At 62.6% G+C, this 44667-nt stretch carries 34 protein-coding genes, 1 tRNA gene, 1 pseudogene and 1 CRISPR repeat array; of the genes and pseudogenes, 23 read left to right on the plus strand and 13 right to left on the minus strand.

What is annotated here, in order from left to right:
- Positions 1–305: 305 nt before the first annotated feature.
- The 5 genes from B4C31_RS04960 (at position 306) to dcuC (B4C31_RS04980) (ending at position 6263) form a co-directional block, all read left to right on the plus strand.
- On the plus strand, positions 306–1328 hold the full coding sequence (locus B4C31_RS04960; RefSeq protein ID WP_291531575.1) for a LacI family DNA-binding transcriptional regulator: 1023 nt from the start codon (positions 306–308) through the stop codon (positions 1326–1328).
- A 281-nt stretch (positions 1329–1609) separates the two neighbouring features.
- Complete coding sequence (locus tag B4C31_RS04965) at positions 1610–2104, plus strand: GNAT family N-acetyltransferase (RefSeq protein WP_081883107.1); 495 nt, start codon at positions 1610–1612, stop codon at positions 2102–2104.
- Positions 2105–2164: 60 nt separating this feature from the next.
- Positions 2165–3085 (plus strand): ribonucleoside hydrolase RihC, encoded by a 921-nt coding sequence (gene rihC / locus B4C31_RS04970; protein WP_291531576.1) that lies wholly within the window; start codon positions 2165–2167, stop codon positions 3083–3085.
- Between the two features lie 96 nt (positions 3086–3181).
- Complete coding sequence (gene dcuC, locus B4C31_RS04975) at positions 3182–4612, plus strand: C4-dicarboxylate transporter DcuC (RefSeq protein WP_291531577.1); 1431 nt, start codon at positions 3182–3184, stop codon at positions 4610–4612.
- A 205-nt stretch (positions 4613–4817) separates the two neighbouring features.
- Positions 4818–6263, plus strand: a complete 1446-nt coding sequence (gene dcuC, locus B4C31_RS04980; RefSeq protein WP_043168992.1) for a C4-dicarboxylate transporter DcuC — start codon at positions 4818–4820, stop codon at positions 6261–6263.
- A gap of 169 nt (positions 6264–6432) precedes the next feature.
- Here the strand turns inward: dcuC (B4C31_RS04980) and B4C31_RS04985 are convergent, their stop codons facing one another.
- Entirely contained in the window at positions 6433–7020 is a 588-nt protein-coding gene (locus B4C31_RS04985) for a TetR/AcrR family transcriptional regulator (protein WP_291531578.1), read from the minus strand.
- A 308-nt stretch (positions 7021–7328) separates the two neighbouring features.
- Here B4C31_RS04985 and B4C31_RS04990 point away from each other — a divergent pair, with 308 nt between their 5' ends.
- The 6 genes from B4C31_RS04990 to cas2 all read left to right on the plus strand — a co-directional run bounded on the left by B4C31_RS04990 (position 7329) and on the right by cas2 (position 20675).
- Positions 7329–9569, plus strand: coding sequence for an exo-alpha-(1->6)-L-arabinopyranosidase (locus B4C31_RS04990; protein WP_291531579.1), 2241 nt, complete (start codon positions 7329–7331; stop codon positions 9567–9569).
- Between the two features lie 543 nt (positions 9570–10112).
- Entirely contained in the window at positions 10113–13442 is a 3330-nt protein-coding gene (gene ileS / locus B4C31_RS04995; RefSeq protein ID WP_291531580.1) for a mupirocin-resistant isoleucine--tRNA ligase, read from the plus strand.
- A gap of 102 nt (positions 13443–13544) precedes the next feature.
- A complete protein-coding gene (locus B4C31_RS05000; protein WP_291531581.1) occupies positions 13545–15818 on the plus strand; it encodes an elongation factor G in 2274 nt (757 codons plus the stop codon).
- A gap of 173 nt (positions 15819–15991) precedes the next feature.
- Positions 15992–19435 (plus strand): type II CRISPR RNA-guided endonuclease Cas9, encoded by a 3444-nt coding sequence (gene cas9, locus B4C31_RS05005; RefSeq protein ID WP_291531582.1) that lies wholly within the window; start codon positions 15992–15994, stop codon positions 19433–19435.
- 3 nt (positions 19436–19438) lie between these two features.
- Complete coding sequence (cas1, locus tag B4C31_RS05010) at positions 19439–20356, plus strand: type II CRISPR-associated endonuclease Cas1 (RefSeq protein ID WP_291531583.1); 918 nt, start codon at positions 19439–19441, stop codon at positions 20354–20356.
- Positions 20343–20675 (plus strand): CRISPR-associated endonuclease Cas2, encoded by a 333-nt coding sequence (gene cas2, locus B4C31_RS05015; protein ID WP_291531584.1) that lies wholly within the window; start codon positions 20343–20345, stop codon positions 20673–20675. The genes cas1 and cas2 overlap by 14 nt, the downstream gene beginning before the upstream one ends.
- A 50-nt stretch (positions 20676–20725) precedes the next feature.
- Positions 20726–22169: direct repeats of the CRISPR family, unit length 36 nt; unit sequence CAAGTCTATCAAGAGGGATGAATGCTAATTCCCAGC.
- A 363-nt stretch (positions 22170–22532) separates the two neighbouring features.
- Here the strand turns inward: cas2 and B4C31_RS05020 are convergent.
- Both B4C31_RS05020 and B4C31_RS05025 read right to left on the minus strand, forming a co-directional pair.
- Complete coding sequence (locus tag B4C31_RS05020; RefSeq protein WP_033509643.1) at positions 22533–22793, minus strand: DUF2442 domain-containing protein; 261 nt, start codon at positions 22791–22793, stop codon at positions 22533–22535.
- Positions 22794–22866: 73 nt separating this feature from the next.
- Complete coding sequence (locus B4C31_RS05025) at positions 22867–23061, minus strand: hypothetical protein (RefSeq protein ID WP_152595078.1); 195 nt, start codon at positions 23059–23061, stop codon at positions 22867–22869.
- A 182-nt stretch (positions 23062–23243) separates the two neighbouring features.
- Between B4C31_RS05025 and B4C31_RS05030 the strand changes: the two genes are divergently transcribed.
- Positions 23244–23504 carry a DUF2442 domain-containing protein gene (locus B4C31_RS05030; RefSeq protein WP_033509644.1) on the plus strand — a complete coding sequence of 87 codons (261 nt, stop codon included), beginning with the start codon at positions 23244–23246 and terminating at the stop codon, positions 23502–23504.
- Positions 23505–23577: 73 nt separating this feature from the next.
- On the opposite strand, the gene B4C31_RS05035 is transcribed toward B4C31_RS05030, so the two are convergent.
- Positions 23578–24207 carry a GNAT family N-acetyltransferase gene (locus B4C31_RS05035; RefSeq protein WP_291531585.1) on the minus strand — a complete coding sequence of 210 codons (630 nt, stop codon included), beginning with the start codon at positions 24205–24207 and terminating at the stop codon, positions 23578–23580.
- Positions 24208–24375: 168 nt separating this feature from the next.
- On the opposite strand from B4C31_RS05035, the gene B4C31_RS05040 reads away from it, so the two are divergent.
- The 3 genes from B4C31_RS05040 (at position 24376) to B4C31_RS05050 (ending at position 27901) form a co-directional block, all read left to right on the plus strand.
- Positions 24376–26019 (plus strand): RecQ family ATP-dependent DNA helicase, encoded by a 1644-nt coding sequence (locus tag B4C31_RS05040; protein ID WP_291531586.1) that lies wholly within the window; start codon positions 24376–24378, stop codon positions 26017–26019.
- Positions 26020–26105: 86 nt separating this feature from the next.
- Positions 26106–27050: a metallophosphoesterase gene (locus B4C31_RS05045; RefSeq protein ID WP_291531587.1), complete on the plus strand. Its 945-nt coding sequence runs from the start codon at positions 26106–26108 to the stop codon at positions 27048–27050.
- Positions 27051–27181: 131 nt separating this feature from the next.
- Complete coding sequence (locus tag B4C31_RS05050; RefSeq protein WP_291531588.1) at positions 27182–27901, plus strand: phosphoesterase; 720 nt, start codon at positions 27182–27184, stop codon at positions 27899–27901.
- A 2-nt stretch (positions 27902–27903) separates the two neighbouring features.
- Here B4C31_RS05050 and B4C31_RS05055 read toward each other — a convergent pair whose 3' ends face one another.
- Complete coding sequence (locus B4C31_RS05055; RefSeq protein ID WP_291531589.1) at positions 27904–28422, minus strand: GNAT family N-acetyltransferase; 519 nt, start codon at positions 28420–28422, stop codon at positions 27904–27906.
- Positions 28423–28635: 213 nt separating this feature from the next.
- Here B4C31_RS05055 and B4C31_RS05060 point away from each other — a divergent pair, with 213 nt between their 5' ends.
- Positions 28636–29550, plus strand: a complete 915-nt coding sequence (locus B4C31_RS05060) for an SPFH domain-containing protein (protein WP_291531590.1) — start codon at positions 28636–28638, stop codon at positions 29548–29550.
- 182 nt (positions 29551–29732) lie between these two features.
- Here the strand turns inward: B4C31_RS05060 and B4C31_RS05065 are convergent, their stop codons facing one another.
- From B4C31_RS05065 to murI, 3 genes are all read right to left on the minus strand, one after another.
- Positions 29733–31451: an amidohydrolase gene (locus B4C31_RS05065; RefSeq protein ID WP_291531591.1), complete on the minus strand. Its 1719-nt coding sequence runs from the start codon at positions 31449–31451 to the stop codon at positions 29733–29735.
- Between the two features lie 174 nt (positions 31452–31625).
- A complete protein-coding gene (locus B4C31_RS05070; protein ID WP_291531592.1) occupies positions 31626–32528 on the minus strand; it encodes a patatin-like phospholipase family protein in 903 nt (300 codons plus the stop codon).
- A gap of 279 nt (positions 32529–32807) precedes the next feature.
- Positions 32808–33587 carry a glutamate racemase gene (murI, locus tag B4C31_RS05075; protein ID WP_033507795.1) on the minus strand — a complete coding sequence of 260 codons (780 nt, stop codon included), beginning with the start codon at positions 33585–33587 and terminating at the stop codon, positions 32808–32810.
- A 103-nt stretch (positions 33588–33690) separates the two neighbouring features.
- Here murI and dapF point away from each other — a divergent pair, with 103 nt between their 5' ends.
- Complete coding sequence (gene dapF, locus B4C31_RS05080; protein ID WP_291531593.1) at positions 33691–34590, plus strand: diaminopimelate epimerase; 900 nt, start codon at positions 33691–33693, stop codon at positions 34588–34590.
- A 138-nt stretch (positions 34591–34728) separates the two neighbouring features.
- Here dapF and B4C31_RS05085 read toward each other — a convergent pair whose 3' ends face one another.
- Positions 34729–35430, minus strand: coding sequence for a vitamin K epoxide reductase family protein (locus tag B4C31_RS05085; RefSeq protein WP_291531594.1), 702 nt, complete (start codon positions 35428–35430; stop codon positions 34729–34731).
- Between the two features lie 72 nt (positions 35431–35502).
- Between B4C31_RS05085 and B4C31_RS05090 the strand changes: the two genes are divergently transcribed.
- Positions 35503–36387, plus strand: a complete 885-nt coding sequence (locus tag B4C31_RS05090; protein WP_291531595.1) for a PHP domain-containing protein — start codon at positions 35503–35505, stop codon at positions 36385–36387.
- A gap of 27 nt (positions 36388–36414) precedes the next feature.
- On the opposite strand, the gene B4C31_RS05095 is transcribed toward B4C31_RS05090, so the two are convergent.
- On the minus strand, positions 36415–36639 hold the full coding sequence (locus tag B4C31_RS05095; RefSeq protein ID WP_033507798.1) for a DUF3107 domain-containing protein: 225 nt from the start codon (positions 36637–36639) through the stop codon (positions 36415–36417).
- 108 nt (positions 36640–36747) lie between these two features.
- Complete coding sequence (locus B4C31_RS05100) at positions 36748–38157, minus strand: phosphotransferase (protein WP_291531599.1); 1410 nt, start codon at positions 38155–38157, stop codon at positions 36748–36750.
- Positions 38158–38258: 101 nt separating this feature from the next.
- On the opposite strand from B4C31_RS05100, the gene B4C31_RS05105 reads away from it, so the two are divergent.
- On the plus strand, positions 38259–39755 hold the full coding sequence (locus B4C31_RS05105; protein ID WP_291531596.1) for an ATP-dependent helicase: 1497 nt from the start codon (positions 38259–38261) through the stop codon (positions 39753–39755).
- Here the strand turns inward: B4C31_RS05105 and B4C31_RS05110 are convergent.
- The gene (locus B4C31_RS05110; RefSeq protein ID WP_291531597.1) at positions 39752–41278 is read right to left on the minus strand and encodes a zinc-dependent metalloprotease; all 1527 of its coding nucleotides are present in this window, start codon (positions 41276–41278) and stop codon (positions 39752–39754) included. The two genes, B4C31_RS05105 and B4C31_RS05110, sit on opposite strands and share 4 nt — an antisense overlap.
- A gap of 68 nt (positions 41279–41346) precedes the next feature.
- Here B4C31_RS05110 and B4C31_RS05115 point away from each other — a divergent pair, with 68 nt between their 5' ends.
- The gene (locus B4C31_RS05115; protein ID WP_291531600.1) at positions 41347–42204 is read left to right on the plus strand and encodes a YlbL family protein; all 858 of its coding nucleotides are present in this window, start codon (positions 41347–41349) and stop codon (positions 42202–42204) included.
- Positions 42205–42302: 98 nt separating this feature from the next.
- Entirely contained in the window at positions 42303–42728 is a 426-nt protein-coding gene (locus B4C31_RS05120) for a DUF3052 domain-containing protein (protein WP_164999810.1), read from the plus strand.
- Between the two features lie 48 nt (positions 42729–42776).
- On the opposite strand, the gene B4C31_RS05125 is transcribed toward B4C31_RS05120, so the two are convergent.
- Positions 42777–42850 (minus strand) — tRNA-Val (locus tag B4C31_RS05125).
- A 126-nt stretch (positions 42851–42976) separates the two neighbouring features.
- Here B4C31_RS05125 and B4C31_RS05130 point away from each other — a divergent pair.
- Positions 42977–44275, plus strand: coding sequence for a DivIVA domain-containing protein (locus B4C31_RS05130; RefSeq protein WP_291531598.1), 1299 nt, complete (start codon positions 42977–42979; stop codon positions 44273–44275).
- Positions 44272–44667 (plus strand): annotated as a pseudogene (locus B4C31_RS05135) (1-deoxy-D-xylulose-5-phosphate reductoisomerase); the annotation flags it as partial. The gene B4C31_RS05130 and the pseudogene B4C31_RS05135, both read left to right, overlap by 4 nt.

A 44667-nucleotide genomic window follows, 5' to 3' on the forward strand; every position in this document is an offset into this window, starting at 1 on the left:
CTCGACCACGGCCGCATCATCGAGCGCGGCACCCACGAGGAGCTGCTGGAGAAGAAGGGCGAGTACTACCAGCTGTACACCGGCGCCATCGAGCTCGACTGATCGCATATCAGTCCGGCCTCGAACCGGGAACGGGGTGCATCCCCCCGTGCCACGACGTCCGTCGAAACCGTGTATGGGCGCGGTTGCGACGGACGTCGTGCCATATGCGGGCAGGATGTGCTCGTAGGGTAAAACGATTGCGGAACCGCTCCAAGCGCGTGTCGCATAGGGTAGTGTGTTGTACACGATGAGGGAGGGAACCGATGGCTTTTGTGACGATTCGTGATGTGGCCCAGAAGGCGGGGGTGTCGATTACGGCCGTCTCGCAGATTCTGCACGGCAAGGGGCGATTCTCCAACGAGACCAAGGAATTGGTGCGCAGGACCGTGGACGAGCTGGGGTACGTCCCGGACTCCCGCGCGCAGGGCATCCGTCTGGCGGAGTCGAAGACGGTGGGGCTGCTGGTGCCGGACATCCGCAATCCGTTCTTCGCCGATCTGGTCTCCTCGATGGAGAAGATGCTGTATGAGAAGGGATACAGCACGCTGATCGGCACGTCCGCAGAGGACGTGGAACGGCAGGACGCGTTCATCACCACACTGCTGGGGCAACGGATCGACGGGGCGATCGTGGTGCCGGAGGGTGCGGAGTCGCCGGGCATCAGGTCGATCATCGACCGCGACTTGCCGTTGGTGTTCGTCGACCGTACCGTGGAGGGGCTCGATACGGTGCCGTCGGTGGTTTCGGATCCGTATCCGGGCATTGAGAGCGCGGTGGAGACGTTGAGCCAGTTGGGGCATCGCCGTGTGGGCTTCGTATCCCATTCGAGCCTGGAATCGGTCAGCGTGAACGAGCGCGAGGTCGCGTTCCGTGCGATCGCCGGCCGTGTGCTGGGAGAGGACGGCGTGGCGGTTGTGGATTGCGACAACACGTTCCGCTCGCGCAAGGATGCGTTGATGGAGCTGTTGTCGGAGGGCGTGAGCGCGATCCTGTTCGCGTATTCCCCGGATGCGATCGCGATCATCGGTCTGTTGCATGACCGCAACATGGATCCCGGCACCGACATATCGGTGGTGTCCTTCGACGATATCGACGCGTTCCGCTTGATGACCCCGCGCGTGGCAATCATTTCGCAGCAGACGGCCGACATGGGGCGGCAGGGTGTGGAGATGCTGTTGTCCAGGATCGGGGCGAAACGCAGGCGGCGCGCGGAGCACCGCCGCATCCCGACGGTATTCGTGCAGCGGGGCTCGGTGGGTGTGGCCCCTCCCGAGCGCCGCATGTGACGCGGCATGTTCTCCGGACGGGTGTGGCACGATAGGGGGAAGGATCACGGCGACGGTGCCGTGTGACCGGTGTGATATCTGATGCGATGCGAATAACGAGGTTTGCATGACGGTTGCGTTGTTGATGGCTGGGCGTATGTTCATCGCCGACATGCGGTGTGACACGGTCTCATCGGATTTTGACAGCGTTGATAAAACGATGTAGCATGACTGTTGTTGGTTGATGAAACGTTACATCACGTTGCATCAGTTGACGAACGCTCAACGCGGAGGTTCAGGAGATGCAGATATCGGTTCGGTACGATGCGCTCACCGTAGACATCTACGAGAGCGTGCGTGCCACGGCGGATTTCCACCGATATGAACGCGAGGACGTACAGGCGGCGCTGGACGGCGGCCTGTGTTCCGTCGTGGCGTATGTCGATGGTGTTCCCGCCGGTATCGGACGTCTGGTCGGTGACGGCCGCATCGCCTTCTTCATCAAGGACCTGGTGGTGTTGCCCGAATACCGTCACCTCGGTATCGGCTCCATGATTCTGGACGCGCTGATCATGCACGTGCGTTCCCGCTGCTGCGAGCATGCCTACGTCGGTCTGATGTCGACTCCTGGGAAGGAACGATTCTACGAAAGCAAAGGCTTCATCCGCCGTCCGACGCCCGAACTGGGCAGCGGTATGGTGCGATTCGTGGATCCGGCGCAGCCGTCGCCGGGGGAGAGCCGCGAGTCGGTCGAGGCGATGAGGTCCACGTTTCTCGATGCGGCGCTTGTGTCCTGACGGTGCCGCCCAACGGCCATCAACCACATTCACCATACGAGGTACGAGAAAAGAGGAGCAATGAAGCCAACTCCACTGATCATCGACACCGATCCGGGCATCGACGACGCCGTCGCCATCGCGCTTGCGTTGTACGCGCCGGAACTGGACGTCAAACTCATCGCCACGGTGGCCGGCAACGTCGGCATCGAGGCCACCACCGGCAACGCGCTCAAGCTGCTCGCCTACTACGGCAAGGACGTTCCGGTCGCCAAGGGCGCCGCGGCCCCGCTGATCCGCCAGCCCGAGGACGCCAGCGACATCCACGGCGCCACCGGCATGGAGGGATTCGACTTCCCCGAGCCCAAGACCGAGCTGCTGCTGGAAAAGAACGCCGTCGAGGCCATGCGCGATGTCCTGATGGCCGCGGAAGAGCCGATTACCATCATGCCGATCGGCCCGCTGACCAACATCGCCCTGCTGCTCAAGGTCTACCCCGAGGTCAAGCCGCAGATCAAGGAGATCGTGCTGATGGGCGGCTCCGTGACCCGTGGCAACAAGGGCGTCATGGCTGAGTTCAACATCTACGTGGACCCCGAAGCGGCCAAGATCGTGCTCGACTCCGGACTCAAGATCACCATGGCCACGCTCGACGCGGGCCTGGGCACCGTGATCCCGCCGGAGCAGACCGCCAAGCTCAAGGACATGGGCAAGGTGGGGCTGATGTCCCACGACCTGTTCCAGCGCTACCGCAAGCGCAGCTTCGGCACCGGTCTGAAGATGTACGACTCCTGCGCGGTCGCCTGCATGCTGCAGCCCGACCTGTTCACGATGCAGGAGACCTACGTCGACGTCGAGCTGGCCGGCTCCCTGACCGCCGGCTGCACCGTGGCCGATCTCAAGGGCTACCTCAAGCACGAGCCGAACGCCACCGTGACCACGGGCGTCGACTCCGAACGATTCTGCGCCTGGTTCATGGAGCGCATGGCGCAGTGCGATTGATACGGTGAGCGCGCCGGCGGTGGACGAACACCGCCGGCGCGCGTTCCCCGTTTCGAACGCACAATGCAATAAGAGAAAGAAAGGAAAAGAGGACTCATGGATATCGTGATGTACCTCGTGGCCATCGCCGCGGTCGCCGTGGTGGTGTTCATGCTCATCAAGAAGATGGACATCAAGATCTCACTGTTCCTGATCGGCATCCTGCTGATGTATGTCGCCATGCTGATGGGCAAGCCCATCGCGTTCTCGGACTTCGCGTCCAGTGGTGTGGCGTGGCTGGATCCGTTCAAGGTGGTGGGTGATCAGTTCGTCTCCACCCTGACCTCCGCCGGTTTCATCATCCTGATCCTGGGTGGCTACACCGCCTACATGTCCAAGATCGGCGCCAACGACGTCACCGTCAGCGTGCTCTCGAAGCCGCTGGCCCACATTAAGTCGGCGTATGTGCTCGTGCCGATCACGTTCCTGCTGGGCAATCTGCTCTCGCTGGTCGTGCCGAGCGCCTCGAACCTGGCCATCATCCTGTTGGCCACCCTGTACCCGGTCATGCGTCAGGCGGGCATGAGCACGCTGAGCGCCGCGGCCGTCGTGGCCACCACCGCCACGATCATCCCGACCCCGCTGGGTTCGGACAACGTGGCGATCGCGGCCGAACTGGCCAACACCGAGGCCTTCGCCGGCATCACCTCCAGCGAGTACGTGTTCCGTTACCACGCGCTCGTCTCCATCCCGACCCTGCTGCTGATGGCCATCATCCACTACTTCTGGCAGCGGTTCATGGACAAGCGCGGCGGCGCCGCCATGGTTGACGACGGCGAGATCGAGCTGGCCGAGGTCAAGCAGATCACCGGGGGCGCGCTGTACCGCACCGTGTACGGCATCCTGCCGCTGCTGCCGATCATCATGCTGCTCGTGGTGTTCGCCATCACCTCCATCACCGGCCTCAAGATCGACATCAGCGTGCAGCTGGCCTCGATTCTGTCCTTCGTCATCGCCATCGTCTGCGAGCTGATCCGCAGCCGTAACGGCCGTGCCACGCTGGACGGCACCGAGGCGTTCTTCAAGGGCATGGGCGGCGCGATGCCGATCGTGGCCCTGCTGGTGGCCGCCTCCGTGTTCGTCGTCGGCCTGCAGTCGATCGGCCTGATCGACGCGCTGCAGAACGCGATGACCGGCATGCAGGGCTCCGGCATGGGCTTCGTCCTGCCGCTGCTGCTCGTGGGCCTGACCGCGCTGATCGTGATCCTGTCCGGCTCCGGCACCGCGCTGTTCTTCGCGATGGTGCCGCTGATGGTCCCGCTGGCCGCGGCCGCCGGCATCAACGTGCTCGCCGTGTCCATCCCGATGGGCCTGGCCGGCAACCTGCTGCGCGCCGTGTCCCCGGTCTCCGCCGTGGTCATGATCGTCGCCGGCACCACCAAGAAGAGCCCGCTCGAGATCGTCCGCCGCACCAGCGTCCCGATGATCTCCGGCGTCGTGATCATGTTCATCCTGTCCATGATCGTCTTCCTGCCGATGGGAGCGTGATAGCAGCGATCAACTAGATACTTTCCTTCCCTCTCTCCCATATGGGTCGGCCCGGGTGACCGGGTCGGCCCTCTTTCCATAACGTTGGCACCTCGGTATCCGACAGCGGTCCACGGACGGTCGGAACCTCCGCGGCACATCGTCGTAGCGGCGGCACCGGTCGATGACGACCGGAATGCACCGAGGCAGAAGAAAGAAGAAGAACATGGATATCGTGATGGTCCTGGTGGCCGTGGTCGCGGTCGCCGCGGTGGTTTTCATGCTCATCAAGAAGATGGACATCAAGATCTCGTTGTTTCTGATCGGCATCCTGCTGATGTACGTGGCCATGGCCATGGGCCGGCCGATCGCGTTCTCGGACTTCGCGTCCAGTGGCGTGGCGTGGCTCGACCCGTTCAAGGTGGTGGGTGACCAGTTCGTCTCCACCCTGACCTCCGCGGGCTTCGTCATGCTGATCCTGGGCGGCTACACCGCCTACATGTCCAGGATCGGCGCCAACGAGGTCACGGTCAGCGTATTATCCAAGCCGCTGGGGCATATCAAGTCGGCGTATGTGCTCGTGCCGATCACGTTCCTGCTGGGCAATCTGCTCTCGCTGGTCATCCCCAGCGCTTCCAACCTGTCGATCATCTTGCTGGCCACGTTGTTCCCCGTGCTGCGTCAGGCGGGCATGAGCACGCTGAGCGCCGCGGCCGTGGTGGCCACCAGCGCCACCGTCATGCCCACGCCGTTGGGGTCGGACAACATCGCCATCTCCGCCGAGCTGGCCGAAACCGCGCAGTTCGCCGGCATCACCGCCAGCGAATACGTATTCCGGTACCACGTACTGGTCTCCATCCCCACCTTGTTCGCCATGGCCGTGGCGCATTACTTCTGGCAGCGGTTCATGGACCGGCGCGACGAGCGGCTGGGTCGGGTGGCCGTCACCGACGACGGTCAGATCGAGCTGGCCGAGGTCAAGCAGATCACCGGGGGCGCGCTGTATCGCACCGTGTACGCGATCCTGCCGCTGCTGCCGATCATCATGCTGCTCGTGGTGTTCGCCATCACCTCCATCACCGGATTCGACATCGACATCAGCGTGCAGCTGGCTTCGATCCTGTCCTTTGTCATCGCGATCATCTGCGAGTTCGTCCGCACGCGCGACGCCCGCAAGACCCTGGATGACACTGAGTCCTTCTTCAAGGGCATGGGCGGTGCAATGCCGGTTGTGGCATTGCTGGTCGCGGCGTCGGTGTTCGTGGTCGGTCTGCAGTCGATCGGCCTGATCGACGCGCTGCAGAACGCGATGACCGGCATCCAGGGTGGCGGGCTCGGTTTCGTCCTGCCGCTGCTGCTCGTGGGTCTGACCGCGCTGATCGTGATCCTGTCGGGCTCCGGCACCGCGCTGTTCTTCGCGATGGTGCCGCTGATGATTCCGCTGGCGGCCGCGGCGGGCATCAACGTGCTCGCCGTGACGATCCCGATGAGCCTGGCCGGCAACCTGCTGCGCGAGCTCTCACCGGTGGCCGGTGTCATCATGATCGTCTCCGGTACGGTCAAGAAGAGCCCGTTCGAGATCATCCGCCGCACCAGCGTCCCGATGATCGTGGGCGTGGTGGTGATGTTCGTGCTCTCGATGGCCATCTTCCTGCCCATGGGCACCGCCTGATCCCCGGACTTTCCGAAACACGCCCGGCCTGTACGGACTCTGACACATCGTGACTCTGATACATCCCGAGAATCGTCGGAATTTCAACGATTCCAAACTTGTGTCAGGGTCACAAAGTGTCAGAGTCCGCAGAAGCCGGGCGTGTCAGGGCGTTACCGGGGTGAACGGCTCAGTCGATCGGGCCCCAGATCGCTTCGGGGAACAATACCGGCTCGATTTCGCGCCACATCGCCACCAGGTCGCGGCCGGGCTCTCGCAGCCATTTGATTTGGATGCCGTCCATCGCCATCATCGCCGCGTTGAGTGTGGCGTGGACGTCCACACCTTCGGGAATCCGCCAACAGGGGTTGTCCGCCAGATGCTCCAGCAGCCGCTCCCTGTCCTGGAAGTACTGGCGCGCCGGGTGGTCCGGGTTGAGGGTTTCGGTGTTGAGCATCGTGAACAGCCGGACCAGATGCGGGCGCTCGGCGTTCTGGGCCACGATGTCGCGCAGGTATTCGGGCAACGACACCGTTCCGACGGGTTGGTCGTTGCCGTCCGCGCCGAGCTTGGCCATGGCGTCGGCGTCGTACACGTCGCGCATGACCAGGGTCAGCAGGTTGTCCTTGCTGCCGATGTAGTGCAGCAGTCCTGCCTTGGTCAGGCCCACCGCGTCGGCGAGCGACTGCAGCGACGTGGCGTAGTATCCGGACCGTCCGAACAGTTCAGCCGCGGTGCGTTCGATCTGGCTCAACCGTTCCGGGTCGCGGTGTGGCATGACGTGCTCCTTGGTGTTGGAGGGGTTGGTGCGGTAGGAGCGGTGCTGCGCGATGCGACGGTGTGGAGGCTGTCCGTGGCCGTGTTCGGCCGCAGCGGTATCTTACCGACCGAATGGTCTGATATCTGGTGACGTTACCACGGAGCGTTGTCGTTTGCGGCGCAACGCCGTGTGGCAGACATGCTTGCGGATATGCCGGTTCGGCGATAGCATAATACTTACCGACCGGTCGGTATTTGAGTGGTGAATCGATGCCGACGGTGTCAATCAACGACGATGCGCCAAAAGGACATGAAGGAGCGAAACCGATGAGCGACTATCCCTCCGTAAACGACCTGACCCTTGAGGAGAAGGCCGCGCTGACCAGCGGCACCAACCCGTGGAGCCTGGGCAATGTGGCGGACAAGGGCCTACCGAACTACACCATCACCGACGGTCCGCACGGCCTGCGCAAGGCCCGGAACACCGAATCGATGGATGTCGAGGAGAACGTGCCCGCCACCTGCTTCCCTCCGGCGGCCAGCATGGCCTGCTCGTGGAACCCGGAACTCGTCGAACGCGTCGGCGAAGCGATGGGCGAGGAATGCATCCAGGAACAGGTGGCCGTCATCCTCGGCCCCGGCGTCAACATCAAGCGCAACCCGCTCGGCGGCCGCTGCTTCGAATACTGGAGCGAGGACCCGTACCTGGCCGGCCACACCGCCGTCGGCATCGTCAAGGGCGTGCAGTCCAAGGGCGTGGGCACCTCGCTGAAGCATTTCGCCGCCAACAATCAGGAGACCGACCGTCTGCGCATCAGCGCTACGATCTCCCCGCGCGCCCTGCGCGAGATCTACCTGCCGGCCTTCGAATACATCGTCAAAACCGCCCAGCCGTGGACCGTCATGTGCTCGTACAACAAGATCAACGGCGTGTTCTCCTCGCAGAACCGTTGGCTGCTCACCGACGTGCTGCGCGGCGAATGGGGCTTCAAGGGCATCGTCATGTCCGACTGGGGCGCGGTCAGCGACCGTGTGGCCGCACTCAACGCCGGTCTGAACCTGGAGATGCCGCCGAGCAATACGGACGACCAGATCGTGGCCGCCGCCAAGGACGGGCGCATCCCCGCCGCCCAGCTGGACAAGATGGCCCAAGGCATGATCGACCTGGTCGCCAAGGCCCGCCCCGCCATGAGCCGGGACGGCTACCGGTACGATGTGGACGCCCACAACGAGATCGCCCGCCAGGCCGCCGTCGAATCGATGGTGCTGCTCAAGAACGAGGACGCCACCCTGCCGGTCGCCAAGAGCGCCAAGATCGCCGTCATCGGCGAATTCGCCCGCACACCACGCTACCAGGGCGCCGGCTCCTCGCTGATCAACCCGACCAAGCTCACCAGCTTCCTCGACGCAATCGAAGAGCGCGGCGTCGCGGCCGACTTCGCCCCCGGCTTCACGCTGGACGACGCGGCGCAGGACCCGGCACTGACCGAGCAGGCCGTGACGGCCGCCGAGCAGGCCGACGTCGTACTGCTGTTCCTCGGCCTGCCCGCCGCCTACGAGTCCGAAGGCTTCGACCGCAACACGCTCGACATCCCAGCCAAGCAGGTCGAGGTGCTTGAGGCCGTGGCCGCCGCGAACCCGAACGTGGCGGTCGTGCTGTCGAACGGTTCCGTGGTCTCGCTGCCGTGGCGGGGCCGCGCCAAGACGATCCTGGAGACCTGGCTGTTGGGGCAGGCCGGCGGCGCGGCGCTCGCCGACGTGATCTTCGGCGACGAAGCCCCGTCCGGCAAACTCGCGCAGACCATCATCGACGATGTGAACGACGATCCGTCCGCCATGAATTGGCCGGGCGAGGAGGGCCACGTCGATTACGGCGAGGGGGTGTTCGTCGGATACCGGTACTACGACACCTTCCGCAAGCAGGTCACCTACCCGTTCGGCTACGGCCTGTCCTACGCCACGTTCGACGTGCACGACGCGACCGTGGCCAAGACCGGTCCGCGCGACGCCGAGGTGACCGTGACCGTGACCAACACCTCCGATGTGGCCGGCGCCGAAATCGTGCAGGTCTACGTGGCCCCGCCGAAGGCCAAGGTCGCGCGCCCGGTGCACGAGCTCAAGGGCTTCGCCAAGGTCTCGCTCGCGCCGGGCGAGTCGAAGAGCGTCACCATCGCGCTGGACGACCGCGCCTTCGCCTATTGGTCGGAGCGGTTCGACGACTGGCATGTGGAGGGCGGCACCTACACGGTCGAAGTCGGCGTCTCCTCGCGCGACATCGTCTCGCGGCTCGACGTCGAGATTGACGACGATGGCAAGATCATGAACCTCGACGAATGGTCGACCTTCGGCGAATGGCTCGACGATCCGATCGGCGCGCCGATCCTGCAGCACGTGCTCGACGACATGGGCAGGGAGGCCGGCCATCCGGTCATCCCGGACAGTGCGCTGATGGTCATGTTCCTGCGCAGCATGCCGCTCAACTCGCTCGGCGTGATCCTGGGCGAAACCGGGCGCCAGCTGGCCCGCAACCTGGCTGAGTCCTACCGCAAGGTCACCGCTCGGCGCTGAACTTCGGACTCTGATGCATCGTGACCGTGATGCATCGTGACTCTGATGCATCGTGACTTTGATACATCGTGACCGTGATCTCAGTTGCGAATCGTTGAAATTCCAACGATTCTCGCAAAGGATCATGGTCACGATGTGTCAGAGTCCGGAGAGTTCGGGAGTGTTGGGCGGAATGAGGGTGATACGGCGGCGGGGCCGTCCCCACCTCGGTGCTACAATGGGCGGCGTTCACGGCGATGATCCGTTATCAGCGGGGAGCCATCGGAAGAACGGCGGCGGGCCCACACCGGCCCGATGCCCAGTAGAACCGACGGGACCGGCCCGACACAGCCGGACACAAGCGGTCGCATCGAGATCGCGCGGGATGGGTCCCGCGGCATCCGACATGCGGCAAGCGAGGTGGTACCGCGGTGGTGATCGCGGATACCGGTGACTTGGCCGGGTGGGGCATTATTCCCAAACCGGACAGCAGTCCCGGACCCAATCGCCGTCGTCCTCGTGGCAGTAGAAGTAACGGAACAGACCTGCACGAGGAGAGACACGGTGAGCGAAACCACCCATTCCCATGTGTATCCCAAGGCCGCAGCCGGCGAGCAGAGCGCCAACGTCGCTCCGAACCCGAGCTTCCCGCAGCTGGAGACCGACGTTCTCGACTATTGGGACAAAGACGATACCTTCCAGAAGTCCATCGACCGCAACCCGTCCGGCGACCACAGCCAGAACGAGTTCGTGTTCTTCGACGGCCCGCCGTTCGCCAACGGCCTGCCGCATTACGGCCACCTGCTGACCGGCTACGCCAAGGACGTGATCCCGCGCTACCAGACCATGAAGGGCCGCAAGGTCAACCGCGTCTTCGGCTGGGACACCCACGGCCTGCCCGCCGAGCTTGAGGCACAGAAGGAGCTGGGCATCGAGTCGGTGGACCAGATCGAGCAGATGGGCATCGCCAAGTTCAACGACGCCTGCCGCTCCTCCGTGCTCAAGTACACCAACGAATGGCAGGATTACGTGCACCGTCAGGCCCGCTGGGTCGACTTCGAGCACGGCTACAAGACCCTGAACATCCCGTACATGGAATCGGTGATGTGGGCGTTCAAGCAGTTGTACGACAAGGGTCTGGCCTATCAGGGCTACCGCGTGCTGCCGTACTGCCCGAAGGACCAGACGCCGCTGAGCGCGCACGAGCTGCGCATGGATGCCGACGTGTACCAGGACCGTCAGGACACCACCGTGTCCGTGGCCGTCAAGCTGAAGGACGAGGACGACGCCTACGCCGTGTTCTGGACCACCACGCCGTGGACCGTGCCCACGAACTTCGCGATCGTGGTCGGCGCGGACATCGACTACGTGGAGGTCAAGCCCGTCGAAGGCAAGTTCGCCGGTAAGAAGTTCTACTTCGCCAAGGCCCTGCTCGGCTCCTACGCCAAGGAACTCGGCGAGGACTACGAGGTCGTGCGCGAACTCAAGGGCGCCGACATGGTCGGTTGGCGCTACTGGCCGGTCTTCCCGTACTTCGCGGGCGAGGACGCGCTCGCCGAGGGCGGCACCCCGGGCCCCAACGCCTACCAGATCTTCACCGCCGACTACGTGGACACCACCGAGGGCACCGGCCTGGTGCACCAGGCCCCCTACGGCGAGGACGATATGAACACGCTGAACGCCCACGGCATCACGTCCGTGGACGTGCTTGACGCGGGCTGCACGTTCACGTCGCTGTGCCCTGAGTATGAGGGCATGTTCGTGTTCGACGCCAACCTGCCGATCCTGCGCAACCTGCGCGCCGGCGACGGCCCGCTGGCCGCCGTGCCGGAGGAGCACCGCGCCATCCTGTTTCAGGAGAAGAGCTACGTGCACTCCTACCCGCACTGCTGGCGTTGCGCCACCCCGCTAATCTATAAGCCGGTTTCCAGCTGGTTCGTGTCCGTCACCAAGATCAAGGACCGTCTGCTTGAACTCAACCAGCAGATCAACTGGATCCCGGACAACGTCAAGGACGGCCAGTTCGGCAAGTGGCTGGCCAACGCCCGCGACTGGTCGATCTCCCGCAACCGTTTCTGGGGCTCGCCGATCCCGGTGTGGGTCTCCGACGACCCGGCCCATCCGCGCGTGGACGTCTACGGCTCGCTGGAGGAGCTCAAGGCCGACTTCGGCGACTACCCGCGCGACGACAAGGGCGAGATCAACATGCACCGCCCGTGGATCGACAACCTGACCCGTCCGAACCCGGACGACCCGACCGGCAAGTCCACGATGCGCCGCATCACCGACGTGCTCGACTGCTGGTTCGAGTCTGGTTCGATGCCGTTCGCGCAGTTCCACTATCCGTTCGAGAACAAGGAGTTCTTCGAGCAGCACTTCCCGTGCGACTACATCGTGGAGTACATCGGCCAGACCCGCGGCTGGTTCTACACCCTGCACATCATGGCCACCGCGCTGTTCGACAAGCCGGCGTACAAGAACGTGATCTGCCACGGCATCGTGCTCGGCTCCGACGGCCAGAAGATGTCGAAGCACCTGCGCAACTACCCGGACGTCAACGGCGTGTTCGACCAGTACGGCTCCGATGCGATGCGTTGGTTCCTGATGAGTTCGCCGATCCTGCGCGGCGGCAACCTCATCGTGACCGCCGATGGCATCCGTGATACGGTGCGTCAGGTCATGCTGCCGGTGTGGAGCTCGTACTATTTCTTCACGCTGTATGCGAACGCCGCGAACGGCGGTGCCGGGTATGACGCGCGCCTGCTGCGCGCCGACGAGGTGGCCGCGCTGCCCGAGATGGACCGCTACCTGCTGGCCCGCACCCGCCGCCTGGTGGAGTCTGCGACCAAGTCCCTCGACGAGTTCGCGATCTCCGACGCCTGCGACGCGGTGACCGATTACATCGACCTGCTGACCAACTGGTACATTCGCAACACCCGCGACCGGTTCTGGAATGAGGACGGGAACGCGTTCAACACGCTGTACACCGCGCTGGAGACGTTCATGCGCGTGCTCGCCCCGCTCGCCCCGATGGAGGCCGAGGCCGTGTGGCGCGGCCTGACCGGCGGCGAATCCGTGCATCTGGCCGATTGGCCGACGCTGGTGGACGCGGAGACCGGAGAGGCGACCGAGCTGGGCCGCGTGCTGGTGGATGACCCGGCGCTGGTGGATGCGATGGAGAAGGTGCGTGAGGTGGTGTCCGCCGCGCTCTCGCTGCGCAAGGCGGAGCAGATCCGCGTGCGTCAGCCGTTGGCCCGCATGACCGTGGTCACCGAGAACCCGGATGCGGTGCGCGCCTATGAGGATATCCTGAAGTCCGAGCTCAACATCAAGGCCGTGGAGCTGTGCACGCTGGATGAGGCCGCCGAGCACGGGCTGCGAATCATCAATGAGCTGCGCGTCAACGCCCGCGTGGCTGGCAAACGTCTGCGCAAGGACGTCCAGTTCGCCATCAAGGCCTCCAAGTCCGGCGCCTGGCATGTGGACGCCGCCGGTGCGCCGGTGGTGGAGACCCCGTCCGGCGAGATCGCGCTGGAGGAGGGCGAGTACGAGCTGATCAACCGCGTGGAGGAGGCGAACCCGTCCGACGCCGACAGCATCGTGTCCGCGGCGCTGCCGACCGGCGGCTTCGTGATCCTCGATACCACGCTGAACGACGACCTGATCGCCGAAGGCTATGCGCGCGATGCGATCCGCTCCGTGCAGGACGCCCGCAAGGAGGCCGGACTCGACATCGCCGACCGCATCGTGCTCAAGCTTACGGTGCCGGCCGCCGACGCCCCGAAGGCCGAACAGTTCCGCGACCTGATCGCCGGCGAGACCCTGGCCACCACGCTCGAGATCACGGCCAGCGACACCGCCGCCGACCTCGGCATCGAGGTCGCCAAGGCCTGAACCATAGGCCGGCTACCGAACGCAAAACAACAACACGGAAAGTCCCCGAACCAATCGGGGACTTTCCCCATATGTCGGTGACGAGGGATCGGAGCGGATGTCATGACGCATATTGTGGCGGGAATCCTGGCGCATGTGGATGCCGGCAAGACCACGCTGTCCGAAGCATTGCTCTACCGTTCCGGAGGCATTCGCAAACTTGGGCGAGTGGACCACGGCGACGCCTTCCTCGACACCGAATCGCTGGAGAAACAACGCGGCATCACCATCCATGCCCACCAGGCATCCGTGCGCTGCGGCAATCTGGACCTCACTTTGCTGGACACACCCGGCCACGTGGACTTCGCCGCCGAAACCGAACGGGTGCTGCGCGTACTCGACTATGCGATTCTTGTGGTCTCCGGCACCGACGGCGTGCAAGGCCACACCGAAACCCTGTGGCGACTGCTCGCCCGATACCAGGTGCCCACCTTCATCTTCGTCAACAAGATGGACGCCGCCGGCGCCGATAGAGCCGTGGCGCTCGCCGATTTGCGCCGTCGCCTGTCCGACGCCGTCTATGAGCTGCCGATGGTTGCCTCGGATTCCGGTGCCTCTGACTCCTTGCCACTTATCGAAATCGCCCAATGGCAGCATGCGGAGGATGCCGAGAACGTCGCCACGCTCGATGAATCGGCGATGGACGAGTATCTGGAAACCGGCGGCATCACCCTGGCGCGGCTGCGGACCATGATCGCCGAACGCAAGCTGTTCCCGGTGTTCTTCGGTTCCGCCCTGAAAGTCGACGGCGTCGACGAATTCATGGCCGGATTGGAGGCCTACGTGCGCGAACCGCAATGGCCCGCGGAGTTCGGCGCGCGCATCTACAAGATCTCCCATGACGCCCAACACAATCGCTTGACTTGGCTCAAGGTCACCGGCGGCGCTCTCAAGGCTAAGGCCCTGCTCGCTGACGCTGACGGCACGTGGCAGGAGAAGGCCGACCAGGTCCGCGTCTACAACGGCGCCAAGTTTGACATCGCCACCGACATCCCCGCCGGAAGCGTCTGTGCAGTTACCGGTCTGACCCGCACCTTCCCCGGCGAGGGGCTCGGCATCGAACCCGATGCGGAATCGCCCAGCATCCAGCCGGTGCTCACCTACACGGTGCTGCCGCCCGACACCGATCTGGACGCGCTCGCCGAACGTGCCGCCGCGGCGCGCACGGCAGTGTCGACGTCGACGGAGCAGGGCGAGGAATCGGACGACGAGCAATCGAAGAACGCTGAATCCGAAGCGGATTCCACTACGCCGCCGATGCCGAGCTTCGACGATCTGACCCTGCACAAGGTCACCACCGCGCTGCGTGAACTGGAGGACGAGGATCCGCTGCTGCACGTGGTCTGGCAGGAACGGTTGCGCGAGGTGCACGTGCAGCTGATGGGTGCCGTGCAGCTGGAAATCATCCAACAGGAACTGCACGACCGGTTCGGCTTGGACGTGGTGTTCGGTCCGGGCGGCATCCTGTATCGGGAGACCATCACGGCACCGATCGAGGGCGTGGGACATTTCGAACCGTTGCGGCATTACGCTGAGGCGCACATCCGGTTGGAGCCGGGTGAGCCGGGCAGCGGCGTGCGGATTGCGACCGCGGTGAGTGAGAACGTGCTGGACCGCAACTGGCAGCGGCTGATCATGACGCATCTGGGGGAGCGTGAGCACTTGGGCGTGCTGATCGGTGCGCCGCTGACCGATGTCAAACTGACGCTTGTGGGCGGCCGCGCACACCTGAAGCATACGGAAGGCGGCGATTTCCGCCAGGCCACATACCGGGCGATCCGGCAGGGGCTGATGGAGCTGCGCGTGGGCGTGGAAGGCCGGCCGTCGGCGGCGGAAGGGCAGACCGACGCTGAATTTGTGCAGGAGGCGATGGACAAGGGGCGCGGGTATTGCCGTGTGTTGGAACCGTGGTACCGGTTCCGATTGGAGGTGCCGCAGGATATGGTCGGACGGGCGATGTCCGATATTCAGCGCATGGCGGGTACCTTCGAGATGGGCGACGATGTGGGCGCTGGTTTCGGTTCTGGCGCGGCGGCGTCTACCGGTTCCGCGACGGATGCCGACTACGCCGTGCTGACGGGGGAGTGCCCGGTCTCCGAGATGCGCGACTACGCGATGGACGTGAACGCGTACACGCATGGTCGAGGACGGCTGAGCTGCACGTTCGCCGGATACCGTCCCTGCCATGACGAGGAGCGGGTGGTGCGAGAGGCGCACTATGATCCGGAGTCGGATTTGGACAATACCCCCGATTCGGTGTTCTGCGCCCACGGCGCCGGCTACCCGGTCAAGTGGTACAAGGTGCCGGAGTTCGCGCACGTGGAGTATGCGGGGTAGGAACTTCTGATTTGATGCTATACTGGTCATTGCTAATTCTCAGTAAGAGCGGACATGATAGCCGCTTTGAATGCTAAGCAGATTTTCTGCAGGGGCAGGTTTCCTGCCCCGTTTTTATTTTTCCCGGATATACTGGTACTCGTCGAAGTGTTGCTATGAATCAAAGGGGAGATATGAGCAAGCGACTGTACCGTCTTGGTATTGATGTGGGGCTGAATTCGGTTGGGTTGGCAGCCATAGAAGTGGATGAGTCGGGAATGCCATTGCGTATTTTGAATGCGCAGAGCGTTATTCATGATGGAGGTGTCGATCCCCAGAAAAATAAGGAAGCCATTACACGGAAAAAGCAGTCGGGCATCGCACGTCGGACTCGGCGTATGCGCCGCCGCCGTAAGGCACGGCTTGCGAGGCTTGACAATGTGTTGGAGCGGTTGGGATTCCCGATTGTCGAGTCAGAATCCTTAACGGAGCCTTTTGAGGAGTGGGCAGTACGAGGCAGGTTGGCGGAACGATACATCGAAGATGATGATGAGCGGTTGGAAGATATCTCCATCGCTATTCGTCATATTGCTCGGCACCGAGGATGGCGCAATCCTTATCAGCGGGTTGAATCACTGTTGTTGGATACTCCCTATTCTGATAATTACGCTGAGTTGAAGAGCCGCGTGGAGAACCGGATCGGGAACGTGATTGACGACGATCCCACTCCGGGAGAGCTGGTGTGTCAGGTATTGCAGCAAGGTTTTGATGAATCTCCGCGCCTCCGTACGACTACTCGGTCTTCGAATCCGAAAACGGGTTTGCTGCCGACCAAGTTGATGCAATCCGATAATGCCAACGAACTTAAACGTATTTTTGAAGTGCAGCGGGTGGATGAGTCTCATGCGCGGGAACTGCTGCTGGCCATTTTTGATTCCCAAACCCCCAAAGGGTCTGCAGAGTCGCGGGTCGGCAAGGATCCTTTGGATAAAACGCAGAGTCGCGCGTTGAAGGCTTCCCTTGTTTTTCAGCGGTACCGCATTGCTAACGTTATAACGAATCTTCGGATAAAAGAGGGATCCATTGAACGTCCTTTGAATATGGGCGAGAAGAACATAGTTTTTGATTTGCTTGCCTCAACGGATAAAGAAGATTACACGTGGGGAGACGTGGCACAGAAACTTGGGCTGGAACGATCTCAACTCAGGGGCATCGGACAACAAACCAGGGATGGCGAGGACCGTGTGTCCAGCAGGCCTCCAAGGATGGATTCCATTAGGGCGATTCAGTCTTGTTCCGACAGCAAACTCCGGAAGAAATTGAATGCATGGTGGGCGCAAGCCAGCGATAATGGCCAAGAGTCGATGATTGGTCTGTTGTCGAACACTGTAGACATCGACAAGGTGCAAGACGAAGTTACATATTCGGAGGCGATAGATTTCATCAATACGCTTAGCGATGAGGAGCTGAGCAAGTTGGATACCATTGATCTGCCGGCTGGCCGTGTGGCTTATTCGGCAAAAACTTTGCAAGTGCTTACCGAACGTATGCTGCAAACCGACGACGATTTGCATGAAGCGCGCAAACATGTATTTAACGTGGCTGATAATTGGCGTCCTCCGGCAGATCCCATCGGTATGCCTTTGGGCAATCCTTCAGTCGATCGGGTGTTGAAGATCGTTAATCGATATATCGTCAATTGCGTGAAGCGGTGGGGCACTCCTTCATCCGTGCAGATTGAACATGTTCGTGATGGTATGTCTTCGGTTGCGGTGGCTCGTAAAAACAAGAAGGACTATGAAAACGCCATAGCCAAGCGGAGTGAATATCGAAAGGATATAGGGAAACAACTGCATCTCGAAGAAAAGGTGGAGCGGGTACGTGAATCGGATTTGCGCCGGTGGGAAGCGGTGCAGCGGCAGAACGGAAAGTGTCTCTATTGCGGTGCGATGATTACATTCAAAACCTGTGAGATGGACCATATCGTTCCCCGTAAAGGCGTAGGATCGACGAACACGCGTACGAATTTTGCGGCGGTTTGTGCTGAATGTAATCGTTTGAAGAGCAACACCCCGTTCGCGGTATGGGCGCGATCCACCCCGGCTCAGGCCCGGGGTGTGGATATGTCTGAAACAATTCAGCGTGTAGAGGCGTTTATCTTTACGCGAGGCTCCTATACACCTGCTGCTCAGAAAAACTTTAAGCAGGAAGTGATTGCACGGCTTCGTCAAACGGAAGCCGACGAGCCTATTGATAATCGCTCAATGGAATCGGTGGCCTGGATGGCGGATGAGCTGCACCGGCGTATTGATTGGTTCTTCAACCATGAGTCATATCAGTATCCGGATGTGTTGCTGAACACCACGGTAAGGGTGTTTCGCGGTCGTTTGACTTCTGACGCGCGAAAAGCTGCACATATTGAAGATCGGATTCATTTTATCGGTGGAGGCGGTAAGACTCGATTGGACCGCAGACATCACGCAGTGGATGCCGCAGTGATTGCTTTGATGCAACCCGGCATCGCGCAGACGTTGGCTGAACGTGACTCACTGCGTGAGGCTCAGTGGATGGCAGGGAGATTGTATCCCAATGAAATTCCGTGGCAGGAATATCCAAATCCGGGAACGGAACGGTATGAGTCATTCCATAAGTGGCTGGAACAAATGCATAAGTTACTGGAATTACTCAATGATGCTTTGGACAATAATCGGGTTGCGGTAGTGCAGTCGATGAGGCTGGCATTGGGGAATTCTGTCGTGCATGACGATACTGTGCACAAACTGACGAAGGTTCCTTTGAAGTCCGCTATCGACGCTGACACGGTTAGGAAAGCGTCAACTCCTGCTCTGTACTGCGCTTTGACCAGATTGCCTGAGTATGACGAGCAAGATGGTCTGCCGGAGAATGATGAACGTTCCATTACCGTTCATGGTAGGTATGTCGGTCCAGAGGATGAGGTTTCATTTTTTACCTCTGCGGCGGCGCAGATTGCGGTTCGTGGCGGATCCGCAGACATTGGTTCAGCGATTCACCACGCTCGAATCTATCGGTGCTGGGAACAGAAGGCAAAAGGTAAGACAAAGATCTTTTACGGAATGATTCGTGTATTCCAAACTGATCTGATGCGATATCGGAACGAGGACCTCTTCCACGCCCCGTTGTTTGAACAGTCAGTATCCATGAGATATGCCGAAGGTCGTACTGCCAAGGCTGTGTTGGACAATCGTGCGGAATACCTGGGTTGGTTAACCGTGGGAGATACTATCGAGGTGGATTTCGCCGAAGCTCAATTGACTGGACAGATTGCGGAGTTCCGGGATTTTGTTCAATCATTGCCGAACGGGAATTCCCGTGCGTACAGTTGCTGGGTTGTTGATGGGTTTGAGAGTGAATCCAGATTGAAACTCAGACCCAGGCTTTTGGCTAATGAGGGTCTTTCCGCTGTATGCGAAAGTCTGAAATGTGAAGCACCAAACGGTGTATCACAAATTCTTGGTTTGAAGGGATGGAGGGTTGCAATTAATGTTCTTGCAATGTTCAAACCAGTGTGTATAAGGAGAAATGCATTTGGAGAGCCACGCTGGGCAGATAAGACAGCAATGCCTATTTCATGGCGATGGTGTGCAGGTAAGGCTTGAGAAATGCAGAGCGCTTGGCGGGTTGTGGACTGCACCGAAATGGACGGCAGCATTACGTACAAGCGCGGACGTGTGGTTATTGACAGTCGGAGCGCTGCAATTAAACCAGTAGAAGTATCTCTGGCGCAGACAGCAGTGCTTCTGATCGGACAGAAGCTGTATTGTTCTTCGGCGGCTTTGTTCGAGATGGCTCAATATGGCGTCAGCGTTATGCTTTGCGATTGGAGAGGTGTACCAGTAGCGGCGTTACATTCGTGGACGGATTTACCGACCACTGTTACGCAACGTCAGCTGGCTCAATCTCGGCTAAGCGTTCCACGGCGTAAAAATGCATGGGCGCGCCTTGTCCAAGCCAAGATTCGTGGACAAGCTGCATGCTTGGATGCCCTGAAAAAGGAAGGAGGAGGAATCCTCAGAGGGTTGGCAGCGTCAGTAAGATCAGGTGATTCATCCAACATTGAGGGGCAAGCGGCTCGAGAATACTGGAAGAGGGTATTTGATGAGGAGGAACATTTCAAAAGAATACCTGGCCAAGGCGTAGGTAGAAACGCTCAATTAGATTATGCGTACACTGTGCTTAGGTCATTTGCGGTTAAGGCTGTAATATCAGCAGGATTAGCGCCGCCGCTGGGTGTTAACCATCATGGGCGAGGCAATTACTTTTGTTTGGCAGACGATCTTATTGAGCCGTTTCGTGCCGCGATTGACTATCGAGTTGCCCGGTTGGATGCCGACGCTTGCGTATCGGATCGGGCGGTTAAACGAGTGTTGGTCGGTGCATCAAATCAAAGCTTCGACTCTTCCGGTTTGACGATTCCAAGTGCGATGAATGATTTGGCACAGCAATTTGGCATGTATTGCGAGGGGCAAATCGAACGTCTGCATGTGCCAGTGTATGGAGGGCCTGATGAAGAAGGATGAGGAGAGCGGGGGAATGTGGTGCTTGGTAATGTTTGATCTTCCGGTGCAGACTAAGAAACAACGACATGCGGCGACTCAGTTCCGGAATCTTTTGCTGGACATGGGGTACGCGATGGTGCAGTTTTCGGTGTATGCCAGATATACACCGACTCAGGCGGGGAATAGGTCCACTGTTGAAGCCATTAAGGAGAATTTGCCTTCAAAGGGGAAGGTCAGGATACTGCATATTTCCGATAAGCAGTGGGCTAAGGCCTTAAGGTTTTCCAATCTGCAAGAGGAGAAAGAGCAAGACAACACTGACATGCTGCTGCTTTTTTGAACATGGAATGGTCAATTATAGGCGGGAAATGGCCCCTCTTGATAAGCTATCAAGTCTATCAAGAGGGATGAATGCTAATTCCCAGCCATCGTCCTGCGCGTGCTCACCGTGCGCCAAGTCTATCAAGAGGGATGAATGCTAATTCCCAGCTCCTCACGCCACTGTTTGACGGCGATGGCAAGTCTATCAAGAGGGATGAATGCTAATTCCCAGCGCTCCCGCGATTGCTCCACGCGGCAACGCAAGTCTATCAAGAGGGATGAATGCTAATTCCCAGCCTTTCCCGTGTTCAACGCACGCGCAATCCAAGTCTATCAAGAGGGATGAATGCTAATTCCCAGCCGGTGATGAAGGTCTTGTCGATGGTCTCCAAGTCTATCAAGAGGGATGAATGCTAATTCCCAGCTTGGGAGAACGACGGCACCATTTATTACCAAGTCTATCAAGAGGGATGAATGCTAATTCCCAGCATGACTGAGTATGTGGAACAGTATCCCACAAGTCTATCAAGAGGGATGAATGCTAATTCCCAGCCCCGTGATTCAAGAGCAGCGTGTATTGTCAAGTCTATCAAGAGGGATGAATGCTAATTCCCAGCGCAATCCGGGCGAGGCCATAGACGGCGTCAAGTCTATCAAGAGGGATGAATGCTAATTCCCAGCTACGAGATGAACCGGCGCGATCAGTACCCAAGTCTATCAAGAGGGATGAATGCTAATTCCCAGCTCGCGTACACGCTGCCCTGGCTGTTGTTCAAGTCTATCAAGAGGGATGAATGCTAATTCCCAGCTTCTACACCAGCGAGCGGAGCGCCGACTCAAGTCTATCAAGAGGGATGAATGCTAATTCCCAGCTCGCGGGTGAGCTGGTCGGCGATGATGCCAAGTCTATCAAGAGGGATGAATGCTAATTCCCAGCTCGATGGCGTCCGGTTCGAGCGCTTCCGCAAGTCTATCAAGAGGGATGAATGCTAATTCCCAGCTCTGCCGCGTACAGTGTGACGTACATCACAAGTCTATCAAGAGGGATGAATGCTAATTCCCAGCAACCAAACGACTCGTCATGGCCGTGCTTCAAGTCTATCAAGAGGGATGAATGCTAATTCCCAGCTTCGTGGTCGGCGGTATTAAGACCGTGACAAGTCTATCAAGAGGGATGAATGCTAATTCCCAGCCGTGGGTGAACAGGTTCATGACCTTGCGCAAGTCTATCAAGAGGGATGAATGCTAATTCCCAGCTTCCAGCGCCACGTGTTGACGTACTGCTCAAGTCTATCAAGAGGGATGAATGCTAATTCCCAGCAGCGAAGTCAACTATACGGCGGTCGATTCAAGTCTATCAAGAGAGATGAATGCTAATTCCCAGCTTGTAGTAGGGCTTGATGTTGGTTTCCCCAAGTCTATCAAGAGAGATGAATGCTAATTCCCAGCTCTGCACTGGTGGCGTAAGGGTAGCGTTTAAGTCTATCAAGAGGGACGAATGCTAATTCTCGGCAAATACGCTGAATACACTGAATATAAGCAAGTCTATCAAGAGGGATGAATGTGTCTGGATTCAACTTGCTAGTGCAACGTCCGTTGTTGGGTTGATGTTTTGTGATCGTAGTCGGATTGTCTCCTCGTCCCATATCGTATGTTTAACCAATCGCACAATATGTCATTGGACAGCTCAATGGTGTGGACCCTCTCCGCCTCCAATTCGTCGTCGGTGGGAGGAATACGCCCGAAATACACCACGGCATCACCGCCCAACCCCGGATAGTCGCCACGCTCGGCGGCATCCGCCCACGCATCTAACATGTCAGGGGTGACGATGACACCACCTTCGGCCCTGAAACATTCGATATGATCTGACGTATCATGCGGCAAGCGGCACCGCCTCCTCGCGTGCGACCTCGGGAGCCACATTAATGCTGCCGCCACCCCAGATGACGGTATCCAAACCTGCTCTAGCGGTTGCGAAAAACGATGGGTCGCGCAACTTGCGATACGCTGGCCAATCACGCTGATACGCGGACATGTCCAACACGCCCGAATACCCATCATCAAATCGGACGGCCACGTGTGAGCTGTCTAGCGGAACCGCGCTCGTGACCTCAACAAGCTTAGACAAGCCCATGGCGACTCCTTTCAGTTCAATGGGAGGATGTGCTGCACCTCACCTATGAAGCAGATACCAGTTCGTATCAAGTTTATCGCGATGCAACTCGATCTGCGCGACGACCGGATAATGCTGCTTGCGTGGCAATATGAATGTCGGTGCGCACTTCATTTGCGTTGATGATGGCATTCATATGGGCGTCGGATTCCTCAGGAGTGGTGCAGACTGTTTCTCCGTCCAGTACCTCGTCCGTTGCATAGCGTGGCAAGGATTCCATTATCGTCATAATTTCGCCTCCTTGTTAAGGCTCTGCGCAAGTATATCCCTTATGTTTTAGAGTACGTTCCGGATGATACCGTTGAGAGAAAGCAGCGTTTCATAGGTGTATATGTGCCCTGGATATATTCGTGACTCAGTTATCCGGCTAAAGATGATTGGATCGCCGTGCCGTTGAAGTGAGGTATTCCTATGGCGATTGATTATCTGATCAAGGTCATCGAGTGCGAACCTTTACCAGGGTATAGGCTCAAGGTCAGGTGCTCGGATGGTGCTTCGGGTGTGTTCGATATGTCAAAGTATCTGGAACGTGGCGCGTTCAAACAGTTGAAGGCATTGGATGTTTTCAACGCTGTGCATCTGGTTTTCGGTGTGCCGACATGGCCGGGTGATATTGATATCGCGCCGGAGCGTGTGCGTTCCGATATGGTGCCGTGCCAAGAAGAAGATTAAGGCCACGTTGTTGCAGCAAGTGTAGCTATAGATGGTTATGTCGCGAGCGATCGTACTGTTCGCCCGTTCCGGTTCATTCCGTGCCCACCTCCTTCACCGCCCACATATCCATCGCCGAATGCTCCCCGCCGGGCAGCGGACCGTCCAGAAACTCGAATTTCGCCGACCGGTACAATCCGCAGGCCGCCTCCAGCGAGCTGTGCGTCTCCAGATAGCACCGCCGGTAATGCTCGCCCGCAAACGCCAGCGCCCTTTCCAGCAATCGTCGTCCCAACCCGAGTCCACGCCGATCCGCCGCAACATACAGTTTCTGCAGCTCGCACGTATCTTCCGACCCCGGCCATGCAGCGACACCGACCCCGCCGACGACAACGCCGTCCGCACCGAGATCGTGCGTGCCACAAACGTTCGTGTCGTGGCCAGAGACACCGCAACTATCCGCCACGGAATCGCAGTCGTCGCCGCCACCGTCATCATCTCCGGAACCGCGGCCATGTCGAGAGCCAAACCGCTCAACCGCAACCCAATACGCCCCCGGTCGTTCCAATCCCGCGTAATACTCCGCCAGCCGGTCCAGCTGCGGGTCGCAGTATGCGGTGCCGGGCCGGTCCAGCCCCGCATCCTCCAGACTCCGGCGGATCAGCGCAGCCATGGCTGCGTCATCGGCAGGCGTAATCGGTCGAATCATATATGTTGCAGTCATACCGCCATTATCCACCGTCGGCGCGGAACGCGTACTGCCGTACGGGACTGCGAGCCCGCACAAACCCAAGAACCATGGCATCATGCGATTCGCATCCGCACAGGCTGGCGACCTACACGGTGACTTCACCCATTCCCGTTCCGGCGCAATCGGTGTACCGTGGACATCATGCCAGATGTCTCGCCGCAAGCCGCTCCCGACTACACCCCGTGGGCGCTGCGCACGCTCCAGCGCTTCTACGGATACGATTCCTTCCGTGGTCGGCAGTTGGAGGTCATCACTGCCATCCTCAATCGTCGCGATGTGCTGGCCGTCATGCCGACGGGCGCCGGCAAATCCGTCTGTTACCAGATTCCCGCCTGCGCGGCCGGCAAGGGCGGCCATCCTGCCCTGGTTCTGGTCATTACCCCGCTGCGGGCGCTCATGCACGATCAGGTCAACCAGCTGAATGCCCGCGGTATTCCCGCCGCGCTGATCGACTCCGCCACCGGGCGGGAGGAGCACATTCGTATCGAGCAGGAGATTCGCAACGGGGCGGTGCGTCTGCTGTATGTCTCGCCCGAACGGTTGACCGCGCCCGGATTCGTGCGGTACTGCCAATCCATTCGCATCCGTCTGATCGCCGTCGATGAGGCGCACTGCGTATTCCAATGGGGACAGGATTTTCGCCCCGACTATCTGGGCATTGCGGATTTCATCGAGCAGCTGCCGGAACGTCCGGTCGTCGCCGCGTTCACCGCCACCGCCACGCCGGAGACCCGGACCGGTATCATACGCAACCTGCGATTGCGGGACCCGCTATCCGCTGCCGCCGGCTTCGACCGACCGAACCTGTTCTTCGACAGGCGTCGGGTGAACGGCAAGACGGAACGCACCGAATACGTCATAGATTATGCCCGTCGGCATCCGGGGGAGGGCGGCATCGTCTACTGCATGTCGCGGGACCGGACCGAGGAACTGGCTGAAGCGTTGAAGGATGCCGGAGTCAACGCCGAATACTTCCACGCCCGAATGGATGAGACGCGCAAGACACGGGTGCAGGACGGGTTCCTGAACGACGACATCGATGTCATCACAGCCACCACCGCGTTCGGCATGGGTGTCGACAAGCCCGATGTGCGCTGGGTGATCAACGACAGCGTTCCATCCAGCATGGAGGAGTACTACCAGGAGGCCGGACGTGCCGGAAGGGACGGGCAGCCGGCCACCTGTACGCTGTTGTGGAGCGAATTCGATTTCGAACTGCACCGGCGGCGTATTAGGGACTCCGTCGGCACCGCGCTCGCGGATGAGAACGACCGCAAGCGGGCCAAGGAGGCGGCATTGGCCCGAAGCCGCGCGATGGAACGGTATTGCGATGCCTCCGCATGTCTGCGCGGACAGATTCTGCGATATTTCGGCGACCGTCCGGAATCGGCATCGTGCGGTGCCTGCGGGTATTGCACAAGGCGACAAGCCGCAGCGGATGTCAGGTCGCGTACCGATGGGCACGGCGGTCGTGCGCCATCCCGCACGGTGGTCGTCGAGTCGATGGTCGTCGATCCGCAGTTGAAGACGCGGATTGCGGCGTATGTGCGCAATATCTATGCCGAACAGGGGCATGGGTATGGCGTCGCGAAAATCGTCAACGCGATCCAGGGGTCGCGAAGTCTGAACGTTACCGGTTGCGGATTGGACCGGATCGACGGTTACGGTTCCGCGCCGCATGCCACGAGCGCTCAGATTCGTGCGGCGGTCAAACAGTTGCTGTCCGATGGGGTTCTCGTCCACGGGGAGCATAAGGCGTTGGAGCCGGTGGATCCAGAGGCATAAAACCGGGCGTCGTAGCCGTCTTCTTTTTTTTTGGGGGGGGGGCATGCGCCATCGCGGTTTCTATCCGCACGGTGTACCGTGGAGTCATGTCGAACGATTCGCATGCCACCCCCGAGCCGCCCCGCCCCGCCGACCTTTGGCATGAAGACCTGTGTCGGCAGGGCTCGCGCGCTGACCGTATCCTGTTCTGCGGCGACATCCACGACAAGGGCAAACGCCTGTGCCCGCTGATCGAACGCGCGGCCGACCGCGTGGACGCTGGCACCATCGTGCTGCTGGGCGACCTGCTCAATGAGTGGGGCATCTCGTCCGCCGGCGAGGTGGCCGCGTTCGAATACCTGGCCGCCTGGGTGGAGTCCCAGCGCAAGTCCCGCAGTGTGGTGGTGCTGCTCGGCAATCACGACCTGACCTACTACGTGGATTCCGGAACGCCGAATTTCCGCGCGTTCGCCGGCACCTGTCCCGGATTCAACCCCACTGCCTACCCGGATGTGCATTATTTGCTGTGCATGATGAAGCCCCGGCTCATGTTCGGCTTCACCGATGCGGCCGGGCGTGGCACGCTCGCCTCGCATGCCGGCCTGACCCACGGTTGGTATGAGTGGATGTGGGAGCGTCTGACCGCCGCGGATGAGCCGCGCCCGGAGTCGCCGTCCGCCGAAGCGATCGCCGACCAGGTCGATGCGTTCGCCGCCGGCCATATCGGCGGCGGCATCCGCCCGTTCGGGGTGATGGTGGGTCGGGCGCGTGGCGGCTGGGATACCGCTGCGCCCTCGCCCTGCTGGGCCGACCGGACGGAGCTGGCGGCCGATCCGCTGCCGGGATTCCGGCAGGTCGTCGGCCATACGCCGGTGCCGACCGTCCTGTTCCAGCGGAGCGCGGCCGGTGCATGCGTCGGGAATCCCGTCGACTTGTGGTTCTGCGATACGCATTCGTTGATGCGCAACGGCGTGCCGATCGGTGACGGGTCGATGCTGCTGGTCGATCGTGTGACCGGCGGCGCGTGGCGTGTGCCCATCGCCGACGAATGATCGCCGTCTGACGTTTCCGGACGATCGATTCCAGGCGATCGATTCCGGCCGACTGGTTCCGGCCGGCTGACGGCGGTGCGGCTTCGCTCCGAATCGGGTAGGCTTCTGCTGTAGGAAGAGAGGAGCCGACGATGGCGATGTATTTCACGACCGACACCCATTTCGGGCATCCGTTGGTGTCGGCACTGCGCGGGTTCATCACGATCCCCGACATCAAGGCCGGCTACGATCGCATCGTCGCGGAACAGGGGCGCGCCGAGGCGACCCGGTACGTCAAACGGACCGCCACCGACCGGAACCTGCGGATGGCGGATATCGCCGACACCGATGCACACGACACCGCCGTCATTGCCTCGATCAACGCCACGCTGACCCCGGCGGACGAGCTGTGGGTCATGGGCGATGTCGGCTACCGCACGTCGATGGAGCATATCCGCCACTGCCTGCACGCCATCCACGCGCGCCGGCTGCATCTGGTCGTCGGCAACCATGACGTGAATTTCCATCACCGGGAGTTGGACGGCGAATGGCATCACGCCTTCGCCACCATCCAGGATTCGGCGACCGTCACCATCGGCGGTGTCGAGTACCATCTCAGCCACTTCCCGTACCGGGAGGATATGGACGGCTATCGTGACCCGACCGGCGACGTGTCCGACAACGCCTACGACCCCGGATACGCGCCCGACGCGCTGCCCCGGGACGGGCGTCGTCTGCTGTTCGGACATACGCACCAGCACACCAAGGCCGGACGGTCGGCGGATTCGCTGCACGTCGGATTGGACTCGTGGGACCTGCGGCCGGTGAGCGAAGCGCAGATCATGCAATGGTTCGACGGCGTGCGTTACTGACCTTAGAATCGCAGACGCATCTGGTACCAGGTCACGTCGCCGTGTGTGGAGGCGGAGACGCCTTCGTTCTCGAAACCGAGCCGCCCGTAGAACCCGATGAGCCGATCCTTGCAGGTCAGCACCAATCCCGCGCGGCCGGCGTCGCGCGCGTCCTCGATCGCCGCGCGCAACAGTTCGCTCGCATACCCGCGGTGACGGTATGCGGGCGCGGTGTCCACGCCGAAGATCATCTGCCAGGCGCCCCGTTCGTCGTGCATGGCGGCGTTCTCGTACATCTCGTCGGTCAGGTCCGGTTCGTCGGTCGTGAACCCGTTGACGAACGCGGCGAGCCTGCCGTCCCGGACCGTCGTCGCATCGCGGTCCGTCGTCTCGTCGTCCACCATCAGCCAGAAGTGGTTCGGATACACGGCCAGCCGCGCACGCACCTCGCGTTCGTCTGCCGCCTCGGCGGCCGGGAAGCAGGCGGCCTCCACCAATGCGATCGCCGCGGCGTCGTCCAATGTCGCATGTCGGATTCTCATATGGACCACTGTAGTCGGGGTCTCGCCACCGGTGGTCGGTCGCGGCCATGCGCGGGCACGAGCCGGGGCGAACGGGCATCGGTCGGTCCCTGCCGGATACCGGATGTTCATCTGCTTGTCGGCGGGGCTGAGCGCGCGTTGATGCCGCGATTGGTAAGATGGTGCCACGGAACGCGGCGACCGGTGCCGCGCCGGAGCCATGAAGGAGACATCATGTTTGGCTCGGTTTTTGGGGCGCTTGTGACTGTGATCGTCGTGCTGGTCGTCATCGTCGCGGTGCTCGCCGCATCGTTGTTCATCGTGCCGCAGCAGCAGGCGTACATCATCGAGCGGTTCGGCAAATTCAACAAGGTGCAGTTCGCGGGCATCCACGTGAAGATCCCGTTCGTGGATCGCATCGCCATGAAGACGAACATGCGCGTCTCGCAGATCAACGTGCAGCTGGAGACCAAGACGCTCGACAACGTGTTCGTGACGGTGGTGGCCTCCACGCAGTTCCGCGTGAACCCGCAGGATGTGGCCACCGCCTACTATGAGCTGCGCGACCCGGCCGGCCAGCTGCGCTCCTACATGGAGGACGCCCTGCGTTCCGCGATCCCGGCCCTGAGCCTGGACGACGCGTTCGCCCGCAAGGACGACGTGGCCTCCGACGTGCAGAAGACCGTCGGCGCCGAGATGGCGCGCTTCGGCTTCACCGTGGTCAAGACGCTGATCACCGCGATCGACCCGAGCCCGCAGGTCAAGAGCGCGATGGACTCCATCAACGCCGCCCAGCGCGAGAAGGAAGCCACCCGTCAGCGCGCCGAGGCCCAGCGCATCCAGATCGAGACCCAGGCCGCCGCCGAGGCCGAGAAGACCCGCCTGCAGGGTGAGGGCCAGGCGAACTACCGCCGCGAGATCGCCAACGGCATCGTCGACCAGATCAAGAGCCTGCAGGCCGTGGGCATGGACATCAACAACGTGAACAACGTCGTGCTGTTCAACCAGTATCTGGACGTCATGCGCTCGCTGTCCGAATCGAACAACGCCAAGACCGTGGTGCTGCCCGCCTCGACCCCCGGCGGCTACCAGGATCTCTATGAGCAGGTCACCAAGGCCATGCTCACCGCCGGCGAAGCCGGTAAGTAATGCGCGAAGCCGATAGGTAATGTGCGATCGGGGAGTTGCGTGCTGTGACGGCACACTCCCGAACGACTAGTGCGAAGGTTCCCCTCCGCCGCGTTCCAACCCTGCGATTGGGCGGAACCCGAAGGTGGGGAACCTTTTGCGTATGCGACTAACTGTCATATGCGTGGTTGATACACATTCCTTTAGCTGTGACACCAGATTGTGCGTCCGGCCTTGATGGTGGCCAGAACCTGCAGGTTGCGTAGGGCTGCGGGGGAGTCCACGGAATCCGGGGAGATGCTGTGCTCCGGCACGTCGCAATCCAGCGGATTGCGTTCCACAATCGCCAGATCGGCCAGTTTGCCGACCTCCAACGTGCCTTTACGATGCTGCTCGCCATACTGGGCGGCCGCGTTCACGGTCACGGCCTTCAATCCGTCATAGATGCCCACGCACTGGGCCGGATCCAGCTGAACGCCGGCCTTCGTCACGCGCGTGGCCGCGCACCATACCGATTCGAACAGGTTCGGCTCAATCACCGGCGAATCGGTGTGGAATGTGAACGGCAGCCCCAAGTCGAGCGCATCGTGCACCCGGCTGATCTCCGAGGCGCGTGCCATGCCCATATTGGCGATGTGCGCATCGCCCCAATACCAGGTGTGCGCCACGAAAATCGACGGAATCACCCCCAGCGTGCGCATCCGCTCGTACTGGTCGCGCCGGGCGAACTGGCAGTGGACCATCACCGGCCGCAACTCATGCCTGTGCGGATTCGTCGACTCCCGCAACGCCCGCTCCACCAGATCGAGATACGCGTCGGAGGCGGCGTCGCCATTGCAATGGCAGAGCAGTTGGTGTCCCTCGTCAAACGCCGCCAGCGCGAACCGATATGCGGCGTCCAGGTCCACGGTCGCATGTCCCCGGTACCCCGCACCCTCCGGACCGGGCGTATACGGTTCGGTCAGCCACGCGGTGCGTGCCTGCGGGGAACCATCCATGAACAGCTTGCGGCCGCCGAAGCGGAACCCGCCGTGGTAGGCGGTGGAATCGTACCGTGCGAATTCACGGAACACGCCATCCACATCCTCGCCGAACATCGGGTAGGAGACCAGATCCACGCGGAATCCGCCATGATCGGCGATGTCGGCGAACACGGCGGCGTCATGCGCGGTGGTGGCGCCATCCTGCACGGTGGTGATGCCATGCGAAGCGTAGAGATCCTGCATGTCGCCGACCAGCGCATGCATATCCAACCGCTGATGCGACTGGATATAGGTGAACACCGGCGACATGGCCGGCGGCTCCACGCAACGGCCGTCCGGCCTGCCGTCCGCATCCCGCAGGTAACGGCCTCCGGTCGGGTCGGGGGTGTCGGCATCGATGCCGGCGAGCTGCAGCATGCGGGTGTTGCAGGCCAGATTATGACCGGAGACGTGGTTGACGACCACCGGCAGCGTGGCGCTCACCCGGTCGAGCACCGTGCGGTCCGGCATCCGGTGTTCGACCAGCGTGGCATCGTCCAATCCCACGCCGATCAGGATCACGCCGTCGTCAGGTTGCGCCGGTGCCGTCGCCGTGTCGGCGGTTTTGAGCCAGCCGCGCCGCCGCGCGAAGTCGGTGAGCAGCCGGGCCACATCGTCGAAGTCCCGCGCTCCGCTCAGATCGGCGGCGGTGAAATATTGTGTGGCGCCGCTGAAATGCGAATGGGGGTCGATCAGGCCGGGCATGACGCAATGGCCTTCGCAATCGATCTCACGAGCCAAGGAACCGGATGTGGTGCGCCGCAGCTGTGCGGCGCGGTCGCGGGCCTGCTCCAATGATCCGGTGAAGGTGATGGTGCCGTCATCGCCCACCAGCATGGCCTCGAAGGTATCGTGCTCGCCGGTCATCGGCAGAAACCTGGCATTGACATACAGATCCATGGTGTCCTCGCTTTCGTCGGCTGGAAGCGAGTCTACGCCTAGAAACTGAACGAGGCCGGGACACCCCCCGTTGTAGGAGTTGTCCGGCTTCGTTTCAGAGGGTACGGCGGAGTATTCCCGGTGTGGGATGGGTCCGCGGACATGCGGGATCCGCTGAACCTGGCAGCAGTTCCGTCAGCTGTTCAGGAAGTCCCCGATTCGGGCGGCGGCCGCATACCCCTTGCGGTACATGCGCTCCAACCCCTCGTAGGTCTTGGTCAGCGTGCTCAGCCCGCACAGGTCGTCGGGGGCCAGAATCAGCGCGATGCCTTGCCTCTCGTACTCCTTGGCCAGCGCCACTTCGTCGTTGTAGGTCTTGTACCGGTTGAGCAGGCGCTCGGCGGCCGCCGGATACAGGTGCTTGAGCACGCGCGCGGGGGCGACATCCTTCTTCTGCTCGCGCAGCTCGTCCTTCAGCCGGGTCAGCACCACCACAATGCGGTCGCAACCGTCGTCCACCGCCTTCTGCACCGGCACCGGGTCGGCGATGCCGCCGTCGTAGTACGGCACGCCGTCGATCACATACGGTTCGTTGGCCACCGGCACCGAGCTGGAGGCCTTGATCGGGTCGATCGACTCGTAGCCCATGTCGGAACGGGTGAAGTACTTGGTGGAGCCGTCGCGCGCGTCGCAGGCCACCACGGTGAACTCGGCGGGATTGCCGAGGAAGGCCTCGTAGTCCAACGGGTTTTCGCCGTCATGGTTGCTCAGCGTGCTGTACACGTAGTCCAGGTCCACGAAGTTGTGCGCCTTGAGGAAGTTCTCAGTGCTCGCGTACTCCTTGCGGAACGCGTACTGGGTGTAGAACGTGTGGTTGCGGCCATGCTGGCCGGCCAGGAACGAGGTCAGGTTCGCGCTGCCGGCCGAAACGCCGTAGCAGCTGTCGAAGGTGATGCCGTCCTCCAGACACCGGTCGAGCACGCCCGCGCCGAAGATCGCGCGATAACCGCCACCCACGTCGATGATGGCCGTTTTATGTGCCGCCTGCGTTGCCTGTACCGTCTGCGTTGTCTGTGCCGCCTGTGCCGTCTGCGTCATCGTCAAACCCCTTTCGCGCTATGATTGGCGAGCTTACGCGCCCGGCCTCGACATTTCCGCCGGCGGCTGCTAGTTTCCCGACACGCCCGACTTGTGTGGACTGTGACACTTTTGTGACCGTGATACGAGTTCAGACCCTTGATATTCCGCCGTTTTGCACCTTGTGTCAGAGTCACGATGCATCAGAGTCCGCAGAAGCCGGGCGTGTTGGCGCGGGAAGGGGCTTGCGGACTGCAGGAGGGAGTCTGACGGGTGCCGCGGGAGATCCCGGGAAGAGCGCTATGGGCGCTGCAGGAGGTCCCGTGCCAGGGCGGCGACGCGCGGCGACGGGTCGGAATTCGCCAGCTCCACACCGCCAACGGCGTCCTCGGGCGCCAGTTTGCCCAATGATTCCAGCACCACATGCAGATGCCGCACCGTGCCCTCGTTGCCGTCGATGATGGCCGCCGAATCGGGCAGCAACTCGCGGAAGTACCCGCGGTAGAACACGAAGTGCGTGCAGCCGAGCACCACGGCGTCGATCGAATCCAGGTCGTAGTGGTCGAAATACCCGTGCAGCGTGCGCATCACCAGATCATGATCGTCCAGTCGCCCGCTCTCCACGATCGACACCAGATCAGGACACGGCTCCGGGTGAATCGTATGATCGGCCTTGAATCGGTCCATCAGCGCGGCGAACTTGCGCTCCCGCAGCGTCAGCGGCGTGGCGGCCACAATCACCCGCTGACGTTCCCCGTGTCCGCGGTCGCAGGCCACCTTGAGCGCCGGTTCCATGCCGATGATCGGGATCTCATACGTGTCCCGCAGCTCGTTGACCGCGGCCGAAGTGGCGGTGTTGCAGGCGATCACCACCGCCTTGACACCTTGTTTCACGAAGTGTTCCACGATGGCGAACGAGAGCTCGCGCACCTGTTCCGGCGTCTTCGTGCCGTAGGGGGCGTTGGCGGAATCGCCGAAGTACAGCACCCGCTCATGCGGCATGGCGCGGCGGATTTCGTGCGCCACCGAGATGCCGCCCAATCCGGAATCGAACACGCCGATCGGTGCCGTTGATGCCATGCCGCCTCCTGTGTCGTCTGTATACCGTCCGTGCGCGTACGGTCGCACACGGTGTCCTCTCCAGAATACCGTCCCGCCCCGGGGTGGCGGTAGGCTCGAAGCCATGAGCATTCCCCATGACGTTTTCAAGGCGCACGCCACCGGCAACGATTTCGTGGTGTATCTGGACCCTGACGGCCGGTACGAGCCGACCGCCGACGAGGTGCGGTTCTTGTGCGACCGGCATTTCGGCATCGGCGGCGACGGCCTGATCCGTCTGACCCATCCCGCGATGGTGTCCGACCTGAACGCGGAGCAGATCGCCGAATGCGCGGACGGTGACGCCGCATGGTTCATGGACTACCGCAACGCCGACGGGTCGCTGGCGGAGATGTGCGGCAACGGCACGCGGGCGATCACGCTGTTCGCCCAGCGCCAGGGCATCGCCGACGGCCCCGGCGGCGAACCGTTCCGGCTGGGCACGCGCGCCGGGGTGAAGGTGCTGACCTCGCTGGGCGATGTGGCGCCATATGGCAGGGATGTGTTCCAGGTGCGGATGGGCGCCTGGTCCAAGGGCGCGGACGATGCGTATACGGTCACGATCCCCGGCATGCCGGGCGAGGGGCGCGGCACGTTCGTGGATATGGGTAACCCGCATGTGGTGGTGCCGTTGGAGCAACCCGGGGCGACGCTGCCGGACGTGGAGGGCCTGGACCTGACCGTCAAGCCGGTGGTGACGCCGACGATCGAAACCGATCAGAATGTGGAGTTCGTCCGGATCGACGACGCGTCCGACCCGCACGGCATCGGCAAGGCCACGATGCGCGTGCACGAACGCGGCTGCGGGGAGACGCTGTCCTGCGGCACCGGCCTGTGTGCCACGGGCGTGGTGCTGCGCGGGCGGACGCGGATCGACCATTGGGATATCACGGTGCGCGGCGGTATCGTGCGCGTCGACGTGGACGACACCGAGGTCGTGCTCACCGGTCCCGCCACCATCGTGGGCCGAATCAGCCTGCAGTAGCGGAGTGCCGCCGCAACCGGTCCAAATACCGACAGTGGATACGCCAGTGGCCCGTGCGCGCATGCACGGGCCACTGGCGAAGCGGGAAACGACCCGGACGAGAGCGAACAACGTCGGTCCAGCCGCCATCCGGGTGCGCTAGGCGAACAGCGCCGGTCCGTCGACCACCAGGATCAGTGTGATGACGGCGAGCACCCACACTGCGTCCATCATCAGGTCGATATGGAGCCGGTAGTAGGTGCGCAAACCCTCGGCCTTCGGCGGCAGCCCCTGCACCACCACCGTGGCATGTGACAGCGCCATGAACTGGATGGTGGTGGAGAACATCAGCACCATGCACCATGGGCATAGCGCGTTGATGACGAACATCGACTGGCTGAACAGCCAGTAGGCGTAGGCCAGCGCCGCCAGCCCGCCGAACCAGGTGCAGGCGGCGAACCAGCGCGGCACGCGCACCTGGCACAGGCCGATGACGGCCACGGTCACGAACACCGATTCGGCGGCGATGCCGAAGAACGCGTTCGGATAGCTCAGCCCGCCGAACTTGACGATCTCCGCCTGCCAGGACTGCGCCACCGTGGAGCAGGAGAGCACGCCGTTGATGTCGCAGCCGAGCGTCTGATTCGGATGCCGGGCGAGCTGCAGGGTTTCGGCCGAAAGCACGAATGAGGCGAACAACGCCACCGCGGAGGCGATCAGCATGATCAGGTACGTCCACTGCGCGGTATGCCGCCAGCCGCCCAGCAGGCTGCGCCCCGGAATCGTCAGCCCGGAACGCGCCGTGGTCGTATCCGCGTCATAATCGGTTGCGGTTGTCGGAGACTGCGTCGAATCGTTCATCATCATCCTTCGTGTCCGCGCGGACGCCACCCATGGCGTTCGCCATACCGCTCACCAGATTACGATGGGTGTATGACCCTTGTTGCCTATGTCGATACCCCGCCGCAGGCCGGTTGGGATATCCACTGCCATACCGTGTACTCCGACGGCACCGAGACCCCGCGGACCCTGGTGCGTGAGGCCGTGCGTCGGGGGCTGCACGGCGTGGCGATCGCCGATCACGACACGACCGCCGGCTGGCAGGAGGCCGAGCAGGCGGCCCGGGAACTGTCGATGACGCTGCTGCGCGGCACGGAGATCACCGCGGTGGACGACGGCGTGTCCGTACACATGCTGGGGTTGCAATACGATCCGGAGAACGCGGGCATCCGCGAACTGTTCGCCGCCACGCGGCGCGCCCGCCTGCGCCGTACCCGCCGGATGGTGGAGATGATAGCCAAGGATTACCCGATTACGTGGGAGGATGTGCTGGCGCAGACCAAACAGGGGGAGCGCACCACCATCGGCCGCCCGCATATCGCCGATGCGCTGGTGGCGGCGGGCGTCTACCCGACGCGATCCGACGCGTTCGCGGGGGCGGTGAGTGCTTCCAGCCGGTACTACATCCCCACGCCCTCGCCCACGGCGATGCAGGTGGTGGAGGCGGTGAAAGCCGCCGGCGGCGTGAGCGTCGTGGCCCACGCGGGGGATCCCGGACGCAACCGTGTGCTGCTGTCCGACACGCAGATCGAACGTCTGGCGCGAGCCGGTCTGGGCGGTCTTGAGGTATGGCACCGTGGCAATCCGCCGGAACAGCGTGAACGTCTGCTGCGTCTGGCGCATCGGCTCGATCTGCTGGTCACCGGCGGCTCGGACTGGCACGGTGCCGGCAAACCGAATGCGCTGGGGGAGAATCTCACCGAGGACGCCGTAGCGGCGGAGATCATCCGTCGCGGCTGTCTGCCGGTCATCCGCTGACGGCGCGGACGGCCGACAGACCCGGCGTCACAGCGCGCCGAAGCCGACGGCGTGCTTGGTTTCGGATCCGATGATTGCGTACCCCAGGGAACCGGCCGGCACGATGATATGGCGGCCCTTGTCGTCCACCAGGTCGATGGTGCGGCCGTCCGCCACCGCGGCGGCAATGACCTGGCCGACCTCGTCGGCGCTCTGCTCGGTGCTGAAGTTCACCGTGCGCGCCACATCGCGGATGCCCAGTTCGATGTCCATGCTTCCTCCTTATGTCCTCCGGTCGGCCGGAGGACGGATATACGGATATACCGTGAGTTGACGTGTTCCGATTGTATTGTGCCCCGTCCTGCGCCGGGACATGACCGATTACGCTCGCGGCGTGCGCTCGCCAGTGTCGTCGTCCTCGTCCGGGTGAAGGCCGGCCTGCGCGTCGCGCATCGCCCGCTCCTCGCGTTCCAGCAGGGGGATGACGATCGTGGCGGTCGATTCGGCGTCATGTGACGGGGCGGCCTCGGTCTGTGCCGTCACGTCCCGGACCTCCGCCTCGCCGGTGTCGTCATCCGTATCGACCGAGCCGGAGAACACGACCGTCTGTGCGGTGGAACCCGACGTATGCGCGGTCACCGGGTGGTCGGCGGTGGAATCGACGTCGGCCTCGCCGACCGCCTCGATCTGCGACGAACCGGTCTTGTCGGTCTCTCCGGTGTCGTCATTGACGGCGGTCTTGCTGGCGACGGTTTCGGCGGGGGGCCGTCCGGTGGACGGTTCGGATGCGCGCCGGCGTTCCGCGTCATTGAGCAAGGTGCCCACAGTGATGGTGCTCGGCGGCTTCGTGCCGGAACGCTGGGCGGGGGCGGCGGTGCTCTTGGCGCGCTGCGTCATCACTCCGAGCTGGTGAGCGAGCCGCTCCACCTGCGCCTTGAACTGCAGGATCTTGGCGTTGTCCGCGCGGCTCAGCGCCTGAACGAATTCGCCGACCTGCTCCATCTGCAGCCACAGGTTCGCGCGCAGCATGATGAGATCGTCCAGTCGGTTGCCGAGCATCCTGCCATAGGCGGCGAGCACGGCGTTGCGGTGGGCCTCGTCGAGCTTGGCGAAGATCCACGCCAGATCGCGCGCGGGATCGTTGATCTGCATATCCTGCCAATTGGTGATGGCGGTGATGGTGGAACCGGAGAAGAGGATGTCTCCGTCGTCGAATCCACCGTGCACGGGGCATGTGGCGAACGACCAGAGCCCTTCGGTCTCCAACACCTGCGACCAGCTGGTGGTGATCTCGGCAGGGATGTGCCCGGCCTGACGCAGTCGCTTGATCCAGGCGGTCAGCTGGGCGCGGATCTGCCCGGTGGCGAACGCCGGATAGCCATTGTCGGTCAGGAACGTCCCGTGCAGGCGATGGATGGCGCCGATGGCCGTGCCGATGGCCGTGCAGTCATCGATGGTGAGCATGTTCAGCGGTCGGGCCTCTCCGATGACATGGGGACATACCATAACCGCGGTGCTGCCGGTCGTCCCGTGGTCGTCGGCGCCCGGTTCGAATACCGCCACGCGGTCCACGGCGAATCCCAGTCCTGCGGGCACGTGCGCCTTACTCAGCGTGTCGGCGGCGCGCACGCGGTCCTGAAGCCGCTCCCGCCCGGCTTCGGTGTCGGTGACGAACACATCGTACAGTTTGCCCGACGCATCCTGCACCACGGCCTGGCTGATGCCGCAGGATACGTCCGCCGGGGCAATCTGGTTCACGCCGCGTACTCCGGATACGACGATGTTCGGCATGGCCGCCGAGGCCAACGCCGCCAATTGGAACTTGCTTCGCTGAGTCACAGTTCCACACTAATACACGGATGGCGCAAAGCGAAGCATGGCACAATGGGTGCATGGCAACTTCGGCGGATGCGATTCTGGACGGTTTGGATGAGGCACAGCGTGCCGCCGCGACGGCGGTGGACGGCCCGGTGCGCATCGTGGCCGTGGCCGGTGCGGGCAAAACCCGCACGGTGACGCGCCGCATCGCCTACGCCTGCGCGTCGGGCGCCTGGGATCCGGCGCGGACGCTGGCGGTCACCTTCTCGGTGAAGGCCGCCGCCGAGATGCGGGTGCGGCTGTCCAAACTCGGCGTCGGGGAGGCCGTGACCGCCGCCACCTTCCACTCCGCCGCGTTGCACCAGCTGCTGCGCGTGTGGGATGAGGTGTGCGAGACCCCGTTCCCGCATATCACGGATGACCAGCGCGGGTTGGTGGCCAAGGCCTTCGCGCGGATCAGCGAACTGCAGCCGCAGGAGAGCGATCTGCGCGACATCCACGCCGAGATCAACTGGGCCAAGGTGTCGCTGATCGCCCCGGATGACTATCCGCGGGTGTGCGCGGCGTTGCACCGCCGCCCGCCGGCGGGGATGGAGCCGGATCGGTTCGTGGAGGTCTACCGCGCCTACGAGACGGTGAAAACCTCACAGGGGGAGATCGATTTCAACGACATCCTGCTGATTGCCTGCCACCTGCTGGACGGGTTCCCGGAGGTCGGCGCCGCCATCCGCTCCTCGATCCGATGGCTGACGGTGGACGAGTACCAGGATGTGTCGCCGCTGCAGCATCGGCTGATGCGGCTGTGGTTGGGGGATAACAGGAACGTGTGCGTGGTGGGCGATCCCGCGCAGACGATCTACTCGTTCGCGGGGGCGAGCAGTTACGATCTGCTGGGGTTCGCCGATGAGTTCGCCCCGCTGTCGGCCGACATCAATCTGGCTGTGGATTACCGTTCGACCCCGCAGATCGTACGGTGCGCGAACCGTGTCCTGGGGGCGTCGCCGAACCGGGCCGATTACCTGAAGCTGGATTCCGGCCGCCGGGATGGAGTGCGGATCAGCCGCACCGTGTACGGTACGGACGCCGACGAGGCTGCCGGCGTGGCCGCTGCGATTGCCCGTCTGGCGGCGCGCGGGGTGGCGCCGCAGGAGTGCGCGGTGCTGACGCGGCTCAACGCGCAGCAGCAGGTGGTGTGCGCGGCGTTGCGGCGTGAGGGGTTGCGGTTCCGGGTGCGTCGCGATGCCGGATGGCAGCGTTCGGCGTTGGACGACGGGCAGGCCGGGCGGCAGGCCATGCTGGAGACGTTGGGGGTTTCGGGCGATGACGCGGGTGTGACCGTGTCCACGATCCATGCCGCCAAGGGCCTGGAGTTCAAGCACGTGTTCCTGATCGGCTGCTCGGAGGGACTGCTGCCGTACGGTTCGCCCGTCCCGGGCGATCTGTTGGAGGAGGAGCGGCGGCTGATGTATGTCGGCATCACGCGCGCCGAGGATTCGTTGCATCTGTCCTACGCGCGGGGCAAGGACGGCGCTGCGGCCATGCAGCGCAGCGCCAGCCGTTTCCTTGCTTAATTGTCGTAATTGTCGGACGGTTCGGTGCCGGAGGAGTCGCCGTCGGACGTCCCGTCGTCGGGCAGCCCCTCATCCAGCAGTTTGCTGAGCTCGGCGTCCCAGTCGATGCCGGTGGTGCCGTCGTCGCCGGAGCCGGCATCGGTGTTGGCGGGCCGTGCGTCCGCCTCGGCGTCGTCCGGGGCCGAGGCGATGGAGCGATCGTCGTCGGTGGGCATGACGGGCAGCAGATCGGGGTGCGACCAGCGGGTGTCGCGCGCGTCGTCGCCGTCCTCCAAGCCGATGCGTTCCCACAGCGCGGCGGCCTCGCGCATGCGCTTGGGGCGCAGATGCATCCCGAGCAGCTGGGCGAAGGTGCGTTCCGCGGGGCCTCCGGTGGCGCGCTCCCTGCGGGACATCTCACGGAGCTGTTCGATATGCGGGATATGGGCCATGCCCGCCTTCCAGGTCACGCAATCGACCCATCCCTCGACCAGGGCCAGCAGGTTCTCCAGGCTGGCCAGCGCCTCCTGCTGCTCGGGGGTGTCGGGGATGCCCACCTTGGTCAGATTCACCGCCCCGGACAGGGAATCCGGATCCATCGAAGCGGCGTCGCGCAGCTGTTCCTCCATGGCGTCCAGGTCGATGGTGATGCCGCGCGCATACTTGCCGATCAGGGCCTCGAACCGCGGCATCAGCCACGGCACGGCCGCGAAGAGCCGGGCATGGGCCAGCTCCTGCAAGGCGATGAACGCCATGACCTCGGCGACCGGGATATCCAGCGAATCCGCATACGCCATGATGTTCTGCACGATAAGCGCGCCTGCGGGATTCTTCAGCAGGGCCAGCCCCTGATCGAAGCTGCCGCGCACCTCGTGCGACATGGCGCCGGCGGCCTTCCCCAGCTGCATGGCGAACGAGGTGTTCGCCAACAGCCGTATCAGCTGGGCGGGGTCCTTCATCCCCTCGGGAATCGGAATCGGCACAGGGCCCGCGAACATGCCGGCCACCTCGCCGTCGCCGAAGGCATCGCCGAGCCGTTCGGACATCACGGAGGCCACCGCGTCGTTCATCGACTGGGCCACCGGCGCGGCGAACTCCGCCCACGCGTCCAGCGTGCCCTCCACCCAGCCGGAGCGGGTCAGCAGCTGCACCTCGCCGGGCACCGGGTCGAACCGGCAGACCGTATCCAGCCATAGGTTCGCCTCGCTGACGGCCCTGCGGGCCAGCTGGCCCTGCTCGGCGTTCACGGTGCGGTCGCTGCCCTCGCCGTTCGCCTGCTGCAGCGCTATGGAGGTGGCGAGCTTGACGTTGATGGGCCCCTCCTGCACGGTGCGCTGCATATCGTCCATGGTGTTCAGCCCCCCGGCGGTGAACGCCTGCATCATCGACTGCACCTCGGCGGGTTTGGGCAACCGGCTCGGATCCTGGCTGAGCAGCTGCTCGCGAATCGGCTCGGGCAGATTCGCGATCTGGCTCCAGGCCATCTCACCCTGAATCGGTCCGAAGCATTCGATCAGCCATTGCCGGATAGCATTCTCGTCCATATCGGTCTCCGCCTTCGCGCTGTGAGGATAACGTCGGTTGTATCCATAGTATGGGAGGTATGCCGAATATGCACTCCACGCGCCGTTTTCACGCCAAAGGCGCATTCCGACGTCTGAGGCGGTACTTCGAAACCCGTTCGCTGCGGTACTGCGCCGGGCTGTTCGCCGTGCTGCTGGGACTGGTCGCGCTGGCGGCTCCCAGCCCCTACTGCATCGAAACCCCCGGGCCCACGCAGGATGTGCTGGGGGAGCTGTCGGGGCGGTCCGGCGGCGAGGTCATTGCGGTCGAGGGCGCCGACACCTACACGGACGAGGGCGAACTGCTGCTGACCACCGTCAACGCGTCGGGCGTGCCCGGATATCCGGTGTCGAATATCGTGGCGCTGATCGGCTGGTTCGACCCGGACACCGTGGTCATGCCGAACGAGGCCGTGGTGCCGATCGGGCAGACCGCCGAGGAGTACGCCGGCGAGAGCCAGCAGGAGATGGACCAATCCCAGCAGGAGGCGGTCGACGCCGCGCTGACGTTCCTGCAGGACCGGGGCGTGGATGTGTCGAACATTGACGTGGACATGCATGTGGAAGGCATCGGCGGCCCCTCGGCCGGCATGATGTACGCGCTGGGTCTGATCGATAAGCTGACGCCCGAAAGCGAGACCGGCGGGCGGACGATCGCGGGCACCGGAACCATCGACGCCGAAGGCAACGTGGGCGCCATCGGCGGCGTGCGCCTGAAGATGCTGGGGGCCAAGCGCGACGGCGCCACCTGGTTCCTCGCGCCGGAGGCGAACGCCGCCGAGGTGGCGGGCAACGTTCCCGAGGGGGTACGCGACGTGTGCGTATCCACGCTGTCCGAGGCGTACGATGCGCTGACGGCCATCGGCCAGGGCAGGGGGGATGACCTGCCGCATTGCAGGGCGCGGTAGAACGGAGCGTCGCCCGATGCGGCAACGGGCGTCCGGAATGTGGGAGGAATCGCGAATCGGCGCGGAAAGACCCCGCGAGTTCACACCGGTTTGCTATATTGTGCAACGTGAACCAAACAGCATCACGACACGCTGAAGAATTCGGTTTCAGCCGTGGGGACATCATCCAGGAATGGCTATGGGATGACGATGTAGACGATTCCATCCGTGCATCCATCGAGGAACTGACCGGTGAGGATCTCGTCGACGAGGATTACGATTCCGCCGTTGATGGCGTCATCATCTGGTGGAGGGACGGCGACGACGAGGACTCACTGTCCGACACGATTGTGGACGCGTATGCGGTGCTGGGGGAGGACGGTCCGCTGTGGGTGCTGACCCCGAAGCCGGGACGTCCGGGCGCCGCCAGCTCCAGCACGGTGCAGTCCGCGGCCAAAACCGCAGGCATGAACGCCGCGACGCCGTTGACGGTCAGCTCCGATTGGAACGGCATCCGACTGCGCGCCTTCGGCAAGGGGCGCTGAATACAACGTATGGCCGCCGCATTGCTGCGGCGGCCATAACGATTCGTGTGGGCGATGAGGGACTCGAACCCCCGACATCCACCGTGTAAAGGTGGCGCTCTAACCAACTGAGCTAATCGCCCGCATCGACCTACTGTACCGTATGCCTCGACCGTATGGCGAGCGCGTGGCGTGTGTTGGTGTTCGGGCGCGTCGCAACGGTCACGTAATCTGAACTACAGAGTTGTAACCGTAGGAGGTCAAGAGCCATGGCGCAGCAACCTGAATCCGGCAGGAACGCTTCGGGCATCGCCCGGGCGGGCAAGCGCAAGTGGGGATATAACCCCGAACAGGTGGATGAGTTCCTCGAACGTACCCACGCGTTGTATGACAGCGAAGACGCCCAGCTGACGCAGCAGGACATCCAGAACGTGTCGTTCGACCTGAGCAAGGGCGGCTACGTCATCAGCCAGGTGGACGCCGCCTTGGGCCGGCTCGAACGCGCCGTGGTGGATCAGCAGACCACCCGGGAGATCGCACGCCACGGGCGTGTGGTGTGGAAGGCCCAGACCGAGGACCTGTACCGCAGCCTGACCGCTCACGCCGACCGCGCGGCGCGTCAGCGTTTCCGCCCGGGTGACGCCAAGGCTCCGTCCTACGATCGCAAGCAGGTCGACCGTCTGGTGGATCAGGTCATCGACAAGGCCGCCGCGGAACTGGGCGTGGACGGGGTGACAGCCGACGACGTGAAGGATCTGGTGGATGTGAACTCCACCAGCGTGGCCAATGTGATCTTCACCCAGCGTAAGGGCAAGCGCGGCTATGACGAGCGCCAGGTGGATAACTACCTGAACGCCTGCGTGCGGCTGCTGAGCCGCATCGAGTCCTATGCCCGCGTGTCGGATTACGTCCATGACCCCGCCACCACGCAGCAGCGCAGTGCGGTGGCCGAGACGGCTGCGGCTCCGGCGCTGTTCCCTCCGAGGGAGCAGACCCAGTCGCTCGATACGGCCGTGTCCCCCACGGTGATGGACGACGACTTCGCCGAACTGCATCGCGTCGAGCAGCAGATCTTCGCCGTTCCGGCACCTGCCGCCCCGCGCGAACCCGCGGTGGCGCCCGTGCCGCCTGCCCCGGTTCCCGTACCGTCCGCACCGTCCGCACCGACTGCCGAGACGGCGTCCCCGGTGACGACGATCGCCATGCCGGCTCCGGCCCCCACGCCCGAATACACGGCTCCTGCGGCACCGGCACCGGTCGCGTGGGATTACGCCCGGCAGACCGAGCCGGCGGCCGCGGCGCAGCAGCCCGAACGGAGCACTCCCGAACAGAACACTCCGGAGAAGAGCGAGGATCCGCTGGCGGGGCTGGCGCATCTGGCCGCCGCCGTGCAGCAGACCCAGCCGATGCCGACGGCCTCCGATCCGCAGGTGCCGTCATTGGACGTCCCCAGCGTGCCGACGGTGCGCTCGCTGAATCTGGACGCCATGCCGTCTCTGGACATCCCCGATCTGTCGTTCCCCACGTTCGACAATGACGAACCGACGCGGAAGAAGACGGAACAGTGAATCAGAACCTTACCGTGGTCATCCTCGGGTCGACCGGTTCCATCGGCACCCAGGGATTGGACGTCATCGCGCGTCACCGTGACCGGTTCACCGTCGTCGGATTGGCGGCGGGCGGCGCCCATGTGGAGCTGTTGGCCAAGCAGGCCGCGGAGTTCCAGGTGCCGCAGGTGGCCGTATACCGGGCCGACGTGGTGCCTGCGTTGCGGGAGGCGTTGGACCGCGCCGGTGCCACGACCACGCAGATCCAGGCCGGCCCGGATGCGGTGGAGGCTGTCGCCGGATGCGGCGCCTCGGTGGTGCTCAACGGCATCACCGGCTCGATCGGCTTGAAGCCGTCCATCGCCGCGCTGAAGGCCGGCTCCCAACTGGCCCTGGCGAACAAGGAATCGGTG

The sequence above is a fragment of the Bifidobacterium sp. UBA4282 genome (assembly GCF_002394995.1).
GTDB classification, from domain to species: domain Bacteria; phylum Actinomycetota; class Actinomycetes; order Actinomycetales; family Bifidobacteriaceae; genus Bifidobacterium; species Bifidobacterium pullorum_B.

Bases quoted from the DNA above. Each gene is read 5' to 3' on its own strand.
- B4C31_RS05050 (WP_291531588.1), top strand. From the start codon at position 27,182: ATGGCGATGTATTTCACGACCGACACCCATTTCGGGCATCCGTTGGTG.
- B4C31_RS05035 (WP_291531585.1), bottom strand. From the start codon at position 24,207: ATGACTGCAACATATATGATTCGACCGATTACGCCTGCCGATGACGCA.
- cas2 (WP_291531584.1), top strand. From the start codon at position 20,343: ATGAAGAAGGATGAGGAGAGCGGGGGAATGTGGTGCTTGGTAATGTTT.
- B4C31_RS04985 (WP_291531578.1), bottom strand. From the start codon at position 7,020: ATGCCACACCGCGACCCGGAACGGTTGAGCCAGATCGAACGCACCGCG.
- B4C31_RS05130 (WP_291531598.1), top strand. From the start codon at position 42,977: ATGGCGCAGCAACCTGAATCCGGCAGGAACGCTTCGGGCATCGCCCGG.
- B4C31_RS05100 (WP_291531599.1), bottom strand. From the start codon at position 38,157: ATGCCGAACATCGTCGTATCCGGAGTACGCGGCGTGAACCAGATTGCC.
- B4C31_RS05110 (WP_291531597.1), bottom strand. From the start codon at position 41,278: ATGGACGAGAATGCTATCCGGCAATGGCTGATCGAATGCTTCGGACCG.
- cas1 (WP_291531583.1), top strand. From the start codon at position 19,439: ATGCAGAGCGCTTGGCGGGTTGTGGACTGCACCGAAATGGACGGCAGC.
- B4C31_RS05115 (WP_291531600.1), top strand. From the start codon at position 41,347: ATGCACTCCACGCGCCGTTTTCACGCCAAAGGCGCATTCCGACGTCTG.
- B4C31_RS05060 (WP_291531590.1), top strand. From the start codon at position 28,636: ATGTTTGGCTCGGTTTTTGGGGCGCTTGTGACTGTGATCGTCGTGCTG.
- B4C31_RS05025 (WP_152595078.1), bottom strand. From the start codon at position 23,061: ATGACGATAATGGAATCCTTGCCACGCTATGCAACGGACGAGGTACTG.
- rihC (WP_291531576.1), top strand. From the start codon at position 2,165: ATGAAGCCAACTCCACTGATCATCGACACCGATCCGGGCATCGACGAC.
- B4C31_RS05045 (WP_291531587.1), top strand. From the start codon at position 26,106: ATGTCGAACGATTCGCATGCCACCCCCGAGCCGCCCCGCCCCGCCGAC.
- cas9 (WP_291531582.1), top strand. From the start codon at position 15,992: ATGAGCAAGCGACTGTACCGTCTTGGTATTGATGTGGGGCTGAATTCG.
- B4C31_RS05085 (WP_291531594.1), bottom strand. From the start codon at position 35,430: ATGAACGATTCGACGCAGTCTCCGACAACCGCAACCGATTATGACGCG.
- B4C31_RS05040 (WP_291531586.1), top strand. From the start codon at position 24,376: ATGCCAGATGTCTCGCCGCAAGCCGCTCCCGACTACACCCCGTGGGCG.
- B4C31_RS05105 (WP_291531596.1), top strand. From the start codon at position 38,259: ATGGCAACTTCGGCGGATGCGATTCTGGACGGTTTGGATGAGGCACAG.
- B4C31_RS05020 (WP_033509643.1), bottom strand. From the start codon at position 22,793: ATGGGCTTGTCTAAGCTTGTTGAGGTCACGAGCGCGGTTCCGCTAGAC.
- B4C31_RS04990 (WP_291531579.1), top strand. From the start codon at position 7,329: ATGAGCGACTATCCCTCCGTAAACGACCTGACCCTTGAGGAGAAGGCC.
- B4C31_RS05030 (WP_033509644.1), top strand. From the start codon at position 23,244: ATGGCGATTGATTATCTGATCAAGGTCATCGAGTGCGAACCTTTACCA.
- B4C31_RS05000 (WP_291531581.1), top strand. From the start codon at position 13,545: ATGACGCATATTGTGGCGGGAATCCTGGCGCATGTGGATGCCGGCAAG.
- B4C31_RS05065 (WP_291531591.1), bottom strand. From the start codon at position 31,451: ATGGATCTGTATGTCAATGCCAGGTTTCTGCCGATGACCGGCGAGCAC.
- B4C31_RS05070 (WP_291531592.1), bottom strand. From the start codon at position 32,528: ATGACGCAGACGGCACAGGCGGCACAGACAACGCAGACGGTACAGGCA.
- B4C31_RS04965 (WP_081883107.1), top strand. From the start codon at position 1,610: ATGCAGATATCGGTTCGGTACGATGCGCTCACCGTAGACATCTACGAG.
- B4C31_RS05055 (WP_291531589.1), bottom strand. From the start codon at position 28,422: ATGAGAATCCGACATGCGACATTGGACGACGCCGCGGCGATCGCATTG.
- murI (WP_033507795.1), bottom strand. From the start codon at position 33,587: ATGGCATCAACGGCACCGATCGGCGTGTTCGATTCCGGATTGGGCGGC.
- dcuC (WP_291531577.1), top strand. From the start codon at position 3,182: ATGGATATCGTGATGTACCTCGTGGCCATCGCCGCGGTCGCCGTGGTG.
- B4C31_RS04960 (WP_291531575.1), top strand. From the start codon at position 306: ATGGCTTTTGTGACGATTCGTGATGTGGCCCAGAAGGCGGGGGTGTCG.
- dapF (WP_291531593.1), top strand. From the start codon at position 33,691: ATGAGCATTCCCCATGACGTTTTCAAGGCGCACGCCACCGGCAACGAT.
- B4C31_RS05090 (WP_291531595.1), top strand. From the start codon at position 35,503: ATGACCCTTGTTGCCTATGTCGATACCCCGCCGCAGGCCGGTTGGGAT.
- B4C31_RS05095 (WP_033507798.1), bottom strand. From the start codon at position 36,639: ATGGACATCGAACTGGGCATCCGCGATGTGGCGCGCACGGTGAACTTC.
- dcuC (WP_043168992.1), top strand. From the start codon at position 4,818: ATGGATATCGTGATGGTCCTGGTGGCCGTGGTCGCGGTCGCCGCGGTG.